This window comes from Enterococcus camelliae (assembly GCF_042685105.1).
Classification (GTDB): domain Bacteria; phylum Bacillota; class Bacilli; order Lactobacillales; family Enterococcaceae; genus Enterococcus_G; species Enterococcus_G camelliae.
On sequence record NZ_JBHUMO010000058.1, the window covers coordinates 21299 to 78969 of the forward strand.

The 57671-nt window shown below is 39.5% G+C and carries 57 protein-coding genes, 3 pseudogenes and 1 other annotated feature (1 of these 61 cut by a window edge); of the genes and pseudogenes, 11 read left to right on the plus strand and 49 right to left on the minus strand.

Annotated elements, in window-relative coordinates; genetic code table 11:
- From ACFSR0_RS09845 to ACFSR0_RS09880, 8 genes and pseudogenes are all read right to left on the minus strand, one after another.
- A pseudogene (locus ACFSR0_RS09845) lies at window positions 1-1280 on the minus strand (IS3 family transposase); the annotation flags it as partial.
- Window positions 1281-1360: 80 nt separating this feature from the next.
- A pseudogene (locus tag ACFSR0_RS09850) lies at window positions 1361-1902 on the minus strand (IS66 family transposase zinc-finger binding domain-containing protein); the annotation flags it as partial.
- Between the two features lie 176 nt (window positions 1903-2078).
- Complete coding sequence (tnpB, locus tag ACFSR0_RS09855; protein WP_379982433.1) at window positions 2079-2312, minus strand: IS66 family insertion sequence element accessory protein TnpB; 234 nt, start codon at window positions 2310-2312, stop codon at window positions 2079-2081.
- Window positions 2313-2315: 3 nt separating this feature from the next.
- Entirely contained in the window at window positions 2316-2735 is a 420-nt protein-coding gene (locus tag ACFSR0_RS09860) for a hypothetical protein (protein ID WP_379982334.1), read from the minus strand.
- A gap of 22 nt (window positions 2736-2757) precedes the next feature.
- Window positions 2758-3318 carry a matrixin family metalloprotease gene (locus tag ACFSR0_RS09865; RefSeq protein WP_379982435.1) on the minus strand — a complete coding sequence of 187 codons (561 nt, stop codon included), beginning with the start codon at window positions 3316-3318 and terminating at the stop codon, window positions 2758-2760.
- Window positions 3319-3406: 88 nt separating this feature from the next.
- Window positions 3407-3970 (minus strand): Rgg family transcriptional regulator, encoded by a 564-nt coding sequence (locus ACFSR0_RS09870; protein ID WP_379982437.1) that lies wholly within the window; start codon window positions 3968-3970, stop codon window positions 3407-3409.
- A gap of 41 nt (window positions 3971-4011) precedes the next feature.
- Window positions 4012-4347, minus strand: a complete 336-nt coding sequence (locus tag ACFSR0_RS09875; RefSeq protein WP_379982336.1) for a helix-turn-helix domain-containing protein — start codon at window positions 4345-4347, stop codon at window positions 4012-4014.
- A gap of 618 nt (window positions 4348-4965) precedes the next feature.
- Entirely contained in the window at window positions 4966-5787 is an 822-nt protein-coding gene (locus tag ACFSR0_RS09880; protein ID WP_375035199.1) for a helix-turn-helix domain-containing protein, read from the minus strand.
- A gap of 164 nt (window positions 5788-5951) precedes the next feature.
- Between ACFSR0_RS09880 and ACFSR0_RS09885 the strand changes: the two genes are divergently transcribed.
- The 3 genes from ACFSR0_RS09885 to ACFSR0_RS09895 all read left to right on the plus strand — a co-directional run bounded on the left by ACFSR0_RS09885 (window position 5952) and on the right by ACFSR0_RS09895 (window position 8813).
- On the plus strand, window positions 5952-7184 hold the full coding sequence (locus tag ACFSR0_RS09885) for a replication initiation factor domain-containing protein (RefSeq protein WP_375035198.1): 1233 nt from the start codon (window positions 5952-5954) through the stop codon (window positions 7182-7184).
- A gap of 118 nt (window positions 7185-7302) precedes the next feature.
- Window positions 7303-7578: a DNA-binding protein gene (locus tag ACFSR0_RS09890; protein ID WP_375035197.1), complete on the plus strand. Its 276-nt coding sequence runs from the start codon at window positions 7303-7305 to the stop codon at window positions 7576-7578.
- Between the two features lie 95 nt (window positions 7579-7673).
- Complete coding sequence (locus ACFSR0_RS09895) at window positions 7674-8813, plus strand: tyrosine-type recombinase/integrase (RefSeq protein ID WP_379982339.1); 1140 nt, start codon at window positions 7674-7676, stop codon at window positions 8811-8813.
- Between the two features lie 108 nt (window positions 8814-8921).
- Here the strand turns inward: ACFSR0_RS09895 and rplL are convergent, their stop codons facing one another.
- The 4 genes from rplL to rplK form a co-directional block, all read right to left on the minus strand.
- On the minus strand, window positions 8922-9287 hold the full coding sequence (gene rplL, locus ACFSR0_RS09900) for a 50S ribosomal protein L7/L12 (RefSeq protein ID WP_379982341.1): 366 nt from the start codon (window positions 9285-9287) through the stop codon (window positions 8922-8924).
- Between the two features lie 78 nt (window positions 9288-9365).
- Window positions 9366-9869, minus strand: coding sequence for a 50S ribosomal protein L10 (rplJ, locus tag ACFSR0_RS09905; protein WP_379982343.1), 504 nt, complete (start codon window positions 9867-9869; stop codon window positions 9366-9368).
- A gap of 33 nt (window positions 9870-9902) precedes the next feature.
- Window positions 9903-10029 (minus strand) — a sequence feature (ribosomal protein L10 leader region).
- 51 nt (window positions 10030-10080) lie between these two features.
- Window positions 10081-10770 (minus strand): 50S ribosomal protein L1, encoded by a 690-nt coding sequence (rplA, locus tag ACFSR0_RS09910; protein WP_379982345.1) that lies wholly within the window; start codon window positions 10768-10770, stop codon window positions 10081-10083.
- 107 nt (window positions 10771-10877) lie between these two features.
- The gene (gene rplK, locus ACFSR0_RS09915; protein ID WP_379982347.1) at window positions 10878-11300 is read right to left on the minus strand and encodes a 50S ribosomal protein L11; all 423 of its coding nucleotides are present in this window, start codon (window positions 11298-11300) and stop codon (window positions 10878-10880) included.
- 231 nt (window positions 11301-11531) lie between these two features.
- On the opposite strand from rplK, the gene sdaAB reads away from it, so the two are divergent.
- Window positions 11532-12197, plus strand: coding sequence for an L-serine ammonia-lyase, iron-sulfur-dependent subunit beta (gene sdaAB / locus ACFSR0_RS09920; protein WP_379982349.1), 666 nt, complete (start codon window positions 11532-11534; stop codon window positions 12195-12197).
- A gap of 11 nt (window positions 12198-12208) precedes the next feature.
- The gene (gene sdaAA, locus ACFSR0_RS09925; RefSeq protein ID WP_379982351.1) at window positions 12209-13081 is read left to right on the plus strand and encodes an L-serine ammonia-lyase, iron-sulfur-dependent, subunit alpha; all 873 of its coding nucleotides are present in this window, start codon (window positions 12209-12211) and stop codon (window positions 13079-13081) included.
- 102 nt (window positions 13082-13183) lie between these two features.
- Here sdaAA and ACFSR0_RS09930 read toward each other — a convergent pair whose 3' ends face one another.
- The 4 genes from ACFSR0_RS09930 to rpmG all read right to left on the minus strand — a co-directional run bounded on the left by ACFSR0_RS09930 (window position 13184) and on the right by rpmG (window position 15122).
- Window positions 13184-14059: an alpha/beta hydrolase gene (locus tag ACFSR0_RS09930; protein WP_379982353.1), complete on the minus strand. Its 876-nt coding sequence runs from the start codon at window positions 14057-14059 to the stop codon at window positions 13184-13186.
- A 65-nt stretch (window positions 14060-14124) separates the two neighbouring features.
- Window positions 14125-14667, minus strand: coding sequence for a transcription termination/antitermination protein NusG (gene nusG, locus ACFSR0_RS09935; protein WP_379982355.1), 543 nt, complete (start codon window positions 14665-14667; stop codon window positions 14125-14127).
- 116 nt (window positions 14668-14783) lie between these two features.
- Window positions 14784-14954: a preprotein translocase subunit SecE gene (gene secE / locus ACFSR0_RS09940; RefSeq protein ID WP_379982357.1), complete on the minus strand. Its 171-nt coding sequence runs from the start codon at window positions 14952-14954 to the stop codon at window positions 14784-14786.
- Window positions 14955-14969: 15 nt separating this feature from the next.
- Window positions 14970-15122 (minus strand): 50S ribosomal protein L33, encoded by a 153-nt coding sequence (gene rpmG / locus ACFSR0_RS09945; RefSeq protein ID WP_379982359.1) that lies wholly within the window; start codon window positions 15120-15122, stop codon window positions 14970-14972.
- 158 nt (window positions 15123-15280) lie between these two features.
- On the opposite strand from rpmG, the gene cbpA reads away from it, so the two are divergent.
- Window positions 15281-15922 carry a cyclic di-AMP binding protein CbpA gene (cbpA, locus tag ACFSR0_RS09950; RefSeq protein WP_379982361.1) on the plus strand — a complete coding sequence of 214 codons (642 nt, stop codon included), beginning with the start codon at window positions 15281-15283 and terminating at the stop codon, window positions 15920-15922.
- A 53-nt stretch (window positions 15923-15975) separates the two neighbouring features.
- Here cbpA and ACFSR0_RS09955 read toward each other — a convergent pair whose 3' ends face one another.
- A complete protein-coding gene (locus ACFSR0_RS09955) occupies window positions 15976-16473 on the minus strand; it encodes a QueT transporter family protein (RefSeq protein ID WP_379982363.1) in 498 nt (165 codons plus the stop codon).
- A gap of 156 nt (window positions 16474-16629) precedes the next feature.
- Window positions 16630-16929: a hypothetical protein gene (locus ACFSR0_RS09960; RefSeq protein WP_379982365.1), complete on the minus strand. Its 300-nt coding sequence runs from the start codon at window positions 16927-16929 to the stop codon at window positions 16630-16632.
- Window positions 16930-17432: 503 nt separating this feature from the next.
- On the opposite strand from ACFSR0_RS09960, the gene ACFSR0_RS09965 reads away from it, so the two are divergent.
- Entirely contained in the window at window positions 17433-18401 is a 969-nt protein-coding gene (locus ACFSR0_RS09965) for a diacylglycerol/lipid kinase family protein (RefSeq protein WP_379982367.1), read from the plus strand.
- A 101-nt stretch (window positions 18402-18502) separates the two neighbouring features.
- On the opposite strand, the gene recD2 is transcribed toward ACFSR0_RS09965, so the two are convergent.
- The 4 genes from recD2 to ACFSR0_RS09985 form a co-directional block, all read right to left on the minus strand.
- Window positions 18503-21076, minus strand: a complete 2574-nt coding sequence (recD2, locus tag ACFSR0_RS09970) for an SF1B family DNA helicase RecD2 (RefSeq protein ID WP_379982369.1) — start codon at window positions 21074-21076, stop codon at window positions 18503-18505.
- A complete protein-coding gene (locus ACFSR0_RS09975; protein WP_379982371.1) occupies window positions 21051-21701 on the minus strand; it encodes a histidine phosphatase family protein in 651 nt (216 codons plus the stop codon). Before ACFSR0_RS09975 ends, recD2 begins: the two co-directional genes overlap by 26 nt.
- Before the next feature lie 20 nt (window positions 21702-21721).
- A complete protein-coding gene (gene trmL, locus ACFSR0_RS09980; RefSeq protein ID WP_379982373.1) occupies window positions 21722-22231 on the minus strand; it encodes a tRNA (uridine(34)/cytosine(34)/5-carboxymethylaminomethyluridine(34)-2'-O)-methyltransferase TrmL in 510 nt (169 codons plus the stop codon).
- Between the two features lie 220 nt (window positions 22232-22451).
- Entirely contained in the window at window positions 22452-23297 is an 846-nt protein-coding gene (locus ACFSR0_RS09985) for a putative RNA methyltransferase (RefSeq protein ID WP_379982375.1), read from the minus strand.
- Between the two features lie 87 nt (window positions 23298-23384).
- Between ACFSR0_RS09985 and ACFSR0_RS09990 the strand changes: the two genes are divergently transcribed.
- Window positions 23385-24041 (plus strand): copper homeostasis protein CutC, encoded by a 657-nt coding sequence (locus tag ACFSR0_RS09990; RefSeq protein ID WP_379982439.1) that lies wholly within the window; start codon window positions 23385-23387, stop codon window positions 24039-24041.
- Window positions 24042-24125: 84 nt separating this feature from the next.
- Here the strand turns inward: ACFSR0_RS09990 and mgtE are convergent, their stop codons facing one another.
- The 4 genes from mgtE to ACFSR0_RS10010 are packed head-to-tail and all read right to left on the minus strand — an operon-like array spanning window position 24126 to window position 27880.
- Window positions 24126-25493, minus strand: coding sequence for a magnesium transporter (mgtE, locus tag ACFSR0_RS09995; RefSeq protein WP_379982377.1), 1368 nt, complete (start codon window positions 25491-25493; stop codon window positions 24126-24128).
- Between the two features lie 14 nt (window positions 25494-25507).
- Entirely contained in the window at window positions 25508-26404 is an 897-nt protein-coding gene (locus ACFSR0_RS10000) for an RluA family pseudouridine synthase (protein ID WP_379982379.1), read from the minus strand.
- Window positions 26401-27213 carry an NAD kinase gene (locus ACFSR0_RS10005; protein ID WP_379982381.1) on the minus strand — a complete coding sequence of 271 codons (813 nt, stop codon included), beginning with the start codon at window positions 27211-27213 and terminating at the stop codon, window positions 26401-26403. Before ACFSR0_RS10005 ends, ACFSR0_RS10000 begins: the two co-directional genes overlap by 4 nt.
- The gene (locus ACFSR0_RS10010) at window positions 27179-27880 is read right to left on the minus strand and encodes a GTP pyrophosphokinase (RefSeq protein ID WP_379982383.1); all 702 of its coding nucleotides are present in this window, start codon (window positions 27878-27880) and stop codon (window positions 27179-27181) included. The genes ACFSR0_RS10005 and ACFSR0_RS10010 overlap by 35 nt, the downstream gene beginning before the upstream one ends.
- A gap of 165 nt (window positions 27881-28045) precedes the next feature.
- Between ACFSR0_RS10010 and ACFSR0_RS10015 the strand changes: the two genes are divergently transcribed.
- Window positions 28046-28630 carry a CYTH domain-containing protein gene (locus tag ACFSR0_RS10015; protein ID WP_379982385.1) on the plus strand — a complete coding sequence of 195 codons (585 nt, stop codon included), beginning with the start codon at window positions 28046-28048 and terminating at the stop codon, window positions 28628-28630.
- An 86-nt stretch (window positions 28631-28716) separates the two neighbouring features.
- Here ACFSR0_RS10015 and pepF read toward each other — a convergent pair whose 3' ends face one another.
- The 7 genes from pepF to ACFSR0_RS10050 form a co-directional block, all read right to left on the minus strand.
- On the minus strand, window positions 28717-30534 hold the full coding sequence (gene pepF, locus ACFSR0_RS10020) for an oligoendopeptidase F (protein ID WP_379982387.1): 1818 nt from the start codon (window positions 30532-30534) through the stop codon (window positions 28717-28719).
- 101 nt (window positions 30535-30635) lie between these two features.
- The gene (locus ACFSR0_RS10025; RefSeq protein ID WP_379982389.1) at window positions 30636-31580 is read right to left on the minus strand and encodes a competence protein CoiA; all 945 of its coding nucleotides are present in this window, start codon (window positions 31578-31580) and stop codon (window positions 30636-30638) included.
- A 73-nt stretch (window positions 31581-31653) separates the two neighbouring features.
- Window positions 31654-32370 carry an adaptor protein MecA gene (locus tag ACFSR0_RS10030; RefSeq protein WP_379982391.1) on the minus strand — a complete coding sequence of 239 codons (717 nt, stop codon included), beginning with the start codon at window positions 32368-32370 and terminating at the stop codon, window positions 31654-31656.
- A gap of 143 nt (window positions 32371-32513) precedes the next feature.
- Window positions 32514-32912, minus strand: coding sequence for a transcriptional regulator SpxA (gene spxA / locus ACFSR0_RS10035; RefSeq protein WP_040366011.1), 399 nt, complete (start codon window positions 32910-32912; stop codon window positions 32514-32516).
- Between the two features lie 378 nt (window positions 32913-33290).
- Window positions 33291-35015, minus strand: coding sequence for an ABC transporter ATP-binding protein (locus tag ACFSR0_RS10040; protein WP_379982441.1), 1725 nt, complete (start codon window positions 35013-35015; stop codon window positions 33291-33293).
- 261 nt (window positions 35016-35276) lie between these two features.
- Entirely contained in the window at window positions 35277-38447 is a 3171-nt protein-coding gene (locus ACFSR0_RS10045; protein ID WP_379982393.1) for an SNF2 helicase associated domain-containing protein, read from the minus strand.
- A gap of 150 nt (window positions 38448-38597) precedes the next feature.
- Window positions 38598-39221: a lysophospholipid acyltransferase family protein gene (locus ACFSR0_RS10050; RefSeq protein WP_379982395.1), complete on the minus strand. Its 624-nt coding sequence runs from the start codon at window positions 39219-39221 to the stop codon at window positions 38598-38600.
- Between the two features lie 127 nt (window positions 39222-39348).
- Between ACFSR0_RS10050 and ACFSR0_RS10055 the strand changes: the two genes are divergently transcribed.
- Both ACFSR0_RS10055 and ACFSR0_RS10060 read left to right on the plus strand, forming a co-directional pair.
- Window positions 39349-40089, plus strand: coding sequence for a tRNA1(Val) (adenine(37)-N6)-methyltransferase (locus tag ACFSR0_RS10055; RefSeq protein ID WP_379982397.1), 741 nt, complete (start codon window positions 39349-39351; stop codon window positions 40087-40089).
- Window positions 40079-40360, plus strand: a complete 282-nt coding sequence (locus ACFSR0_RS10060; protein WP_379982399.1) for a GIY-YIG nuclease family protein — start codon at window positions 40079-40081, stop codon at window positions 40358-40360. The genes ACFSR0_RS10055 and ACFSR0_RS10060 overlap by 11 nt, the downstream gene beginning before the upstream one ends.
- A gap of 87 nt (window positions 40361-40447) precedes the next feature.
- On the opposite strand, the gene ACFSR0_RS10065 is transcribed toward ACFSR0_RS10060, so the two are convergent.
- The 16 genes and pseudogenes from ACFSR0_RS10065 to ACFSR0_RS10140 form a co-directional block, all read right to left on the minus strand.
- The gene (locus ACFSR0_RS10065) at window positions 40448-41113 is read right to left on the minus strand and encodes an ABC transporter ATP-binding protein (protein WP_379982401.1); all 666 of its coding nucleotides are present in this window, start codon (window positions 41111-41113) and stop codon (window positions 40448-40450) included.
- Window positions 41114-41124: 11 nt separating this feature from the next.
- Window positions 41125-42195 (minus strand): ABC transporter permease, encoded by a 1071-nt coding sequence (locus ACFSR0_RS10070; protein WP_379982403.1) that lies wholly within the window; start codon window positions 42193-42195, stop codon window positions 41125-41127.
- Between the two features lie 423 nt (window positions 42196-42618).
- On the minus strand, window positions 42619-43308 hold the full coding sequence (locus tag ACFSR0_RS10075) for a hypothetical protein (RefSeq protein ID WP_379982405.1): 690 nt from the start codon (window positions 43306-43308) through the stop codon (window positions 42619-42621).
- A 16-nt stretch (window positions 43309-43324) separates the two neighbouring features.
- A complete protein-coding gene (locus tag ACFSR0_RS10080; RefSeq protein ID WP_379982407.1) occupies window positions 43325-43681 on the minus strand; it encodes a fluoride efflux transporter FluC in 357 nt (118 codons plus the stop codon).
- The gene (gene crcB, locus ACFSR0_RS10085) at window positions 43678-44052 is read right to left on the minus strand and encodes a fluoride efflux transporter CrcB (RefSeq protein ID WP_379982409.1); all 375 of its coding nucleotides are present in this window, start codon (window positions 44050-44052) and stop codon (window positions 43678-43680) included. The genes ACFSR0_RS10080 and crcB overlap by 4 nt, the downstream gene beginning before the upstream one ends.
- A gap of 56 nt (window positions 44053-44108) precedes the next feature.
- Entirely contained in the window at window positions 44109-44672 is a 564-nt protein-coding gene (gene efp / locus ACFSR0_RS10090) for an elongation factor P (protein ID WP_379982411.1), read from the minus strand.
- A 174-nt stretch (window positions 44673-44846) separates the two neighbouring features.
- Entirely contained in the window at window positions 44847-45674 is an 828-nt protein-coding gene (locus ACFSR0_RS10095) for a MetQ/NlpA family ABC transporter substrate-binding protein (protein ID WP_379982413.1), read from the minus strand.
- 8 nt (window positions 45675-45682) lie between these two features.
- Complete coding sequence (locus ACFSR0_RS10100; protein WP_379982415.1) at window positions 45683-46354, minus strand: methionine ABC transporter permease; 672 nt, start codon at window positions 46352-46354, stop codon at window positions 45683-45685.
- Window positions 46351-47073: an ATP-binding cassette domain-containing protein gene (locus ACFSR0_RS10105; RefSeq protein WP_379982417.1), complete on the minus strand. Its 723-nt coding sequence runs from the start codon at window positions 47071-47073 to the stop codon at window positions 46351-46353. Before ACFSR0_RS10105 ends, ACFSR0_RS10100 begins: the two co-directional genes overlap by 4 nt.
- Before the next feature lie 9 nt (window positions 47074-47082).
- Window positions 47083-48099 (minus strand): lipoate--protein ligase, encoded by a 1017-nt coding sequence (locus ACFSR0_RS10110; RefSeq protein WP_379982419.1) that lies wholly within the window; start codon window positions 48097-48099, stop codon window positions 47083-47085.
- Between the two features lie 468 nt (window positions 48100-48567).
- Window positions 48568-49713 (minus strand): class C sortase, encoded by a 1146-nt coding sequence (locus tag ACFSR0_RS10115; protein ID WP_379982421.1) that lies wholly within the window; start codon window positions 49711-49713, stop codon window positions 48568-48570.
- Between the two features lie 8 nt (window positions 49714-49721).
- Window positions 49722-50954: a class C sortase gene (locus ACFSR0_RS10120; RefSeq protein WP_379982423.1), complete on the minus strand. Its 1233-nt coding sequence runs from the start codon at window positions 50952-50954 to the stop codon at window positions 49722-49724.
- Between the two features lie 94 nt (window positions 50955-51048).
- Complete coding sequence (locus ACFSR0_RS10125; protein WP_379982425.1) at window positions 51049-52548, minus strand: SpaH/EbpB family LPXTG-anchored major pilin; 1500 nt, start codon at window positions 52546-52548, stop codon at window positions 51049-51051.
- Between the two features lie 15 nt (window positions 52549-52563).
- The gene (locus ACFSR0_RS10130) at window positions 52564-53304 is read right to left on the minus strand and encodes a pilin N-terminal domain-containing protein (protein WP_379982427.1); all 741 of its coding nucleotides are present in this window, start codon (window positions 53302-53304) and stop codon (window positions 52564-52566) included.
- Complete coding sequence (locus tag ACFSR0_RS10135) at window positions 53301-56993, minus strand: SpaA isopeptide-forming pilin-related protein (RefSeq protein WP_379982429.1); 3693 nt, start codon at window positions 56991-56993, stop codon at window positions 53301-53303. The genes ACFSR0_RS10130 and ACFSR0_RS10135 overlap by 4 nt, the downstream gene beginning before the upstream one ends.
- 621 nt (window positions 56994-57614) lie before the next feature.
- Window positions 57615-57671 (minus strand): annotated as a pseudogene (locus tag ACFSR0_RS10140) (zinc ribbon domain-containing protein) (its annotated part continues 144 nt past the right edge of the window); the annotation flags it as partial.

The following is a 57671-nucleotide window of genomic DNA, read 5'->3' on the forward strand; positions in this document are numbered from 1 at the left end:
AAGTTTGCCTTGTGCATTCGTTCAATCCAACCTGGCCATCGATAGTGAGCACCACGATCCGAATGAATAATCGGATGCTCTTGATCTTGCAAGGTAGCTACCCCAGTATCTAGCATAGTATTCACTAATTCTGAATCAGGCTTTGTTCCAATGGTCCAGCTAATAATAGCTCCATCATAACAATCAACAAGTGGGGATAAATAAACTTTTCCTGCGGGAATTTTAAACTCAGTAATATCTGTTAACCATTTTTCATTTGGTTTTTCTGCTTTGAAATGACGATTCAAAAGATTTGGTTGTGCAGGAGTAATTTCTCCAACATATGAAGAGTATTTTTTTGCTTAGAAAATTTAATCATCAAGTTTTCCTCAAGCATTAATCTCCGTATGACTTTTTCAGATAGGCTTTTCCCCATGTTTTTTAAAGCTTGGTGAATTCTGCGATAACCATAAGCACAGAAGTTACTGTTGAAAATAGTCATGATCAATTGACGTTCTTCAACATATTTATCTGGTTTCTCAAGTGCCTTTTTTTGATAAAAATAGCTACTTTTAGACAACTTAAGTTGTTAAAGCAGCTCCTTCAACGTAAATCGATTTCTTTGAGCATCAACCAATATCGTTTTTTCTTGATTTGATAGATAAAGAAGATTGATGCCTTTTTCTTTTTTTTAGCAGTTCAGCAGCTCCTTCTAGCAATGCTTTTTCGATTTGTAATTGGTGTACTTGTTTTTGTAATTCTTCCACTTCTTTTAAAAGTAACTCTTTTTGGTTGCCTTGATTTTTTGAAGTCATGCGAAATGGGAAATCCTTTCCAAGAAACGTATTTTTCCATTGGTAAAGCGATCCTCGACTGACGCCTTCATCTTTAGCTAACTTTTTTCTATTGGTTCGAGGTTTGTAAAACTTTCTCAACACGTCATCTTTTTGATCTTGGTTTAACTGTACCGCACTTTTCCTAAGTTTTCTAGCCCCGGGCGCTAGTTCTTCACACCATTGTCGTACAGACTCTCGATTCGGGTAACCAAGCAGTCGAATCGTCCTTGCATAGCACTGTCCATATTCAAAATAATGATTCACAGCTATTCGTTTTTGTTCTTCAGAATACTTTGATTTTTTGGGGTAATCCGAATGAAGCTCTCCAGATATCAAATATTCCTTGTACCATTTGCGAAGTGCGCCAACTGACGGATAGCCTAATTCATGAATGGTAGCTACATAGGAACAATCGTACTTTAAAAATAACTGAATTGCTTTTACACGTTCTTCGTGGGAAAACATACGGGCATTCCTCCTGAGTTCATTTTTGGTCCAGGATTATGTCCGCACCCCCAACTCTGCACTTTTATTTTGCCATAAACACCTAAGCTGTTTGAAATCAAAGGTTTGGGAACAGCTGATTTTTTAAAAGAAGAAATTCCATTTTTTCACATTTTTGACAACTGTAAGTATGTTGATAATGAACAAGAGCGTCTAACATAGCTTGATGGAATCGGATTTCTTCGCGCACTTTCGTGCGCCCGATATCTTTCATTTGTGAACCACAGTGTTCGCAACACTGCTCTTCCAATGGTAGGACATATTCTAGACTCGTTTTGGGTAAATGCTTCAGTTTATCGGCCTTTGTGCCCAACACCCGTTGATGCCCTTTTACCGTTATAGATGAAGGAACATCCTCTGAGACCACTTCAAAGGCGGTTTCTTGGTTAAATAAATTAAGCTGTCCATTGTCATCGACGGGAAGAGTTTCTTTGGAACGACCAAATAATTTGTTGGTTAGATAATTGATTTTTTCATTTAACAGTTGGATTTCGGTTGTTAGATTTTGAATGGTTTGCTGCTGTACCTGATTCGTTTTATTCGAATCTTGAAGTAATTTAAGCAGTACATCTTGATTTTCCAAAACTTCTTCCTCCTTCCAACAGGATTAATCTGGGTCTAAAATACCACAAAAAATGTAAAAAAAATAGAGGCTTCACACAAGTAATTGTGTGAAACCTCTATTTAAAAGCTGCCTTTTTTGCCTAGTGAAATGGCCTTGGGTTGATCTACACTCAAACTTTCCAACCTGCTGATTCGTTAGGGTTCGAATTTCTTCTTTCTTGGCCATTTTAATCGACCATTGTCGATTCGTTTATAACAAAGAAGGAAACCATCACCATCCCAATGGAGAAGCTTAAAGCGGTCTTGCCGATTTCCGCAAAATAGGAAGACGGCATCTTCATACAAGTCCAGTTGATAATCTTGTTGGATGAGGCTAGCTAAGCCGTCAATGCCTTTCCGTAAATCCGTTTTCCCACATACAACGTAGATATGCTAGGTTAATCCTTGTTTTTTATTATATGCTTGATTTTCTAGCATCGTAAATTCATCGCCAGGGTTTAACTGATTGCCATTAATAACTTTTGATACTTTGAAATGTGACAATGTATAAGCAATATCAATTCTATCTTCTTGGCCATAAATGATAGTGGGATCATCTTGAGCGATTTTCTTGGCGATCACTACCAGATCTGTATCTTTTTCTAAATCGGCTAAACTATCATACCCATCCATTTTAGCATCAAGAAATAGATTTTTACCAAACAAATGATCCTTCATTCCATTATCCAAACTGGTTTCCTCTGTAGCATGTTGTTCTGGCTTATCGTTTGCAAGATTGCCATGTATCGCATATACTGCTACACCTAAACAAACAGCTGCAGCCAATGTAATAATTATTTTTTTTGCTTTCATTTTTTCCACCTCATTTTTTTACTTAATATTTTGCATTCATTCCAGCTTTATCGTCGGCTAAAGGATATGCCTTATTATTGAAACCAGTGGCTCGCATAACTGCTTTACTGTTATTAGCTGCTTGTGTATGACTAAGTCCTAATGCATGCCCAACCTCATGGACAACGGTTTCATTTCTAACTGCTGACGATGCATTGATGAAAGCACGGTAATATCTAATATCACTTTGTCTGGAATTATTATAGTAACAGACCCCGTAGTTGCCATTGTCAGTGTTTACAACTCCTTGATAGATATTTATATATCCAGAACTACTTGATTTAACATATACTTTGGCACCACTGTAATTCCAAGCTGTCGCTTTGTTTAGATGGGTAGTATATCCACTCCCACTCGACAAATTTTGATATTGACAGGTATAGCCGACATCTTGACTATTCAATACATACGCATTCGCTTTACTGCTAAATGAAAAAATCCCCATAACCAATAGTACTAGAGTAACAATCATCTTTTTCATACTTTTTTCTCTCCAATCTTCTTGATTTATCCAAACAGTCTTACAAAAAATTCTTCTACCCATTCCCAATTAAGTACATCCATTGTTACTTACTCCTCCTTTCTGTGAAAATTTTTAACAAGTTAATTATCACATGCTCAAAAAAGGAAAGTTACTTTTGCAAAGAATCTCGACATTTATTTAGTTTCAGTAGGTTTTCAGTATTCCTTTTTAACGTTTCAGATTTTCGCTCATATCCTAAGAAAAGAAACAAATCATAAATTTTCTCTATATCTTTATTTGTGGTTTCTTTTAGTACCATGTCTAGAAGACTTTTATAGTACTTTTCCATCAATCTATAATACACACGATTCGGTAATTCTAGATCATATATTTCTAAACTTTTTAATATTTTAGATGTTGCCTCGACTTCCTGCCTTTCAAGGCAAAGCTGCACTGCGTTTAAATAAAAAGCAAGAATATTATTGATAGTTTGAAAACTGTAAGAATGCTTTTTGCTAATTCTTCGATCCCATTCTCCAATAAGTACGAGGATTGTTTCAGTGCTAAAAAGGAAGAGGCAACTTGCCATAACACTTATTTCATAAGTAGTATATTGTGTAACCGTTTCGAAATATTTCTGGATTTTCTCTATTTCATAAGTATATTCTCCCAGATGAGATGAAATATTCTCTTGAAGAATTTTTTTGCAAAAACCATAAAAATAGCTAAATATGCAATATTCCCCGTTTTCTTATAGTTATCCTGCATTTCCTCTTATAACTTTTCAATAGATAGGTCTCCCTCTTCATATTTCAATTGAAGATCTTTGTATATTTCTTTCCTACTCTTGTAAGCAAAACTCTTTCTAAGAATTTGAAATTCATAAAGATCAACATTCATTCTATGTAATAGTTTTTCTAATAAATCAACATTCACCGTCAAGTTCGTTGTCTCAATTGTAGCAAGAGTTGTTCGTGAACATATCCCCTGTGATAACTGTACTTGGGTAAAACCTCTTTCTTTCCTCATTTTCCTTAATAATTTACCAATTGATTCCTCATTGCTTCTCATATCAGTGTCAGCCCCTTCATTTTTTATATCCGCTTTCACTACGTCGTACTACTATTCATATCGATATAGCTGAGATGAAATGGAATAAAACAACTGCATTTTTTCCCTTCTAGTATTGTCAACGGTAACGATAAAACGTACCTACAATTTTAAGTTGCTTTTACCATAGAATGGCTATTTAAAATGTTTAACCTGTCTTTTTCTTCGCTTTCATCTTACTTATCCATAATTTTAGACTACATCACATGATTAACATTTTCAATTTATATTTAGAGATGAATCATCAGATTCCAAAAAGTTGAAATTTGGAATCTCAACGATACTTCTCGACTACAAAAAAATATGGTCGGACACGACCAGAGTTATACTACTATGAGCAACTTTTCAATATGGAAGAACTTAAAAATCAGACACATTTACTTGAGCAATCAATAAACCAAAGACGTTCAGCGGTGAAGCCTGGCTGAACGTCTTTGGTTTATTGATTATGCTTAGCCCCTATTTCTAACAGGGGGCTAACAGGGGGCTAACTAACAGGGGGCTAACTAGAAACTGGGAACTGCTTCAACTACCCATTGGAGCCTGGCATATCAGCGTTTTCGTTGTCACCCAGTTTCAAGATTTGTCACATTCTATTAGTCTATCCGATTCAGCTAACTAACGAGTAATAGACAAATAGGCAATTTCTTTCTTCACCTCAGCTAGAAAAGTCTTGTAATAGTGATTAGCTTTATTTTCTAGCTGATCAAATACTTTCGATTTTTGATTATAGCGATAACAACCAATATCGACTTTCAAATGATTCGTATCGATACCATAATAGATGATTGTTGCTTCTTTTAACGGAATGTTTAACAGCTCAAAGGTTCGTGTATAGTAATCGATCGTCACTTGATCTTGCAGATTCGGTTGATGCTTATACAAAGCTCTTTGTCGTTTGGCGAAGGTATATGGCAAAAAATGGACCGTCGCATTTTCTTCCTCAATGTAGGCATAGTATTGCGGTGCTGTATCCACCGGATCATTAGCTGCGTTCACTAAATACAGCTCGTTGGTACCAGCTACTTTTGAATAAACCAAATACGGTTCTTCCTGCTCTGAAATGGCGCCAGAGTCGATAATACCTTGGATGAAATCAATAATCGTTATTTCATCGTAAAGATCCACGTTCTGCTGTTTGAGAAATGACACCATCTGATCCAACATCACTGAATTGATTTTCAAGTGAAAATGCTCTTCCACCAACTTATCCATAAATTCTTCTGGTGTACCATATAGGAGGTAGTTCACCTCTGTTTTCCCAAGAATAGCAATCTTATTCAGCTTGTCTTCTTTAGGTAAATTAACGCCTCGTTCCCAATTGTTAACGGTGGTTTTGGGAGAATGACTAATCAACTCACCGAATTGCGCCATACTGTATCCCAAATCAGTTCTGATTTTCTTGATTCGTTGCCCTACTTCTTTGGCATTCTGATTCATAACGCTTCCTCCATTTCAATCTCACCTTCATCTTATCAAAACAATAACCCACTGCCAATCAAAAAGTACTTTTTTTCGAACTTATTTCTCTTGACATTCTTGAACAGCAGCGGTACTATAGTTTCGTACTTATTTTGGTACTTATCCATTAAAGGAGGTTTTCTATGGGAACAAGTGATTTACAAGAACTCGGACTATCCATCAAGAAGTCACGAGAAGACAGGAGGTGGACACAAAAGGATCTGGCAGTAAAAGTCGGTATTTCCCGCTCACTATTAGCTAAATTTGAAAAAGGTACCCGAAGACTTTCAGAAGATACACTTAATAAATTGCTTGATTGTCTACGAGAAACAGAAGCCAAGCCTGAGTATACGATTCTTATCGATTACTTGGCGATTCATTTTTTCTCAAATGACTATCAAAAGCTGGTTGAAGAAGTATTAGGAATCAAGCTGAAATATTTTGAGCAAACCGATTTTGCACCATTGGGCTACACCGGGCGTTTTACACGAAATGATACGATCAACGTCCTCTATTCGGTGGATGATCCTGAAAAGGGTACGCTGCTCGATTTGACCGGCCAGGGATGCAAACATTTGGCAATGTTACTGAATACTAGGAAAATGACTTGGCAAGATTTTTTTGCAAAAGTCTTTCAATTTCAAGGAAATTTTACCCGTATTGACTTCACCTTGGATGACCCTGTTGGGATACTTGATATTCCAGAACTCGCCCAGAAAACTCAACTTGGTCACATCAAAACCGTCTTTCGTACCAGCGATGTTAACTATTCGACTGATATCTCAAACTCAGATTCTAATGGCCTGACGCTTTATCTCGGATCAAGAAAGAGCAACTGTCGTTTTTGCTTTTATCAAAAAGATTACGAACAAAGGAAGCGGCGCGGTATTTCCTTGGAAGATGCCACCATCAAGAATCGGTTTGAATTAAGGTATCGGAAAGAAAAAGCCCAGAAATTAGCCGAACAAATGATGACTTCTTCCGACTTTGAAAGCTTGTTTTTCGAGTTGATTAACGGAGCTGTTTGTTTCTACGATGGTGATCCCGATGAACCAGGCACCCGAATTGATCCAAAATGGGCGGAATTTATCAGCAATCACGGCGAGATAAGTTTGTCACTGGAAACCACACCCCAGACTTTCTCCAAAAGTATCAACTGGCTGTCCCATGGAGTTGCACCTACCCTATCATTTATCAATGAGGTTGATCGACTATTTGGCTCATCCTTGTTGACAGCGATTATCGACACCGGCGAAATGAATCCCCATCAAGAAAAGATTATGGAAAATATGCGTGAGGAACCCGATTTTTATCAACCAGAGGTCGATTATTATGAACACGAATTACGTCAAAAAAGACAAAGAGAAAGATGCTAAAAAAAGCAAAGCACTGCTTACACATCAAACTGTGCAGCGTACTCCGCCCTCGACAAGTGTAGTATAGCATAGTGAAAAAATTTGGTAAATCTTTCAAAAATTTGAAAGAAGGAATCACATGACGGTCAATGTACCAATAGAAATTGACGATCAATTCACTGAATTAATCGTCCAACAAGTATTGAAACAAGTGAATGAAAATGAAGCTAAAGATCCATTGGCTTCAGAGCTACCCCCCTACCCTAATCGCAAACAAGTAAAGCGTGTACTAAAAATTGGCGATGATCGGTTGAATGATTGGATTGCTCACGGATTACTGACAATTCCATTTGGTAAAGAACTACGCTTTGATCGTGAAGATATTCGTTCATTTTTAGATCAACAAAAAGTATAGCCTTGACCAAAACCAAGTCGCTGTCTATGATTACGATTAGAAGGGAGAAACAATTTGCCTTTGATATGCTGGCGAGTGAATCAAAGGAGAAAATTATGATCAAAGAATATACAAAAAAAGATGGTTCACAAGCTTATCTAATTAAGGTGTATCTTGGAATCGATCCACTAACAGGAAAAAAACGTTTCACAACCCGCCGCGGTTTTAGAACACAAAAAGAAGCTAAAATGGCCCAATCACGGCTTGAAGTTGAAGCCCAAGACAACAAATATTGTCCCGAGAAAAATTATACTTTCGATCAAATCAAAGATTTATGGTTGACTCAATATAAAGACACCGTTAAAGAAAGTACTTATCGAAGAGTAATCTTTCTTTTCAAAAATAATATCGGCAAAAAATTTGGCAATAAGCGAATCGCAAAATACAACATTCCCTACTGTCAAAAAGCTGTCAACGAGTGGAAGGATTCTTATGCCACCTACCGCGCTTTAAAATCTTACACAACTGCCGTTTTCGATTTTGCTATCAAGATGAATGTCTTGATTGATAATCCAATGAAACATGTCTCTTTCTCTACTGGGAAAAGAACAATCAAGAAAGCCAAATTGAAATTCTTTGAAGTTGATGAGTTGAAACGCTTTCTGGAATGCTATAAAGAAGATTCATTTCCTCTGACTTACCCACTTTTTCGATTATTGGCATTTAGTGGTATCAGAAAAGGGGAGCTCTTAGCATTGACCTGGGATGATATTGATTTGGAACAAGGAATGCTTACGATAAACAAAACTGCCGCTCTCAATAATAAAAATCAAGTTGAAGCAACAACTCCCAAGACAAAGCATTCCAACCGAACGATCTCACTTGATGAGCTTACTGTACAAGTTCTGAAAAAATGGAAGATAAAACAAAAAGAATATTTGTTAATGTATGGTATTAAAACTTTGAAAGAAGATCAGTTGGTTTTTGCTTCCAAATCGAATAACTATCTCGCGATGACGAGACCTAATCAATTATTAGCTCGTTTATGTGACAAATATGGGTTTCCAAATATTTCGATTCATGGATTTCGACATACCCATTGTAGTTTATTATTTGAAGCTGAGCTCTCAGCGAAAGAAGTTCAAGATCGTCTGGGACATTCAGATATTCAGACTACTTTAAACATTTACACTCATATCACAAAAAAACAAAAAGATGTAGTAGCAGAGAAGTTTGCCAACTATGTCCAATTCTAGTTTTTAGAGTGGGATGGTCAAAAGGATGGTCAAAACAATCTAAACAAAAAAAAGAAGTCAAAAACCTTGTTAAATCAAGGCTTTTGACTTCTCTAATCAGAAAAGTAATTATTTAACTGTTACTGAAGCGCCAACTTCTTCTAAAGTAGCTTTTAATGCTTCTGCTTCTTCTTTAGAAATGCCTTCTTTAACAGGTGCAGGAGCGCCATCAACTACAGCTTTCGCTTCTTTCAAGCCTAAGCCAGTAGCTTCACGTACTGCTTTGATAACTTTCACTTTTTGATCGCCAACAGCTGTTAATTCAACAGTAAATTCTGTTTGTTCTTCAGCGGCAGTAGCACCTGCTGCAGCAACAGCTACAGGAGCAGCTGCAGATACGCCAAATTCTTCTTCGATAGCTTTAACTAAATCGTTTAATTCTAAGATTGTCGCGCCTTTTAGCTCTTCGACAATGTTTTCAATATTCAATGCCATGATTGGTTTCCTCCATTTAATTGGTTTTTTCTTTTACTATTTCGTTATCTTCAAATGTGCAAATGGGTCATGCGGCAATTAAGCTGCGTCGCCATCTTCTTTTTCTGCAACTGCATTGATTGCATAAGCCACATTGCGGACTGGTGCTTGTAGTACAGATAAAAGCATAGAAAGTAATCCTTCGCGGTTTGGCAATTTTGCCAAAGCAGTGATTTCTTCCAAAGTTGATACTTTGCCTTCAATGATGCCACCTTTGATTTCCAATGCTTTTGCATCTTGTGCAAATTCATCGATAATTTTCGCTGGTGCAACAACATCATCATTACTAAACGCAACGGCTGTTGGACCAGTAAATACTTCTTCTAATCCTTCAAGACCTGCTGCTTGTGCGGCACGAGTAAGAATTGAATTTTTGATCACTTTCATTTCAACGTTCGCATCGCGCAATTGTTTACGTAAACGAGTCACTTCGTCAACAGTCAGACCACGGTAATCTACAACAACAACAGATGATGATGCTTTAAATTTTTCCGTTACTTCTTCAACGATAGCGGCTTTTTTAGCAATAGCTGCTTCACTCATTTTTTTCACCTCCTGATTTTGATGGAAGAGTTTTTTTTAAATAAAAAAACCCTATGCCACCGTAGACATAGAGGGACTATTGAAACGATCTTCAATGTTTGTCCTCGGTAGGAATTATGACCTAGTCACCTACTGTCTTCGGTACAGTTAATTATTAACCTTAGCTACCTTATCATAAATAAGGTAGCTAAGTCAAGTTCTTTTCTATAAATTAGAAAGAAGTTGTATCCACATGAATACCAGGACCAAAAGTAGTCGTTACAGTGATATTTTTCATGTAAACACCTTTAGCCGCAGCTGGTTTTGCTTTTACTAATACATCGTGGATTGTTTTAAAGTTTTCAACTAGTTTTGCATCATCAAATGATACTTTACCAATTGGAACATGAATATTTCCAACTTTGTCCACACGGTAGGTAACTTTACCGGCTTTGACTTCATTGATAGCCTTCGTTACGTCCATTGTTACTGTACCAGTTTTAGGGTTAGGCATTAACCCTTTTGGACCTAATACACGTCCAAGTTTCCCAACTTCAGCCATCATATCAGGTGTCGCTACAACAACATCAAAGTCGAACCAACCACCTTGGATTTTTTGAGCTAAGTCAGAATCCCCAACGTAATCCGCACCTGCAGCTTCTGCCTCTTTTGCTTTTTCGCCTTTTGCAAAAACCAAAACTTTTTGTGTTTTACCAGTTCCGTTTGGTAGCACAACTGCTCCACGAATTTGTTGATCTGCTTTCTTTGGATCAACATTTAAACGGTAGGCAACTTCAACTGTTGCATCGAATTTTGCGATATTTGTATCTTTTGCTAATGCGACAGCTTCTTCAACAGAATAAGCTTTTGACGCATCAACTTTTTTTAATGCTTCTTGCATTTTTTTGCTTTTTTTAGCCATTTGTGTTTCCTCCTTGAATGTGGTTATAACGGTAGAACCTCCCACGTGTTCTTTATCTTTCAATAAAGAGCCAACTGAGAAGCTACTTCCTTAGGGCTTGTCAAAACTTATTCAACAACAATCCCCATGCTTCGTGCAGTTCCTTCAACCATGCGCATAGCTGCTTCGACGCTAGCTGCGTTTAGGTCTTCCATTTTTAATTCAGCGATTTCTTTTACTTGGTCGCTAGAAACAGTTGCAACTTTTGTTTTATTTGGCACACCTGAACCTTTTTCGATTTTAGCAGCTTTTTTCAATAAGACTGCTGCTGGTGGTGTTTTTGTTACAAATGTAAATGAACGGTCTTCATATACAGAAATAACAACTGGAATAATTAACCCTGCTTGATCAGCTGTACGAGCATTGAATTCTTTTGTGAATCCCATAATGTTCACGCCTGCTTGACCTAGTGCTGGTCCTACTGGTGGAGCTGGTGTTGCTTTACCTGCAGGAATTTGCAATTTAACGATTTTTTCTACTTTTTTTGCCACGAGACATACCTCCTTAAGTCCGTGATGTGGTTAATTGGAGATACGTATTTCTCCTCCCACGTAAACCATGCCTATAAATAATTATTTACACGCACTTAGATATTATAGCAAATATTCCAATGATTTCAACTTATTTTTCTTATTTTCTTGTTTTCATTTGCAAACTAGTCGCTCCTAACAAGGGTCTGTGCTACACTACAAACGTACGTTGAAAGAATAAGGTGGAAAAAAATGGAACAATTAAACTATCGTAGCGTTTTTGATATTATCGGACCGGTTATGGTTGGTCCAAGTAGCTCACACACAGCGGGAGCTGCTAGAATTGGAAAAGTGGTGCGCAATATTTTTGGTGAACAACCGGATACCGTTGATATTTACCTCTATGAATCTTTTGCCAAAACCTATCGGGGGCATGGGACGGATATCGCTTTAGTCGGTGGTCTTTTGGGAATGGATCCGGATGATAGCCGTTTAGGGGACTCATTAAAACTTGCTTATGAAGCGGGGATGGAAGTCTTATTTACGCCTAAAAAAGAAAAGGCCGAACACCCGAATATGGTTCGCATGGTTGTTTCAAAGGGCTCCCATAAGTTATCTGTCACAGGCATCTCTATTGGTGGTGGCAATATTCAAATTTCCGAAGTGAATGGCTTCAAATTGTCACTAACCCTAGGCACACCAACATTTATTATTGTCCATCAAGATGTCCCAGGCATGATTGCCAAAGTGAGTCAATTGTTGTCGGAAGCGAGCTTAAATATTGGAACGATGACCGTCACACGAGAATCAAAAGGGGAAAAAGCCATTATGATTATCGAGGTGGATGAACGCAACCATGATGTTTTAGAAAAAATTCGTAAGTTGGCTCATATTTATAGTGCCTCTTACTTTGATTAAGGAGTCCTGACATGTTTTATTCAATTGCTGATTTAGTAGAACAAGCCAACCAATACCAGTCGATTGCAGAGTTGATGATTGCGACCGAAGAGGAAATGACTGGCCGTTCTCGTAAAGAAATCGAACGCTTAATGGAACGAAATCTATCGGTTATGGAACAATCGATTGAAGAAGGCGTGGCCGGCGTGAAATCCGTCACTGGCTTAACGGGTGGGGATGCAACCAAAATGAATGACTACTTGGACAAAGGAACATTTATGAGTGGAAAAACGATTTTAACAGCGGTACGCAACGCCATTGCGGTAAATGAAGTGAATGCCAAGATGGGATTGATTTGTGCCACACCTACAGCTGGCAGTGCCGGCGTCGTCCCCGGTGTATTAATGGCTTGCCGCGAAAAATTACAACTTTCGCGCGAACAACAGCTTGATTTTTTATTCACAGCTGGGGCTTTTGGCCTTGTCATTGCCAATAATGCGTCCATCTCTGGTGCAGAAGGCGGTTGCCAAGCAGAAGTCGGCTCGGCAAGTGCGATGGCCTCAGCTGCTTTGGTTGCAGCCAATGGTGGCACCGCCCATCAATCCGCACAAGCCGTGGCAATCACCTTAAAAAATATGATGGGGCTGATTTGCGATCCGGTTGCTGGGTTGGTTGAAGTTCCATGTGTAAAACGAAACGCTTTGGGTTCCTCGCAAGCCTTTATTTCAGCTGATATGGCTTTGGCAGGGATTGAAAGTGTCATTCCTCCTGATGAAGTCGTCGCAGCGATGTATCAGGTTGGTCGCCAGATGCCATCAATGTTTCGTGAGACAGCTGAAGGTGGATTAGCAATGACCCCAACTGCGCAAAAACTAACCCAATCAATTATGGGAACGAATCGCTAGGCGTTCATTCTCTATCTTTTTTTGTTAATTCTCTGGAAAATCTGATGTGTCGCTTTTTCCGGGGGATTTTTTGTTTCCCATCATACCGTTCAATGAATAGAATTAGTACCACAAGAAATGGCTAACCAGTTCATCAACTTCCTTGTTTTCATGCAATTGACTGTGTTGTGCCATTTCTCCTTGCACAATCCGTGAATCAACGTCGATTCCCTGGTCTCGCAAAAGTGGAACAATTGCCAAACTACTGGCCAAAGGAACGGTCCCATCACTGAGATCGTGAGCATTAAGTTGGCCACTAATCACTTCGACAGCAATTGTTTGATCAATTCGATTGGCATTGGCAACAAATTGTTGATAACGTACAGATTGCTCCGCCGGTCCATTCGTCAGCAAGTCCACCTGTGATTGAAAAGGCAAGGTATCCAAGAACTCATTAAAGGGTCCGGCAATCAGCAGGACTTTCTTAATTTGAGGCTGCGTCTCATCTGGTTTCTGACGCTCCAAATAATCAACTGTACTAACGGCCCCCATTGAATGCCCAACAAGATTCACTGTATCGATATGGTACCTCGTTTTTAGATAACTCAAGACTGCTGCAATCCATTGCGATTGATTCCATTGTGTACTCTTATTACTTTGGAAAATCACTTGCACCGTCGGATTCACTTTTTTTTGAGACAATTGGCCCTTCGCCAAAATTGAACCATCGTCAAGGACCGTCAAGGTAAGTTCTTTTTTTGATTCCTGGTTGCGTGCCAATCGTTGCAGCATTGAGCCAAAAGACGTTGTCCCCCCACCATATCCATGAAAAAAAAGGGTCGGAACACCAGAGTAGTGAATCGCTTTTGATTGTTGCTTGATAGTCGTTTTTTGAGTGGTTGTCGAAGTTGCCGTCGACGTTGGACTCGCATCACTTTGACAAGCCACCAACCCCAAGACAAAGAAAACAACTAATAAACCATAGCCTATTTTTTTCAACCCACATTCTCCTTTCACGATTCATCAAAAAAACCGCTGTTTCAAAATGAACAGCGGCTACTTTTTTAAATAGCATCTACTTGGTCAAAATCAAGTTCCGTACTCGTTTCTCGCCCAAACATATCAATATTAACTTTTAATTTTTGTTTTTCTTCATCAATTTCACTAACTTGGCCTTCTAAGCCAGAAAAAGCTCCTTCAATGATTTTCACGGTTTGACCTAACGCAACCTTTAGTTCAACCGTACGCGTACTCATTCCCAAAGAACGCAATATGCTATTGATTTCTTCTGGTAATAATGGAGCTGGTTTGCTTCCAGCACCATGTGATCCAACAAAGCCAGTCACACCTGGTGTGTTGCGGACAACGTACCATGATTCATCCGTCATAATCATTTCAACGAGCACATAGCCAGGAAAAGTCTTGTGGACAATCTCTTTCTCTTTGCCATTTTTCACTTCTTTTTCAACTTCTTCAGGTACAACAACCCGAAAAATATAGTCTCCCATCCGCATGCTTTGTGCACGAGACTCAATATTTGTTTTTACTTTATTTTCATAACCAGAGTATGTATGCAAGACATACCAACTTTTTTCTACTGATTCCATCATTTGGACTCCTTTGTCTTTTTCTCGTAAAATAAAAAAACCTCAGTACACCCGAAGTTTTTCTCTCGCTTGCATTATATCACGCACACAAAAATTCTGCCACTTTCCTGAAAAAATTATTTAAGAATCCATGCAAAGAGTTTTTGAATTCCTGTGTCCATCAAGAAGAATAACACTGCAAAAATCAGTGATGTTTCAATTACAACCAATGTATCCTTGCGTAATTGTTTTCCTGAAGGCCAAGTAACTTTTTTCATTTCTTCTTTGACACTGCGAATAAATTTCATCCTGCTGCCTCCCGTTTACTTAGTCTCTTTATGAATGGTATATTGATTACAATATTTACAGAACTTGTTAATCTCTAAGCGATTTCCTTTTTTTCCTTCACTCACAGACTTAGAATAATTCCGAGAACCACAAACTGAACAAGCAAGTGCCGCTTTTTTGGTTGCCATAAACTTACCTCCTGCCGGTTTCTCATTCCACCCAGTTAAAATAGCATTTTTTCCCATTTCTGTCAAACAACTCTGCTAGTAACTTTCGACAGTTATAGTTAAGTTTTTGCCTCGATTGTGTTATGATAAAAGTGAAAATTTCAAATGGAGGTAGGATTATGCTTTTAAAAACGATGGTCTACAAAAAACAAGACCTAACAACAGTTACAGAGGATGCTTCATTAGAAGAAGCCTTAAAAATATTAGAAGATTCCGGTTATCGTTGTGTGCCAATTCTTGATGCATCCGGAAAAATTTTTAGAGGAAATATTTACAAAATGCACATCTATCGTCACAAAGCAAATGGTGGCGACATGTCCTTACCAGTCACACATCTCTTAAAAAATGCCACCAAATTTATCTATGTCAATTCCTCTTTCTTTAATGTGTTCTTTACTATTAAGGAATTGCCCTACATTGCTGTGCTCGATGAAAACAATTATTTCTATGGTATCTTAACCCACAGCTCATTGCTGTCTGTTTTAGCTCAATCTTGGAATATTGAGCAAGGAAGTTATGTCTTAACGATTGCTTCTACTGGAAAACAAGGCGACCTAGCTATGATTTCCAAAATCATTTCAAAACATTGTAGCATCGCAAGTTGTATTACTTTAGATATTGGAAAAGATGAATTTATTCGTCGAACATTGATTACCCTCCCTGCTGGGATTTCCGTTCAGGTGCGGGATAAAATTATTGAACAATTGGAAAACAAGTTGTTTAAAGTTGTGGAAGTGGAAGATTTGCAAGCCGACTTTTAAGTCAGCTCTGTCGCAAAAAGGCCTCAAATCAGTGATTGATTTGAGGCCTTTTTTTATAATCGTTGTTCAAATTTTACAATTTTATTGACACCATACATAATAGGCGCGGAAATTGCCATGATAATCGCTTCGCTCAATGCAGTCGTACCATATGTTGGCCAAAATGGTAAATTGGCCGTCCACATTAGCATGAGTGCAATCAAAAACATGCTTGCTGTAAAAAAGAGGCAATTAAAGACGAGGCGCCATTTTTCATTTTTTACAAATCGACTCATTCCAATGGTGGCGAGTAAAGCCAGTAGCGTCTGTCCTCCACCAAAAATTACATCCATGGGTCCATAACCAAAAAAGAGATTATACAAAACAACTCCTCCAAAAACACCCCAAATGAATTTGCGATTAAAGACAACCAAATGGTTTAGGCTTTCAGACAGGCGGAATTGAATGGCTCCTGATTGATACGGTAAGATAAAACATAAGACGACATACAATGCCATAATAATTGCATTGCCTGCAATGGTCCGAACAGAACTGTTCCTTTTTTGTTGCATAGTTGCTTCCTTCTTTCTCCTAGTTTTGATAACGCGGGATGGTTGATGAACCGCGAGAATATCCTTACTAATTCTAGTGAACGACGCATTCAAAGTCAAGAGGCAAAGACACTCATTTTAACGAGATTCTTTGCCTTCTTTTTCGTATTAACTAATTTAACTAGCTTTTAACCAAGGCTTTTCCTTGGTATCTGCTGGGCCATTTGTTGCTTTGATTGAAGTTTCCTGCTTTTTCGTGGTCGCTTGGACATTTGTTTTTCTTACTTTGGTTGGTTTCTTCGCTTCTACCCACAAAAATCCAACCATCAACCCACCATAACTTATTAGTAGTAGCCCTTGCAATCCAACAAACACATCGTTCAAGACTGTATTTCCTGACAGCTGAAATACGTGCTTAAGACCAAATTGGAGCACAAATAATCCGAGGGAACTCATGATCAAGTGATAATATTTCATCTTTTCTACTCCTTCTACTCAAAGGAGTATAACAGACAGGAGTATAACGATGCAACTTTTCTAATTGATTAAGAATTGTTTAAGAAAGAAAAAGTTGATCTACTTTAAAATGTAAGCGTTCGCTTTTTTGTTTCATTTATGGTATAAACTAGTTGTAAGGGGTCATAGGAATTCCCAGTAAGGTAATCGAAGAAGGCATTACCTAAACAGAATTGTTGTGAGCTTAACAAATGAAAAGGATGTGGGAATTTGACAAACTCCTTACGTACCATTATCCATGAGTCTGACCGCACTATCTAAATTGAAGCAGGCATCGCAAACCTTACCCTAATGAAAAGCATCTTAGTGAAGAAATTTTGTAATGAAAGATGGACAGCCTCCTTCAATTAGAAACGGTCAGACTCTCTTTTTTTTTTGCCTTTTTTGCAAAGTGCCTCCTGCTTACCGAAACCAAAGTGAACATGCTATAATAAACTCCAAAAGTCGTATGATGGGAGTCAGACATGAAAAGAATTTACCACGTCATCATTAACCCCGTTGCTGGTGGTGGCAAAGGAAGCGAAGTTGCAAAAAAAATACTATCAGAATTAACTGAACATCAGTTTACTTACCACACCTATCAGACGGAGTACCCAAATCATGAAGCCCAGCTCGTCCAAACATTATTAGAACAAAATAAATTGCATGGTTTCCCTAATGACAGACCTCTTGGTTCAGAAGAAACCTTTCCGATGTTGCTCGTTATTGGTGGAGATGGAACATTGCACCATGTTGTCAATCAGCTCCATGCATATGGTGCTAACTATCCTGTTGCCTATATTCCAGCTGGAACAGGGAATGATTTTGCACGGGCACTTGGACTCCCAGACGATCCAGTTGAACAATTCTGGCAAGTCGTAAAGACGCGCCTACCAAAAACGTTACCACTATTAAGTTACCAAGATCAAATTCAAGGAGATAGTCAGGTCTTTTTCAACAATCTCGGTATTGGACTCGATGGAAAAATTGTCAGGAAAACCAATGAAAGCGCTCGAAAAAAATGGCTGAGTAAATGGCACCTTGCCCACTTTAGTTACCTAAGTTCTGCTTTAGTCAGCCTGTTTGAACAAAAAGCATTTCCTTCACGTATTGAAATAAATGGTCAATCCATTCGTATGGACAAAACCTACCTTTGTACCATAACCAACCACCCTTACTTTGGAGGTGGTGTCGCCATCGCTCCTACTGTTTCGTTGGAAAAAGCAGAGTTTGAATTAGTGATTGTTGAAAAAGTTGCTTGGTTTAAACTTTGCTATTTTGCCTATCATATTTTACGAAAAAAAGATTTCCGTTCACGTTCCTTCCATCGCTACCCAGCTAAGAAATTAAGGTTAGTAACAACCACGCCGGAAGAAACCCAAATTGATGGTGAATCAATCGGCGCTCGCTGTTACGACTTAACCATTCAACTAACGGAACAAGCTTTTTGGTAGAAACACCAAAAGCCAGTCATTAAATTTACTTTCCATCGTGGCGATTCATCGCAAAAAAGAGAGGTTTCCTTAAAGGAGGAACCTCTCTTTTTTCTCCTTGATTAAGAATGGCTAGCAACTTGAAAATCTAGTGGTTGCATTCCTTCCATACCAATCATCGGATCAATCATTTGTTTTTGAATTAACTCCATCGTTAAACGAAATGGTTCGGCTGGTTTTTGAATTTCCAGTTTAGACGATCCTTGCTCCTGCACTGCTGTGGGTTCTTTAGAAACCTCTTCCGTTCGTTTTGGTGCAAGTGGCGCTACTTTGGTGGTAGCAAACGGTTCTTCCTCATACAGTGCTTGCTCCTCTTGTGTTAATTGGACAAGCTGTTCATTTGTAAACCCTGCGACCTCCGTGATTCTTTCAACCAACGTCGTTAGACGAAGATGGGATTCCAATTGGACACATCGCTGATAGGACTCATACTCACCAAGTAGAATCAACATTTCTTTACTTCTGGTCACTGCCGTATACAAAAGATTACGTTGCAACATTCGATTGTATTGGTGGACCATTGGCAAGATGACCATTTTGAATTCGCTACCTTGTGCTTTATGAATGGAACAACAATAGGCTAACGTAATTTTGTGCCAATCGTTTCTGCGATAACTCACCTCATTGGCGTCAAATTGGATGTGCAATTCGTCCACTTTATCCTCGGAGTCTTTCGCATAAGTAATTCCCACAATCACACCCATATCCCCATTAAACACATTTTCTTCTGGTGAATTGACTAGCTGCAAGACTTTGTCACCAATCCGAAAAGCTGTCTCCTTATAATGTACTTCTTTTTTGCGTCCATCATTCGGATTAAAAATCTCTTGCATCATTTTATTTAACGCATCAATCCCTGCTACGCCACGATACATAGGGGCCAAAATTTGAATATCTTGCGCAGTGAAACCTTTTGCCTTCGCTTTTTCGACAATTTTTGCAATAATCGGTTCGATTTGGTACGCCTGACACGCAAAAAATGACCGATCCGGTTGATTTACCATGAAGTTTTCGGGTAAGTATCCATCCTTAATGTCGTGTGCCAGTGGGATAATGGTCGACTCGGAACCTTGACGATAAATTTCGATCAGCTCTTTTTTGGGAAATTCCTCAATCATTAATAAATCGTGCATCACTTGCCCAGGGCCAACGGACGGCAACTGATCTTTATCACCAACCAAAATCACTTGCATATTCGTCGAAATCGCTTTGAATAAGGTATTTGCTAGCCAAGTATCAACCATTGAAAGCTCATCAACAATCAAGAGTCCGCCTTCCAATTGCTTGGGTGGCAATGATGTAGTAGCTTGTTCTCGACCATTCAATCCCAGCAAACGGTGAATCGTGCCACTAGGCAGACCTGTTGTTTCATTCATTCGTTTCGCTGCCCGACCAGTCGGTGCAGCTAACAACACAGGAAACGTTTCGTCGGTATAACTAGCGGGATCCAGATCAAGATCATTTAATTCCGCAAAAAGTTGAACAATTCCGTTAATCACGGTTGTTTTTCCGGTTCCTGGACCACCGGTTAGAAGAAAGAATGGCGAATGAATGGCTTCTATGATGGCTTCTTTTTGAGAAAGTCCATAAGCGATTCCTAAGTTTTTCTCAATTTTTTTTAACGTCTTTGCTACGGTCTTTTCATCATACTGAATGGTCTTTTTACGCTTCATTAAGCGGTCCAATGAAGTCGCAATCCCCCATTCGGCAAAATAAAGTCGATTGTCGTAAATATTGGTATCCTGTTGCTGCAATTTACCCTCTTCAATTAATTCAATGACACAATCTGCTACCTGCTGAGGATTCATTTCAACAGGACGACTGGTTTCCAGCAATGAAATGGTCTGCTCTAACAACCGCTTCGCTGGAATAAAGGTATCTCCAGACTGGACAGTTGCTTGAATAATTTGATGCAAAATCGCTGCACGCATTCTAGCTTGAGATGTCGCCCCAATTCCCAATTGTTCTGCGATAACATCAGCTTTTTTAAACCCAATCCCTTCAATATCCTCTACCAATTGATAAGGATTTTCTTCAATTATTTCGAGGGCTTGGTTTCGATACTTTTGATAAATAGCAAACGACAACTGACTACCAAATCCGTACTTCGTTAACCCAACGATGATTTGATCCATTCCATGATTAAGACGCAATGTCTCTAGAATAGTCTTGCGTTTTTTTTCATTTAACTGAGGAATGGTTGCTAACAAGTCAGGTTTTTCGAGAATTTGCTCAATGGCATCCTCCCCAATGGCTTTCACAATTGTTTGGGCTGTTTTCTTTCCAATCCCCGGAAATTTGTCGCTTGATAGATAGGCAATAATACCAGAAGCCGATGTCGGTTGGGCTTTTTGATACGAATCCACCTTTAACTGCAGACCATACTTGGGGTGTTCAACTAACTCCCCAACAAACTGGTAACCTTCTTCCTCCTGAATATCTCCAAAACTTCCTGTAGCAACTATTTCTGTTTCACGAAAAGTGGCCGTCGTGGCTTCAACAGCAATCAGAAGAACTTTATAAAAGTTGGCTGGGTTTTGATAAAAAATAGCGGCAACCTTGCCGACAAATTCCACCTTTTCTGACAATTGGTTCCCGCTCCTTTCTGTTTTATAACAATGAATCAAGTGAGGCATCTTTTTCTAAGAAAGATGCATCGTTCCAACACTTCAATTGATAGGGAGGTTTGACTGACTCTGTTTCTAAAATCGTCAAGCTATTATTGAAAAGCCCACCCATAGATCGGTATTCCGATTCTGGCTTGCCAATTAATGCTTGGAGTGCCGCCGTCATTGAAGAGCCATGGCCAACAAATAATAAGGGACCCTTGTCTTCAGCTACTTTTTGGGTAATAAATCCAGTCATTCGCTCAATCATTTCCGAAACTGTTTCACCATTAAATGGCGTAGGATCATACTTATCCATATGATAACGCATATTGCCGAGCTCAGTCGGATACTTTGTCAACATCTCATCAATTGATTGGCCCTCAAGAATGCCATAGCCCATTTCTACTAGTTCATCGGCTGGAATAATTTTTACTGGTCGCGACAATTGTTTATTAATTTCCTCTGCCGTGGTTCGTGCACGTTGAGCCGAGCTACAATAAATACATTCAAAAGGCACATTTGAAATATGTTGTCCCAATGCTGCTATTTCAAGATAGCTGGAAGGCAACAAGGGAGAATCCCCCTTCATTCCCTGAAATCTTCGTTGCAAATTCCATTCCGTTTTCCCATGTCTCGTAAAATAAAGATCCATTGTCTCTCACTCATCCAATCCTAGTAATTGTCTAATTTATCGTTCGTGTAATGATGCGCTTTTTCCAAATCTGGAAAATTCTGTTGACGCAATGCTTCATACAAAACGAGTGCCACCGTGTTAGACAAATTCAACGAACGAACATGTTCGTCATTCATTGGAATCCGCAAACACTTGTCAGGATTTTCACGCATAAATGCCTCTGGTAACCCGGTTGTTTCCTTGCCAAATAAAAAGAAATGATCTTTTCCATCTGCGTAATCCACTTCAGAATAAGTCTGATTGGCAAATTTCGTAATTAAATGCAGCGGGCGATTACCTAAATAGGTTAAAAAAGCTGCTAAATCTTGATGATAAGTAATATCAACCGCATCCCAATAATCCAAACCTGCCCGCTTTAAGTGTTTGTCATCTGTGGAAAAGCCTAATGGTTCAATTAAATGCAAGGGGGCATTCGTCGCGGCACACGTTCGCGAAATATTTCCGGTATTTGCTGGAATTAAAGGTTCAAACAGTACAATATGGTTCACAAAAAAGACTCCTTTTCCATCGTATCTTCATTTTTTTCCATTCAATAAAAAAAACGTACCAACTCGGTGATCAAGCACGGCGAGCTGTTACGTTAGTGAAGCTTTTTTCACTAACTTTTATCAGAACAGGATGCTGATAAAAACCAATGAAAAATGACTTGAGAACAATATATCACTCCCGTGTTATTTATGCAAGGGTTAAATGAAAAAAATGTAAATATTACATTGGTTTCGTTCCAATTAACAAATCTACATCAACCGTAATAGTCTCAAGTGGATGCTGATACAGCTCTTCTTTTTTTACAGAGGGTACCCCCCATTCTAACGGGGACATTTCCAATAAATCGCGTTGTCGCTTTGCTGGTATTTTGAAAACATACGAAAACCTTTCATGAGTAGCATCGGGAAATTCTTGAAAAAATTTTGAAAGGACACGTTCATTTGAATATTGTTGTTTGTGAAGGTTATCCGGATAGAATGCTTGGCGTAGTTCCTTTAAATAATTCGCATTCGGAACAATCTTCATCACTTTTCCACCAGGGACCAGAATGCGACGAAATTCTTGATAATTCGAGGGTGAAAAAATATTGAGTACACGATCGAATGTCTGAGATGCAAATGGTAAGTTGGTTAAATCTGCCATACACCAAAAATCACCATATGGCTGATTGGTTGCCTGATAAATGCCTTCTTTGGCTATATCAAAACCGATACTCACTTGCGGTTGTCCATGCTCTGTTAACAAATTCAAAAAACTTCCTTCTCCACAACCAACATCCAGTAATCGCGTACCAGGTAAGGCTTCTGCGCAGCGTTGAATAATGGGTTGATACATACCCGATTGAATCATCCGCCCACGAGCTTGAAATAAAGAAGCATCATAGCCACTCTCAATTGCATGCGTCAGGAAATACAAAGTTCCTTTTTTGGATACATCAAATTGATGGCCATTTTGACAAGCTAATCCATGTGATTGTTTCGTCATCGTAGCAAAACAAATGGGACACCGGAATAACTCCGTATGTTGCCAGACGAACTGTTGACCACGTTCTATTTTTTTTAGCATGACTCGCCTCCGCTCTTCTTCTTACTTTAGCATAACTTTATGCTAAAATGCTAGAGTAGAAGCAAGGAGAATGGAGGAATGGAAAAAATGATCCAAGAATTTTGTGCAGAAAATTTTACCCAAATACCACAAGCATTGCATGCAGGAGCAACACGCATCGAGCTCTGTGACAATTTAGCCGTTGGTGGCACTACTCCCAGTCTAGGCGTCATCGCGGAAAGTTTTGCCTACACGACTGAAAAGAAAATTCCGTTGATGGTGATGATTCGTCCCAGGTCCGGTGATTTTGTCTATAATGACCTTGAATTAAAGATGATGGAACGCGATATACTCGAAGTCCAAAAAATAGGTGTCGATGGGCTTGTCCTAGGATGTCTCACAAAAGAGCATTTATTGGATAAAGAAGCCTTACTTGATTTACTGGGACAAGCAGAGGGGATGCAGGTTACCTTCCATATGGCATTTGATTTGATTCCGACTGAATGCCAATTGCCAGCACTCACATGGCTAGCGGATCACGGCGTCACCCGTGTATTGACTCACGGGGGCCCACTTACTGTACCGATTGAGAAGCAATATCCTCACTTGCAACGACTAATCGCAAATGCCGATCAACGAATCACCTTTATTATTGGTGGGGGAATAACGAGTAAAAATAAACAACACGTCTGGGCTGCTTTAGGTAACGTTGAACTTCATGGAACCAAGATTGTTGACCTGCCAGCCAGCACTAGCGAGGCGTAAGCGACAAATAAAAAAAGCCAGCTGAATAAAGAAAAATCATTGCTTTTCCTCTTTATTCATCTGGCTCATTCTATTCAATGGGTGCTATTTGTTGATAAAATAATTCATAAAAATACTGGCAATATTAAAATAAATAAGGACACTTGTTAAATCGCTAAGCGTGGTAATAAATGGCCCACTAGCAACAGCCGGATCAAAACCTAATTTATCCATTAACATCGGAATCAAACTCCCAGCCAGATTGGCAACCGTGATGGCACACATCATGGCCATCCCAATAACAAAACCTAAAATAGGATTACCCTTCCAAATAGTAACAATCAAAAAAATCGTTAGACCCGTGATGGCCCCAGTTACTAGACCGGTTAACACTTCCCCAATCACGGTTCGCCAGATTGTTTTCTCCTTGTCGTCATTTATAGCAATTCGCCTGACAGCAACCGCTAGCGATTGTGTTCCAGCGTTCCCAGCTGTACCAGTAATCAGGGAAATAAAAACTGCTAAAATACTTGCTTCACTTACTAGTTCTTCGTAATGGCTAATCAAAGAAGCCGTCGCCATCCCTAAAAACAAGAGTGTGATTAACCAAGGTAACCGCCGACTCGCTGCCTTGACAGGATTTTCACTGACTTCTTCAACGTTGACCCCAGCTAATCCGGAGTAATCACTCGCTGCCTCATCATCGATAACATCAATGATGTCATCAACTGTCACAATCCCTAATAACCCATCATCGTAATCAATAACTGGCAAGGCAAGGAAATCATAGTCCCGAAATGTTTGAGCGACATCTTCTTGGTCATCTCCAACATGAACAGAAATGACCCGTTTGCTCATAACATCTTCAATCATTCGATCATCATCATTGATAATTAAATCCCTTAAAGAAATAACCCCTACTAGTCGTTCTTCCTGATCAATGACATAAATATAATAAATGGTCTCCGCCATATCGGCTTGTGATTTCAAAACGTACATGGCCGAGCGAACAGTTTGGTTCGCCACAATGGCAACATACTCCGTTGTCATAATGGAACCAGCTGTATCATCCTCGTAATGCAGCAAATCCTTAATCTCAGTTGCTTCTTCACTGTCCATCAAAGTCAAGTATTGCGCCAATTGATGTTTTGGGAGAGTCTTCATTAAATCGACTGCATTATCGGTATACATATCGCCAAGCATTTCTGCTGCATAAGTTGGGCGCATTTCTTCTAGATAGCTTTTCATCTCATCGGTATCTTCCAACGAGTCAAACATATCAGCTAATTCTTTCGGAGACAGGTAGGCATAAAGTAGCCGACGTTTTGAGGCATCGAGAGACTGGTAAAACTGACCTTGTTCATAGATATGCAGATCCAAAAAGTTTTCCCGAAAATCTTGCAAGCGATTCTGTTGCAATGCTTCTTCTAATTGATGGAATTGCTGTGCTAAATTTTCTTGTGTTTCTTCCAATCCTCTCACCTCGCTTAAAATGTCGTCCGAATGACGCGGGCCATATCTTCAGGCAATGGCTGAACAAATGACAAAGGTTCTCCCGTAAAGGGATGGTTAAAATATAATTCGTAGCAATGCAATGCCTGCCTAGTTATCCCTAAGTCCATTCGACCACCATACAACTCGTCGCCGATTAATGGACATCCTATTGAAGCAAAATGCACTCGAATTTGATGGGTTCTCCCCGTATGCAATTGAATATCCACCAACACTTGTCGCTCGTGCTTTTTTTCTATCCAATATTCCGTTTTGGCATAGCGTCCCGTTTCCGTTACTTGCCGTTGGATCAATGAGTCATAATTTCGACCAATTGGGGCAATAATGGCATCATGTACTCGCAGCACAGCTTGTTCATCTGAAACTAACGCTTGGTATTTTTTCGTAAACTGTTTCTCTCGCAATTGCACATCAAGTTTGGCATGTGCAAAGCCATGCTTCGCAAAAACCATCAACCCCGTCGTGTCTCGATCCAATCTCGTCACAACATGAACCACTTGATTGGGGTAGTTGTTTCGTTTGTAGTACCCCTTCACCCGATTGGCCATTGTTTGATTTGGATGGTATTGAGCGGGGATTGAGGACACGTTTGCTGGCTTATTGACCACCAATACATGTTCGTCTTCAAAGACAATATCAATAGGCGTATCATCAACCAATAACGTTTCATGTTCCTGCTCATCTGGGGTCACAATGGTCACTATATCCCCTTGCTGCAAAAAATACAAGACATTTTCAATGTGTTGATTCACAAAAATCGCGCCACCTTGAAATTTAATTTTAGCAAGTAACCCCTTTGATACACCCTGCTCTTTTAAGAAAAATTTCACTTGCTGCTTTTCAACTTTATGAAATTCATACTCAAATCTCATTCGTCTAAGTCTCCTATAAAAGCATCACGCACACGTCGCCAAAAATGAGTATGTCGATAAGACGCGAATTGAATTTTTTCATCCGCAATCCGATAGAAAATCGACTTGATTTCTTCTTGTTGCAATTGAAACTGATCAATCGTTATTAAACACTCCGCACTATCTTGCATGCGCAGTTCGATCCATTCATGACTGGCAATAACCATTGGTGAGCCAAGCGTTCGAAAAACACGATTATTTAAAGATGCAATTTCCGCTAACTGAATCGCATTGATTCGTGGGTGTAGCACTGCCCCGCCAATGCTTTTATTGTAGGCTGTTGATCCCGTTGGTGTCGAAACAGATAGCCCATCTCCCCGAAACCGTTCAAACAACTCGTCACGAATATAAATATCCGCCACCATCGTGGTATCCGTCCGTTTCACTGTAGATTCATTCAGCGATAAAAAATGTTTGGCTGGTTTGCCATTCCGATAAGTAATCCGAACATCCAAAAGCGGGTAACGCACGCTCTCTTCTTTTTTGGTACTTAATAATTCTATCAAGTCATCCACTTCATAATCCCGCCAATCTGTGTAAAATCCCAGATGACCTGTATGAACGCCAATAAATCGAACTTGATCCAATTTGTGACTATACAAATGAAACGCAGATAACAAGGTACCATCGCCACCCACAGATATGACTAATTCTGGATTTGTCTGATCAATGGTATGGCCAGCTGCCATTAATTTTTCTAATAATTCAGCTGTTATTTGTAATGAATGTTCCGTTTTATTGTGGACCACTGCTATCTTCAATTTTACCATCCTCTTGTGTCCTTTCTAACTCCTCATGATGCGAATGATGCTCTCCTGAGCCTTTGCCTCGGATAAATAAATGCTGAGCCTCTTGAATTTCTTCGCGGATACTGGACATCTCCTCATCTAATTGATATGCGGCTTCGGCTGCACGTCTCAAGCGAATGCCAATTTCGGGCGGAAAATCGCCTTGATATTTGTAATTCAAAGAATGTTCAATTGTTGCCCAGAAATTCATCGCTAAGGTTCGAATTTGAATTTCAGCTAAAATTTTCTTTTCACCCGTCACTAACTGTACCGGGTATTCAACAACCAAATGATACGAACGATACCCGCTCGTCTTTTGGTTACTAATATAGTCTCTCTCAATAATGACATTCATATCGTTACGATTCCGAATTAATTGAACCACTTGATGGATATCTTCCACAAATTGACACATAATCCGCAAACCAGCAATGTCCGACATCTCTTCTTCTAACCGTTCAAACGGTATATTGCGCAATTGGCTTTTGGCAAGAATACTATCCACAGGTTTCACACGACCCGTCACAAATTCAATCGGTACATGTTTGTTTTGTTCCCGAAATTGCTTCCGAATCCCCCGTAACTTTACTTTTAATTCTGAGACGGTCTGCTCATACGGTGCTAAAAACTGTTCCCAATCACGTTCCATCTTCATCCCTCGTTTCTTATAAACATACAGGCTTATCTTATCATAGATTAGAGAAAATCTTTAGTCCTATTACTTCCTTTCCAAACGAAACCTTCTTTGTTTCAAAGTTGACAGACGGCTTGTTTTCGAGTAAAACGAAGGAAGACACAAGAAAGAAGGTTTATCATGAGCGAACAACTTGAAATCGAATGGAAAACAGCCTTAACGGAAGCCGAATACCATCAACTTTTGGCACAATTTGCTGTTTCGCCTACTCAATTTTTCACCCAAACCAATACCTACTTCGATACACCAGACTTTCTATTGCAACAACAAAATTGCGGCCTGCGCATTCGCGTATTTGACACATCGGCCGAACTGACCTTGAAATCCCCTGAATCGCTGGGAAAGTTGGAAACAACGGACCAACTGACAAAGGAAATCGCCGCCAGTTGTATTGAAGCGGGACATATTATTCAGGAAGGTGCGGTTGCAAAAAAATTACTTGCCTTGGGTATTGATCCGACCTTGGTCACCGTATTTGCCGAACTAACCACCAAACGAGTCGAAATTCCCATCCAAGAAGGCTTACTTGCCATCGATGAAAGCTGGGCCAACCATTTGCATGACTATGAATTAGAATTAGAGGTAGATGCCGTGCATTCGGATCAAGGCAGTTTTCTCCAACTCTTACGTCAGTGGAACATTGCGTACAAGCCTTCCAAAAATAAAATTCAGCGAGCCAAAGAAGCCACCGACCTCACAAGATAGCCTTGTTTTGGTCCATAGACAAACCCCATTTACACCCGAACAATTCGGATCTAACTGGGGTTTGTTGTTGTTATCAATTGATACCTTTACTCTTCTAATTCTGCCACCAACGCTTCGAGTTCATTGAGGCGTTGTTCAAAGACGGTCATGGCATCAACAATGTAATCCGCCTTTGTCATATCGACACCGGCTTTTTTCATCACTTCCACCGGATAATCACTAGATCCAGATTTCAAATAAGTGAGGTAGTTCGTCAACGCATCTGGTCCTTCAGTTAAAATTTTGTGCGACAAAGCCGAAGCTGCTGAGAATCCTGTTGCATATTGGAATACATAATAATTGTAATAAAAATGAGGGATTCTTGACCATTCAAGCTTGATTTCTTCGTCGTCTGCTAAAGCTGGCCCGTAATATTTCTTATTCAGCTCACCATAGGATTCACTTAAGAATTCAGCAGTTAACGGGGTTCCCTTGGCATCTTCCACATGCATAAAATGTTCGAATTCGGCAAATTGAGTTTGACGGAAAATAGTGCCTTTGAATCCATCCAGATAATGATTCAAAATATACGCACGCACTTTGGGATCAGTTTCCGTTTTTAATAGATACTCCGTAAGAAGGTTTTCATTCGTTGTTGAAGCTATCTCTGCTAAGAAAATTGGATAGTCTCCATACACATATGGTTGATTCTTGCGAGTAAAGAAGCTGTGTACACTGTGACCCATTTCGTGAACAAGTGTAAACAATTGATCCAACGTATCATGCCAGTTTAATAGAATGTATGGTAAGGTATCATACGCACCTGAAGAATAGGCACCACTACGTTTTCCTTTATTTTCAACAACATCAATCCAGCGGTTGTCAAAAGCTGATTTTACAACGTCTAGGTACTCTTCCCCCATTGGCGCTAAGGCTTCCAATGCTTTTTTTACAGCTTCTTCATAACAATACGTAATAGAGGCTTCTCCTAATAGCGGTGTGTAAACATCGTACATATGCAATTCATCCACAGCCAACAGACGTTTACGCAATGTCATATAGCGATGCAAAAGCGGTAAGTGCGCATTAACCACCTCTACCAATGTATCATAAACTGCTTCAGGTACATGGTTGCTACTCAATGCTGCTTGACGTGCACTTTCAAAATGGCGAACCGACGCTTTAAAATTATGAGCTTTCACATTGGTACTTAGCGTCGAGGCAAACGTATTTCGGAATTGTTCATAGACTTGATATAATCCTTTAAACGCTGCTTCACGTACTTCCCGATTGGTGCTTTCCATCAATTGACCATAGACTCCATGCGACAACTGAATGGTTTCCCCATTTTCTCCTTCAATAGTTGGAAATACCAAATCCGCATTATTCAACACGGAAAATGTTTTGCTTGGTGAACCAAAAATTTCGCTAGAACCAGCTAGCAACGCTTCTTGTTCAGCCGGTAAGACATGCGTACGATTCGCAACAATTGTTTCAATAAAATGACGGTACTCAGCAAGCGCAGGCTCTTGCTCAAAATAACCCCAGATTACGTCATCAGCTAATGAAAGAACTTCTGGCTCAAACCAACTCAAAGCCGCCCCTACTTGCGCAGCTAAATTGGTTGCACGAGCATTTAATGCTTGATAAGTCGTATTTGCGGTATCTTGATCGTTCTTTAAATGACTATAAACATACAGTGTTTCTAATTTTCGTGAAATAGACAACAAATACTCAATTGCATTCAAAAAGGCGGTAGCATTCTCTGCCAATGTCCCTTGATAGTCACTCGCTTGCTTCACTTCTTCTTGCACGGTTTTAAAAGCCGTTTCGAATTCCGCATCTGAAGCAAAAATTTTCGTTAAATCCCAAGTCAATGCTTCTTCCACTTCGTCTCTTAGTGGTAGTTGTTTCACTTCTGACATAGTTTAAAAACCCCTTTTCTCTTATTTCTGCGATGGTAGCTTTTCTCACAGAAGACTTTATTGTATCATACTATATTTTTTCGTGAGAAGCATTTTATTTGTTATTTGGTTGCCTGGCTAGATAACCAACGGCATTCTTGGTAAAGCTCAAAGAAGATTTTTTGTGCATCGAAATAAGGCCAATGCCAGCTTTTTAGCGTGGCCAAACATGCTTCTATCCACTTAGAAAATGAAGATGACTCACAATAATAAGCCCGGAAAACCAACACTTGATGCGTGAATAAGAAACCATATAAACTAGGCTGATAGCACCATTCGGGTAAAGAAAACAAAGTCATTCCACTCGGATAAACCGCCTGCTGTAGTTTCTGAAATAGTGGATTGCACTGCATCAGCTGTCCTTGAATCCATGTTGCATAAGACATCTTATTCCCACGAGCCGCCTGAACATTCTTTTCGAATTGCCACTGATGCGTGGGCTTTTTTGCATAAATTTGCCAGGTATAACCAGTTTGATACGCCCATTTTATCGATTGATAGCGATACAACTTTGCCTGATTGACATCCAATGCATAACTATAAAATCCCAGCGAAGCAGTAAACTGACAACAAGCTTTTTGAAAAACCGTCCAGTTTTTTCGAGGCTGTAAATTCTTTCCAAAAAGCCAAACTGGTTGGTAGCCATTGTTCAGATATCCAGTCGTTCGATCAAAAAAACGTGAAAAGGAAAGTGGCGAACATTGAAATTCCAGTGCCAGCTGATTTGCCAACAAATCTGGTCGTTGCTCCAATTCAGGCAAATAAACTTCCAGTTGAGCGGTTGGAACAAACTGCTGCAAAAGCCTTTTTCCTGCTAGATGTTCCTTGCTTTCCCCTTCAGAAAAAGCGTGGCAGGCGGTCCCATGACTGTGAGCGAAGTGAGCAATTTTCTGCGGGCCTGCTTTTAAAATGACTGGTGACTGACAGCAAGGACAAAACAAATCATTTTTCGTGGTACGTATACCTGCATCAATGTAGGTTCCATCTTTGGCTTGTGCGATTAGCATAGGTATGCCCTCCCCATAGGAAAAGTACGCAAAAAAAACGCATCCCCCTTGTGAGGAGATACGTTTTTTTATTTTACAAATCAAATTGTTCCCGAATAAATAGCAACGCATCGTGTTTTACAATGACTTGACCATGCTCATCTAAAACGGCCTTCGTTAAAGGTGCTTTGCGACCAAATTCAGAAACATGGGCAATTACATTTTTCTTTTCTGCTTCAAGGACATCCTCGTTTAGAAAATGAATGGCCAGATAGTATTGTTGATTCATTGTGTACAACGTCGTATCAACATCTTCTAGCTGAACTTCATGCGCCAACCAAACGACCATTTCAAAATTTGCCAATTCCAATATAATTGACTGTCTTGGTGAGGGCGTTTGACGAGTCACTGTTTCTTCCGTTGCAACTTCTTTGGACTCAGCAAAATCATTTTCAAGTTCCTCATCTAGCTCGGACTCATCGAAGTCCGTTTCATCATCCATTTTTCCAAACCATTCAGGCAAATCCCCATTTTCATCACGAAAAGCATTGAACGATTCATTGATTTCTTGTGAATTGCTTTTACTGATAAACAACTCGAGTCCATCACCTTTTGGCATAACTTGGAACGTGACTGCTTCACTTCCCTTGAACTCTTCGTTCACATCGACTTCCTCTAATATGCTATAGAAAAAACTCTCAATTTCGTCTTTATTCCCTAATAGATCTAAAAAAGTGAATCCTCTCGCAGCTAAATCTTCGCCCTTTATTAAGACACGAATTGTATTTTCGTTAATGTGCTCCATTTCCATCTTAGCTACACCTCACTTTACGATTTCTAGCTACCTTCATTGTAACGAATCTTCCCAAAATGTAAAGGATTTATCCCCAATCTCAATTTAGAAAAATCGCAAAAAAATGTAGCCACTTTTCAGCAACTACACCAAATGCTTTCTTATAGCCCAGCCATTAATTGTGCTTGACGCAATTCTAATTGACGAACATCTCTTGGTAAAAAACGACGAATTTCATCTTCGTTAAACCCAACCTGTAGGCGTTTTTCATCAACCATAATTGGTCGTCTTAATAAACCTGGATTTTCTTGAACTAACTTCAACAATTCATTCAGCGGTAAATCATCTAAGTCCATATTTAATTTTTGAAACACCTTAGAACGGGTGGAAATAATTTCTTCTGTCCCATCTTCAGTCATCTGTAAAATGGTTTGCAGCTCATCAATATTCAATGGCTCTGAAAAAATATTTCGTTCGACAAAAGGAATTTCGTGTTCTTGAAGCCAGGCTCTGGCTTTTCGGCAAGAAGTACAACTTGGGGAAGTATACAATGTCAACAACGGAATCACTCCTTTTTCTATTAAACCATGTGCAACAATTGTTCTAATTTCATAATTTTATTATACAGGACAAAAAAATAAATTACTAGTTATTTTTTCATGATTTTTCATTACCGCTTCGTAAAAGTTGATGAAAATCTTTGTGATTATAAGGATTTGAGAAGATGTTAAGACTTTTTTAAACCAGAATAGCGAACCTATCTTTATTGTATAACAGAATGATAAAACTGTTTTATTTATCATTATTTGTTTATTTTATTTACAGAAAAGGTCTATTCCGTTAATAGAAAAAAAAATCTCGGCATTTCTCAATCATTTCTTTGTTTAGAAATGATTTTTCATGATCTTTTTTCCCAAAAATCAAACTCAGCTGTATGATTATTTGGTTTGACTGCCAAATTGAGACTCATACAAACGACGATAAGCGCCTTGCTTTGCCATCAACTCTTCATGAGTTCCTTGTTCAACAATTCCTTCTGAGCTGACCACAATAATTCTAGTAGCGTGGCGAATCGTCGCTAACCGGTGAGCAATAATTAACGTCGTTCGCCCCTTTGCTAGTTGATTCAAAGATTCTTGAATAACTTGTTCGGTTTCCGTATCTAATGCCGATGTTGCTTCATCCAAGATCAAGATGGGAGGATTCTTTAAAAACATCCGCGCAATGGCTACTCGTTGCTTTTGACCACCAGATAATTTGACTCCTCTTTCACCAATAACCGTGTCTAAGCCTTCAGGAAGATTGTTCATCACTAATTCCAAATGAGCCAATTTGACGGCCTGTTCCACTTCATGCTCCGTTGCATCTAGTTTCCCATATAAGATGTTTTCTCGCACCGTTCCTGGAAACAAAAAGACATCTTGCTGCACCATGCCAATTTGTTGACGCAAAGAAGAAAGCGTAATAGCTTGGATATCGATACCATCGATGGTAATGGTTCCACCAGTTCGCTCATAAAAGCGCGGCAATAAATTGCACAACGTTGTTTTCCCAGAACCACTTTGACCAACAAAGGCAATTGTCTCTCCTTGATGAATCGTTAACGAGATATTTTCCAAGACAGGATGCTGCGGATCATAAGCAAACGATACGTTGTCGTAGCAAATGTTCCCATTTAAATGATCTACTGCTTGCGCATTCGGAAAGTCTTGAATCGTCGGTTTCCGCTTCAACTCTTCATTAAAACGTTTGAAACCGGCAATGCCTTTTGGATAGCTTTCAATCATAATATTGACTTTTTCAATTGGTCGGACAAAAACATTAGAAAGCAGGATAAAACTGACAAATTGCCCACTCGTTAACTCGCCTTGTAACGTATAATATGCCCCAAATAATAATGCAAACAAATTCATCAAACGAATAATAAAATAATTATATGCCGAGCTGACTCCCATCACTTGGTAAAAAGTTAGTTTGGATTGACGATAGAGTTCACTTAAATAGTGAAATCGTTTCTTTTCATGGGCTTCATTAGCAAAGGATTGTGTGACACGAATCCCACTCACGGCCGCCTCTACTCCTGCATTAAATTCACCTAAATTTTCATAAATTTCTGTATTTACATTGGTCATTTTTTTGTTAAAAAAATACAAAGCAAACGTGATAAATGGGACCAAGACCACCATGGATAATGCGAGAGACGCATGCATGCGAAACATTAGGTAAAATGATCCAATCAATGTCATGATTGTGATAAAGACATCTTCTGGACCATGATGGGCGACTTCCGATATTTCAAACAAATCGGTTGTCAAACGACTCATCAATTTTCCTGTTTTTTGATTATCGTAGTAACCAAATGATTGCTTTTGTAAATGGTCAAACAATTCACGCCGCATATCCGTCTCAATATTTACACCTAATGAATGACCAAAAAAAACAACAATGTATTGCAAGGCCGTATTAAACATGTAGAAAAGTAACAATCCTAAACAAGCCAAAAGAATATAGTGAAAATTATTTCGTGGCATAATCTGATCAATAACCACATTAACGGCTACTGGAAAAGTTAATTCAAGAGCTCCTGCCAGCACCGCACAACCAAAATCTAGTAAAAATAACGTGCGATACGGTCGATAATAAGCAAAAAATTGGCGCATCATAGTCAACAAACGTCACTCCTTTCGTGATTATCAATTATTATACTCTAATTGAGAATATTGACCACCCTATTTTTAAATAAAAAAAGACGCTGTCACAACTTGCAAGCAGCGCGTTCAAGTAAAACATCTCCCTTCTAATGCCTTTGTCCAAAAGGGGATAGTCATCTCATCTCACTGATTGATAACATCCTCAGTGATTTTTTCTAACGATCTGCTTGCAAGTTTGTGTCACCGTCTCTTTATTCTAGAAATATCTGCGACTTATTCTCCTCCCATACTCAAAATTAGACGAATGTCTTCCTCTGTCATTTGTTGCAATTGGGCCTCATTTCCCTGTATGACTTTTTGGAATAATTCTCTTTTTTCATTTTGCAAATCGTCCATCCGCTCTTCAATGGTTCCTTCTGAAATCATCCGCCAAATTTCGACCACTTGTTTTTGTCCCATACGATGTGCTCGCCCAGCTGCCTGTTCTTCCACCGCCGGATTCCACCACAAGTCATAGAGAATCACCGTATTCGCTCCAGTCAAATTCAACCCAGTCCCACCTGCTTTTAACGAGATTAAAAAGACATCCGCTCCCCCTTCATTAAATGCATCCACCATTTTTAGCCGTTCTTTAGGTGGTGTACTCCCCCGAAGATAAAAGTGACTCAATTCCAATTGATCCAACTCTTTTTCAAGGAGACTCAACATACTAGTAAACTGTGAAAACAACAGCACACGCCGGTTGTTCTGTTTGGCTGCTATCAGAAGGTCTTTCACTTGCTCCAATTTCCCCGATCCACCTTGATAATCCTCCACAAACAATCGTGGATCACAACAAATTTGGCGAAGCCGCGTTAAACCAGCCAAAATACTCATCCGATTCTTTTTAAAGGTACTGGAATCCATTTGACTAATCTCTTCTTGCATTTGTCGCAAATACGCCAAGTAGATTGTTTTTTGCTCCGTTGTCAAGGTACTATAATAGTTCATTTCAATTTTTTCAGGCAAATCATTTAAAACCGTTCGTTTGTCTCTTCGTAAGATAAATGGTTGAATCATCTGCGCAATTTTTTCAGCCGAAAGCTGTCGATAAGCCGCCCTTGAAGGAAAGAAGCCGGGCATAATCAATTGAAACAAAGACCAAAGCTCGTCTAAATTATTTTCAATGGGGGTTCCACTTAAAGCAAAGCGTTGTTGAACTTCAAGTGAACGAATGGCTTGCGCTGTTTTTGTCCCACTATTTTTTACCATCTGAGCTTCATCTAAAATCAAATAATCCAACGAAAGCATTTGATAACTATCAATATCTTGGCGCATACTCGCATAAGAGGTAATCCTGACGTCCACATCTTGCTGCAATAAGGCTTCACGTTCTTCTTTGGTTCCACTGACCACGACTGCGTTTATGCTGGGAGCGAATTTACGAATTTCTTGCAACCAGTTATAGGTCAGACTAGCTGGTGCAACAATTAACGCTTGCAACTGCTGTCTCTCCTGTTTTTCAGATAAGAGGTAGCAAATGGTTTGCAACGTTTTTCCTAAGCCCATTTCATCTGCCAATATACCACCAAACTGATAATGACTGAGCATCTTTAACCAACGATAGCCTGCTACTTGATAATCTCTCAGTTGCGCATGCAATCCTTCAGGTAAAGAGCAAGTAAATGCTTCGGGATGGATTAAGTTATTGGTCATTTCAGTAAACTCATCACTGTAAGAGACATCTTTTCCCAGTGTTTGTTGCAAATGAATGCCTTGGTTTTTCGGAAGGTGAATAACCCCGTCCTTCATTTGAAAGCCTTTGCGTAAGTGGGTCAGAATCTGAGCCGTTTTTTGCAAAGCTTCGGTTTCCAAAGAGACAACTTGGCCACTTTCCAACGTATAGAACTGATCATGCTGCATTAAACTATGCAACATCGCATCAATCTCATGTTCCTTGATGCCAGTAACATCAAAACGAATGGAAAGCCAAGAAGATTCTTCATCTACTAACACATCCGCCTGTAAAAATTGTTCATCCAAGTACAATTCCCTTAATTTTTGTCCAATCTTTACGCTACCAAATTGCTGCAATGCTGGGATATCTGCCCGAAAGAAACGGTATAAGGCTTCACCAGTTGGAATGGGTCGTTGCCAGCTGGTTTCTTCCTTTTGGAACCCCAATGTGCCAAGTAACGTAGCCACTGCTTGCTCGGTCTCCAAATCACGTAAGATTTGTTGCTGATGCGCAGGAACGACTGATTCGGCGGGGTTCGTAGCGAATACCCAATCACCATATTGAAAATGAACCTTCGCGTCAATCATGCCGCGTTTTTTTCGCAAATAGAAGGTCACAACTAATGGCGCTTCCGTTATCAAATCTGCCACTTCGTCAGCAACTTTTACTTGTCCTATCGTCCTTAAAACAGGCAACACTTGACGAAACAGACTAGAAAAATGTTCATCTGAATAGGTAATTTGAGGTGATGGTAAGCGTTTAATCAACTGCTCAATGGTCGAATAATTAGCAAGTTGTTGATCAGATAAACGATACAGATGCGCATTTTTCAGTGCTAATTGATAAAATCGGAAGACTTTTTCAAACGCATCAGATACGTCTAGTAGAAGGTGCTCTTCTTGACGCTGAACAGAAAACTGCAAGGGCGTTTCCTGTTCAAGAATGGCGATACTTGTCTGTTGAAATCCATTGCCGGTAAACTGAAACGGGACTGTTTGAAATATTGTGATAAGTTTCGTTGCATTTTCAACTGGCAACAATAGATATTTTTTGTCCAGCTTTCCTTTAACTTGAATTCCCATTTGACCAAGCAGTTGCTGGGTCTGCGCAATGGCCTGCAACGTCTTTAACAAGCTGAGTGTTGCATGATCAAACGCTTCTTGCACCAATAGGAATGAATGCTTTTTATTGGCTAAATACTTTTTCCCTTCACTGACTACTTGTAAAAATTTGTAAATATTCTTAACGACGTATTTGCGCTCTTCCTTCAGCCCAATTTTCAAGGCGATACCCAGCACATCCATGTCATCATGATAAGGATTTGTTGGTAAAGACTCTAGGGAAATTTCAATGCCTAGCATTGGTACAGATTGAGAATTCGTTCGTTCACCCATTTTTTTTACCCCATTTGTAAACAAATCAACAGGTGAAAAAGTATGAGGAACGACCGTATCTGTTTTTGGTAATTGGCGCGTTTTTCCTTGTTGTCGTAAATACAATTCGACTGCTACTGTATGCTTACAATAGTGGTGCTCTTCCCAATATGGACATTGACAAAAATCTTCCTCTTTCGCTGTAGCGTCAAGATCGACTTGATATAATTCACTTCCTAATACCTCTGCATGCCAGACTTGCTGGTCGGAATCAGGTGTAACAGAAAGGACACGTCCATTTTCTAGATAGGCTCTTCCTCTAGCGATAATTCGTTCTGGAATACTCCATTTCATAAAGATGTAGCTCCTCCCGTAAAAATGATTCTTTTTCTATTATACCACCAGTCCTCACAAATTAAGAAACAGTTAAGCAAGAAATGCCGATTAAAACCAAAAAAACAGTGATTGCTTCATGCAAACTCACTGTTTTTTGATTGTCTCTGATTATTTTTCCTCAATTTTGTAGACAAACTCTGGATTAGCTGCTTGATCAATTGCCGAAAAGGCTGATTGAATCCGAATTTCAACTTCACTTAAGCCCACGTCATTCATCTTCGGAATATCACTGATATCAATTGGCTCACCAAAACGCACAATCACACGTTTGCGTTTCAACAAATCCTTAAACGTCAGCGGTCCTTGATAGACACAGGGAACAATTTTGACATGTGCCATTTTGGCGATTAGAGCCATCCCACCTTTTAGGGCCGTTGAATGCCGGGTACCACTCGGAAACATGATTAAACTCAAATCCGTATTTTTTAAAATCTTGACGGGCGTCTTGATGGCACTAGGACCAGGATTTTCTCGATCAACGGGAAAGGCATTCGCATGACGCAAGATAAAGGACAAAACTGGATTTTTAAAGAGCTCCTTTTTGGCCATAAACGCAAATTTTTTCGGTCGGGCGGCCACAGCTAGATACAATGGATCCCACCACGTACGGTGTGGTGCTACTAAAATATAATTCTCATTTTGGGGAAGCATCTCGCGATTTTGGTAACGAGCATTGCCATTTAATAGAAACAAAATCACGCGGACAACCCCACGCATAAATGTAAAAAACATTGTGTCGTTCCTTTCTTTCTTCTATCAGTAGTATGCAAGAAAAGTAGCTACTTGACAAGTATTTTTGTCGGTTGCTTCTTTGAAAAAACAAGGTATAATGTTGAACGTAGTCTTCGGAGGTGAAAAAATGGTTCAATTACACGCAAATGAACGAATTGATCAATTGTATGCAGATGATATCCAGATAATTCAAAGCAAGGATGTTTTTTCCTTTTCTTTGGATGCTGTTCTCTTAGCCAATTTCCCTCGGCTTCCCAAAAAAGGGCGCATCGTCGACCTATGCGCAGGAAATGGTGCTGTAGGCTTGTTTATGAGTCGCAAAACGACGGCCGAAATCATTCAAATTGAATTGCAAGAACGCTTAGCCGACATGGCCCAAAGAAGTATTCAACTCAATGAATTACAAAATCAAATGCGCATCTATACAGCGGATTTAAAAGATAGTTTGACATATATCGCCGCCGACTCGGTTGATTTATTGGTGTGCAATCCACCTTATTTTCCTCAACAGCCACAAAGCACCAAAAACCCGAATCCTTATTTAGCGATTGCGCGTCATGAGATTCATACAAATTTAGATGAGGTGTTACAAATGACCAGTAAGCTGCTAAAGACTAATGGCCGCCTGGCACTCGTTCACCGTCCGGATCGCTTTCTAACGATTTTGCAAATCATGCGTACGTACCGCCTTGTGCCAAAACGTGTTCAGTTTGTTTACCCACAAAAAGGCAAAGATGCCAACATTCTATTAATAGAAGCAATCAAGGATGGCAAGGAAGAAGGCTTTAATGTTAGTCCGCCACTGTTCACCTATGATGAAACGCAAAGCTATACGCCAGAAATCAGGCAGATGCTCTATGGAAGCTAAGCATTATTTTTACGTGTTGTTGTGTAAGGATGGGACCTATTATGGTGGCTATACAACCAATCCAACCCGACGTCTAGCTGAACACAACAATGGTACGGGTGCCAAATATACTCGACTATCTTCCAGAAGGCCCTTGAACATGATTCATACCGAATGTTTTGCCACTCGCAGCGAAGCGACCAAAGCAGAAGCCGCCTTCAAAAAATTGTCGCGCAAACAAAAAGAGCACTATCTTAAAACCTATTCTGAGAAATCACCGTCAATCATCTGAACAAAAGCGCATGGTAAATGACCAAGTTAAATAAAGCGAAGCACGAGCAAAAGGTTCTCATCTACCTTTTGCTCGTGTATTTTCTCTCTAGGCTTCTTTTAACAGGCCATCTTGCATCCGCAATACGCGATCACATTTTTCAATTAAACGCGTATCATGCGTGACCATAATTGTTGCTTTCTGCTCGGTTTTGGTTGCCTCCGCCAGTAAATCAACAACTTCAAATGCGCGTTCAGAATCCAAACTAGCAGTTGGTTCGTCCGCCAAAATGACAGTGGGTTGATGATACAATGCACGAGCAATGGCTATTCGCTGTCTTTCCCCTCCAGATAATTCACTTGGGTATTTATTGGCTAAGCTGTCAACTCCCAGACGTTCGAGAAGCATTGTTCTTCTCGATGCATCTTTCTTTTTCGTGATATCATCCACCAATAAAAACTGTTGCTTCACTGTAAGAAAAGGAACCAAGTTGGAAGCTTGTAAGATAAAGCCAATTTCATCAAATCGGCGCTTGGCTCTTTTTCGTTCCGATTCCCTACTAAATGCCTTTCCATTAATCTGTACCTCGCCAGACGTAGGTGTTTGTAAGCCACCGATAAGTGTTAACAAGGTACTTTTTCCCGATCCAGATGGGCCAATAATAGCAACAAATTCTCCCGCCTCCACTGCTAGATTGGTTTCTTTTAAGGCTTCAATGGTCTCATCACCATCAAGAAATTGTTTGGTTATTCCTTTTAGTTCAATCGCACTCATTTTCATTCCTCCTAACCAATCGCTTGAATGGGGTCAATGCTCACAATTGTCTTCACGGAAAAAGCCGATCCGACGACTGCGGTCACAATCATCAAAATAGCAGAACCTAACAAAAAGGTCCAATTATTCTCATATGGAACCGCTGCTGGCAATATATACGAACCACTCACGCTAATAATCAAGGCCAGTACTGTCCCAAAGGTTGCTAAAAGAAACGTTTGCACCATAATTGATTTAGCAATATACCCATTTGAAATTCCTTGGGCCTTCATAATGCCAAAAATTGCGCGTTTCTGCATAGTTAACACGTAAATAAAGATTCCAATCACAATGGCTGCAATGATAATTAGTGACCCTATCATAAAACCAAATGTTAGAACTTGTGCACTATAACCTGGCAAATCATTAATAAATGTCGCCACCGAAACTTTCGCTAATTTGTCCTTGTCAAAACTGGTTACCTTGCCACGATAAACGATAGCATTGATTTTTGCCTCCCCTTCAGGAAAAGTTTGGTCATACTTGATTTTTTCAAAATTAGGCAAAGAAAGGTACAAGACTGGTGCAACATTAAATTGCGCATTTTTGGTAAATCCCACGATTTTTACGGTTTGATCTGTTCCCGAGAGACTGATTTTATCCCCAAGTTTAAAGCCGTCTTGTTTCAAAGATACATCCGCGACCACTTCGCCAGCTTCTTCAAATAGACGACCTTCCGTCACTTTTGGTTTCAAAAAACTCTCTTTGTCAATGGCAAATAAACTAACACTTGCCTTTTCTTTTGCCTGACTGTTTTCTTTTGAGGCAATCGCAGACAATTGTGCCAAATACGTTTTTTCCGATGCACGAACATTCGCCAACTCTTTCTCTGAAAATGTAGATAAGTTCAGGTTATTATCTGAATCTTTCGTTAGCAATAAGCCATCGATATTCCAAGTATCCAATGCAGTGCGGTTCTCTTGAGCCAAACCGTAAGACAACCCTGTTAAAAAAAAGACCATAAAGCCAACTAAAAAAATCACACCTACTACGAGACCATAACGTAATTTGGTATGAAGAATTTCATTCCAAGCTAAAAACATGTTTTCACATCCTTACGTATTTCTTATCGTAAGCATAACACGTCACCTAGTCCTTCCAAATAAATCAGCCTAGTTGAGAAGCATTCTCTTTCGAGGAAAGCGCACTTCCTGTTGCACGCAAATAAAACGAAGTAAAGAGCATCCTATTCATTAGACCAATCCGATGAGCAAGGATTTGTTCATACCCCTTGCAATTTCTAACAAGAGCTATAAAAAAAGGCCTTACCCTGCGTAAGTCTCCTCAAGGGACTCCTGCTGATAATGCCTTTCTTTTATTATTTTAACGAAACCAGAGTGCAACAAAAATTAGGTTATCATTCTCCGATAATCTACCGAGAAGTTGCGACCAAAGATAAAGGTTTTTTTGTTAATACTCCTCCCTTTAAAGTGGCGTTTCCTACTCGCCGACTTCTTTAGAAGTTGCTACGGATTGGCTGCCCATTGCGTTTGGTTCACGGTGAAGTCTTTGCTCATTTTGCCATCTTTTTGTTGATAAACCAGATTTTTTTGTGAAAGAGGAATGACCACGCTTGTTAAGAAATAATTTGTTTGCGTAAAAAAGCCTAATTTCTCAAACGCGCGCGCATTTTCTTTTAAATGATACTGAATTCCTTCCAATTTCGCCGCGGCTTGATCTCTATACTCGGGTGTTGTTCGTAAATAATACTGCTGTGCACCGATTTTAAAATAAACAGATCCATAGGCATACCCGAGATACGTGATTTCTCTTTCCACCGGCTTTGACTCGTAGATGCCCAATTTTTCGATACCCTCTCGATTTTGAATATGCGTGTAAGCCGTAACTGTTCCCCCATCATAGTATTTATAACCAATAAAAGCCCGTTCACGATCCCGAATATTTGGTTGAACAGCGCGCATATAGGTTAGGTAAGTATGATAAGAATGATTGCCAACGAGATAAATTCCTCCCAAAAGCAATAAGAAGCTACTCAGAATAATTACCGCTCGCCATTTATTTTTTTTCACGTACAACAAAAAAATACAGAGAAATAACAAGCCAAAAACGCTTAGCAAAAGCAAGCTCATCACACCCGTATGATAAAAAAATTCTGCCCGTTGCCATTTTTCAGGCGTAAAAGTTTGACCAATCATTTTCTTTCCCCCAAGTCTAACGTGAAAGCATTGTACCGCATAAAATTCCTAAGAAACTTGCCAGCAACCCAACTACATAGGTACTAAGGAAGTAAATGAAAAATGCGCGTCGGTTATCTTTTGCAAGTAAAAATAACTCAAAATTCATTGTCGAAAAGGTCGTATACCCGCCCATCACGCCGGTTCCAAAGAACAAATAGGACGTATGATCCATCTGCATGCCTACAAAAAAACCCAGTATAAAAGCACCCGTAATATTGATCACTAGCGTTGCTTTTGGAAAAGGATGTGGCCGTTTTTCAAAGTAACGGTTAATAGCATACCGTCCAGCAGCACCAAGAGCTGAGCCAATGCCAACCAATAATACTGTCATTCACTCACCTTCTTTTTCACAATTGCTTCACCAAGCCAAACAAAGAACAGACCGCCCACAATCGAAGCAAATAAATACAGAAATGCGACAAGATACGCCTGTTTTTGTAGCAGCTGAACTGCATCAAGGGCAAACGAAGAAAATGTCGTCAGGCCCCCACAAAAGCCGGTACCTACACCTAGTATCAAACGTCCATTTATCTCTCGATCTACCATAATCTGTTTGACTAACCAACTAAACAAAAAACAACCTATATAATTAGCGGTTAGTGTTCCTATGGGGAAAAGATGGAAAATAGGTAATTCCACTCCTAATAAATAGCGTAAAATCCCTCCGAAAAAAGCAAAAAACGCCACTACAACATAGTTCATCCTCATTCTCCTAAAAAAGGGCCGAGCATGCTCTGCTCTTAGCCCTTTATTCATTCCTATTTATTGGCACGTTTAACATAAGTTCCTTCTGCCGTATTAATTTCCAGTGATTCACCGGCTTCAACAAAGTCCGGAACGTTCACAACTAGACCTGTTTCCATTGTTGCTGGTTTACCTGAACCTGTGACAGTAGCACCTTTAATTGAAGGTTGCGTTTCTTCAACCGTCAAAATAACGGTTGTCGGTAATTGAATCCCAATTACTTCATCACCAAAGAATTGGATTTTTACTTCCATATTTTCCAAAATATACTTCATTTCTTCTTCAACTGTACTAACTGGAATTTCATATTGATCATAGGTTTCTAAGTCCATGAAGAAAGCTGTATCGTCCATCGTATACAAATATTGCACTGTTTTTGTGTCGATGTGTGCCTTCTCAAACTTTTCTTCAGGTCGGAAAGTTGTGTCATACGTTGCACCTGAACGAACATCCCGCAGTTTCATCCGCATAACCGTATTTCCTTTACCTGGTTTGTGGTGACTTGCTTCTAATACTTTGATTAACTTTCCATCTTGTACAAATGTCATACCAGCTCTTAAATCGCTTGCTGAAATCATGTTTAAACGTCTCCTTTATTTAAAAATAGTCCTTATCCATTGTAACAAAAAGTAGCGGATAACGCTAGTCCGTTCTCTTTTATGATACACAAACCTTCTGTCGGAAATATCGAAAAAAAGCGTCCTAACCAATAATCCACTGGACTTCAACAAGAATCATTTGCATTGGTGCACTTAAAAAGCAGGGATTAACGTATCACTATGCTTGTCTTCTAGGAATTTTTTCACTTTTTCACTCGTCATTGCTTTTTTCAGTTCTTTGATTTTCGCTGAATTTTCATTATCTGCTCGTGCGACAACTTGGATGGAAAAGCGTTGGTCAATCGTTTTTTCTAAAAGTAACGCATCGCTTGGTTTCAGTCCAATTTTTGCAATGTAGGTTGGATAATTATAAACCAATGAAACATTTGGTTCACTATAGGCTTCCGCTAAATTCAATAAATCGACAGCTAAAAATTCAAATTTTTTCGGATTATCAGTAATATCTTTGACCGTGCCATTTACACCCACTCCGTCTTTCAGAGTAATTAAACCATAATCGGCTAAAATGGCTAACGCGCGTCCTTCGTTTGAAGCGTCATTTGGAATGGCCACTTTTGTCCCTTCTGGAATTGCATCAACCGACTTGTACTCTTTGGAATAAAAACCAACTTTGGCATCATAAATGGGTTGAATCGCTACTAAGTCGGTGCCTTTTTCGGAATTATATTTTTCCATAAATGGCTTATGTTCCGCAAAACTTGCATCCGCCTCTTTACTTGCAACCATGTCGTTATAGGCCACGTTGTCATTCACTTGAATCAGTTTGATTTCCCAACCATCTTTTTTGGCTACTTCTGCTGCTACTTTCACCACATCGGTCATCGGTGTGGTTTGTGATGCCACTTTAATCACTTTATCTTCTTTGTTAGAACCTTTTGATGTAGCGTCTGATTTTGATCCACAGGCTACTAAACTAATTGCTAACCCCAACATACCTAGTCCCAAAAATATTTTTTTCATATTCTCTCCTACTTTCGTTTATCTAATTTTCTGGCAAGTACATTGCCCGTAATTTGAATCAAAAAGACCGTGAAAATCATGAACCCGATGGCCACGTACATAATGCCATATTCATATCGCTGATACCCATAACGAATGGCAAAATCCCCAATACCGCCGCCACCGACAATCCCCATGACGGTGGAATAACTGACCATGCTAACCGTCGTCGTAGTAAATGCCAATATCAGACCACTCCGCGCTTCTAACAGTAAAAAATGCACAACATATTGCCATTCTTTTGCGCCCAAAGAATCAGCCAATAGGCGAATATCTGTTGGCACATCGAGGAGCACTTGTTCGACTAAGCGAGCAAACACGGCTACCGCCACGATACTTAGAGGAACAGCTGCTGGAATTGGACCAAAGGCAAAGCCAATCAACCAACGAGTAAATGGAATCAAGGTCACCACAAATAGTAAATACGGAAAAGAGCGGATCAGTGTGATCATCAAATTAATAGACCAATATAGCCACGGGCGTCGACTTTTTAGTTGCGGATTCGCCAAAAATAAGCCAACGCCTAGGGGCAGACCGCCAATCACACAGACAGTTAATGAAATGCCCATCATGATTGCTGTTTCCTTCAGTGATGTCATTAATTCCGGCCAATAGTATTGAATAGTCTCAATGGTCGTCATCTATTCAACCTCCGTTTCACAAGGTCAAAATATGTTTCTTCCACTTGTCGCAGATTGGTTGGCTGATTGATGACTTCTCCTAAAAGATGACCGTGTTCCATCACCAACACACGATTGCATACTTTCTTCACTGTTTCCAGTTCATGACTAACAAAGATGACCGTCAAGTCTCGCTCTTGCTGTACTTGTTGCAACAAACGCAGCATATCTTCGGTATTTGCTTCATCCAATGAGCTCGTGGCCTCATCACATAGCAGAACAGTCGGTTCACGAATAAGAGCCCGGGCAATGGCAACGCGTTGCTTTTCTCCTCCTGACAAATCTTTGGGAAAACGATCGGCTTTGTCAGCCAACCCCACAAAGCGTAGCAATGCTTGCACTTGTTCTGGTTGCTTGACACCAATCAATTTTAACGGCAACCCAACATTTTCTGCCACCGTTAGATTATGCAAGAGATTGTATTGTTGAAAAATCATCGCAATTTTTTGTTTTACTTGCTGCAACTCTGCCTTTTTAAACTGACTCCCATTTTCACCTAAAAAAGTAATGGTCCCGGATGTCGGCTGTTCCATAAAATGCAACAAGCGTAACAATGTACTTTTTCCCGAACCGCTTTTCCCAACAATGCCCAAAAATTCCCCTCTGGCCACTTGAAAAGACACATCCTCAAGTGCAATGGATGAGCCATAAATTTTCCCAACATTTTTAACCGAAAACATCTCGTCCTCCTAATCAAATAGCAAATCTAAACATGCTTGCTTGGTAAAATGAAGAATATACTCTTCTATCGCATGCTTCTCTAAAAATACCTCAACATTCTCGTAGACAAATGGGAGACCAATCATGGCTTGTTCAAGTTCATCAATGGGCAAAGCACCAAAGAAATCTCCAAAAAAATGAATGCCTTCAATGATCCCTGCCTTTGTTGCAATCTTGACATCCACAATCCCCACATTTGGGATACGCGTGCGTCGCTCAATATCAAATGCAGGTGTCTCGCCATAAATCCATTGATTATTGGCATATTTTTCATCAAACAAGGCTTGAATAAGCTGGCGATCTTCCACTGTTAATGCGAGTCGTTTGTCAGCAATAGCCGTCAAACTCTCCACTTGATACAATTCACACAATAATTGATCACGAAATTCCTCCGTCGTCAGTCCTTGCCACTTTTCATCAAGGTATGGTCGGATATTTGTGACATTCTTTCGAACGGAGCGGGTCGCCTTTGATGAAATTTTTTCTTCTGAAACGGTTAGCAATTGGTCTAAAACAGACAAATCGACATGATACATCAGCGTGCCATGAGAATATGTTCGACCATGTTTGGTGTACATGGCATTCCCTGAAAATTTCTTACCATCAAGGTATAAATCATTCCGGCCCCCAGCCTGAGCATCGGTTGCACCCATGCGATGCAAGGCATGCAAAATGGGTTGGGTCACACCTTGATAATCCCCAAAAGCAGTTTGATTTTTCTTAGTGACAAAACTAAAACTCATATTCCCCAAATCATCATAAACAGCCCCACCACCAGAAATACGGCGCGTCAAGGTAATGCCATGCTCACGTAAATAACGCAAATTGATTTCTTCGTACGCATTTTGATTGCGACCAATTATAACACAAGGTTCTTGAATATATAACAGAAGAAGTGGTTCTTCTATATCTGCATGGTCCATTAAATATTCTTCTGTAGCTAAATTCATTCGAATATCGCGACTTTCCATTATATGATATCGCATACATTTTCCTCTTTCCTACATTTTTTCTTTTCAAGCAAATAGCGAATTCTGTTGTTATTTACATATAAAACTGTAACATGTTATATTTCAGGCTGCAACTCTTTTTTCACAAAGAATTTTTTTCAAAAAAAAAATTCATAATTCAAGAAAAGTTTCTTACGTTATCTAGGAATGACTAATGAACAAAGCTTTCACTAACCTCACCTTGCAATGTGAACTTAGCTTGGTTTTATTAACAAACATGCAAATCTAACCCTATCCTGCCCTATCTCCATTGATTTAGCAACAAACATTTCAATGATAGATAGCACAGTTCCTTCTATAAAAAATCGTCCAAAATTGATTTTATTACGCTAGAAAATACTTTTTAAACGCATCTTTAGGATTCTTATAGCATTTCTACATAGAAAGTTCTGTCAATTCATCTACATAAAAACTATTGTTTGCAATAAAACCACATTCGTTTTTTTAACGAATGTGGTTTCTATCAACTACTATGAGAAATTCTGCATTTTCATTTTGTCTAATTTCTGTTGTGAATTGTCGATAAAGTGCAGGTTGGTTTTCTTTTAAGCGTTTGATTCCGATAATTCCCACTGGTTTCATCTTCACATCTATCTGTTCTTTGATTTGATAGACTCCTCGTGGAATTGCTTCAAAAGCTACTACACCAGCATGATCTGCTTTTGCAACAAAAGGTGCCCCTTTTCGTTTGAACTGTTTGGTTCCTCTCTTATTGAACAATGCAAACGCACAGCCCACTACTGGCTTGCCAACGCTTGTCTCTATTCGCAGAACAATCGTCATGGTTTTGCGCTTTAACAAATAAATATACCAGATTTTGAAAAATACCACCGTCATGACTAGTAGCAATGCCATTGTCCCAATCAAAATGGCCCATTGTTTCGCATTTGATGACGCTTGACTATGTTTTATTTTTTGAGCGAGCTTCTCAGTATACGGAACACGATGACCTGTCACAAGTAAACGATCAGTATTAATCATATAAGGTGTACACGTAAGCAATGTCACCAAATCACGATTGGCTTCAATTTTTAAGCTACTTGTATCATCCGGTTTGACAACGTTTATTCGGTCAACTTGATAGGCCATCTTTTTCCCAAAAACAGTCACCACAAATTGATCTCCTAGCTTCACCGCTTCCAGGTTGCTAAATAATTCTCGATTTGAAATGCCACTGTGTGCTGCAATCACCGAATGATTGTTCACTTCGCCCGTCGGATAAGATGTCCCTTGTACAACCGTCGCACCCAATTGCAGCAATGAATCATTCGTGGTGTCAAACAAAGGAATAGCCACTTTGATACTTGGAATGGTCACGTTGCCAATCAAATGTTTTTTGTAGTAACTTTGCGAAACGTTCGTTCCATCCGTATCAAAGTTGACCGCACTTGGATTCAGGCCCCGCTCTTGAATTCGTTTGTTTTCCTTGGCCAATGCCGCACGTTTTGCTTGATAGGCGACTTTTTCTTCTTTTTGGATTGATGCCACTCGTGCTTGATCAATAAAAGTATTTAGCGCATTAATATAAAAAGGATACAAAAATAGTAAGATTCCTACCAAAAAAATGACAAAAATGGTAACACGTCGCAAAAAAATACCTAATGCTGAAGATTTCTTTTTTGTACGTAGATTCGGTTTGATGATGTCCCCTCCTTTACAATACGCCGATTTTTTTGTCCAACCCTTACACCCAAGTGAGTCGCACGCAATTTTTCAAGGCGTATGCGGATAGTTGGCCACGCTCGTTCTTCCCCCATCACAACCGCACGATAATTCCCCCCAGGAATAGATTGAAATGCAACTCGACCAGCCTGATCACTTACCGCAACGACAACTTGCTGGTCTATTTTCAATGGACGCTTGTTCCACCCACGTACCAATTGCACGTTGACTCCTTGAACAGCATGCCCTTGATTTTCTAAATAAAACGTTGCTTCATATTGACGCTTCAAGCCACGAAACAGCCAAATTTTCCGTGCAACCCAAAAGAAGAAAAGACCAAAGAAAACCAAAATGCCCATTATTGTATAGACTAATTTCAAACGATGATAATTTTGTGTTTTTTGAATACTTTTTTTTACTGGATCTTCTTTGTATGCAACGCGCTCAGCCGTAACCAATAAGCGATCAGTATTAATCATATAAGGCGTACAAGTGACCAACGTAATCAAGTCTTGACCAGGTACAATTTTTAAATTATCCAATTGATCTGGTTTTACCACATGGAAGGACCGAATTTTATAAGCAAGCTTTTTGTTCAATACATGCAGATAAATCATATCCCCTTTGGTTAACTCAGTTAAGTTGGTAAACAACAGCTTATTCGGTAAGCCCGTATGACCTGTGATAACTGAATGAGTACTTTCTCCACCGATTGGATAAGAAGTTCCTTGCAATACCGTAGCACCCTCTTCTAATAAACGATCATTGGTCGTATCAAACAAAGGCAAACTCACTTCAATTGCTGGAATAAAAATGGCACCAATATTATGTTGTTGATAATAAGCTTGTGTTGGTTTATCCGCATAATCATGAATATCTGCAAATGGATCTTTCACATTTGTCATGCCTGGTACCGTAATACTCGTTGCTAGTTTGGCATTTTTTTCGGCCATTCTTTGTGCTTCTGCTTTGAGTTTCGTTTGATTTTCCTTTTCTGTTTGATTTATGTAATAGCTAATTCGTTGTTGGTCTAAATAATTATTCAACGCATCCGCTACAAAAGGATAGAAAAAGATGATTGCTCCCACGACAAATAACGTCATCATCAGAAATTTTAAAAAGAAATTGATTTTATCATCTTTTGAAAGACGCTTTGTTTTTTTCTCCATCTTAATCTCCCCTTTCGAAACGAAAGGATTTCAAAATCATCGCTGATTTCAAAATCCTTCCGCCTACGTATCATTCTGAAACACTCTTAATTCATTATACTTCTGCTGTTTCTTTGGATTTTTTATACCAAATAACTGCCCCAAGCATCAAAGCTGCCCCGATAGCCAAGAAGGCGTAAATTCCGGTCCCACCAGTAGCAGGTAGAACGCCTTTACGTACGTTTGTAATTACAAGCGTTCCTTCCCCTTTTGTTGTCGTATATGTTCCCTCACCATTTTCATTTGTTACAACATGAAAAGCTGTCTCAGGTTGATCTGGTAAAACATAACCCTCCAAAGTTGCCGTTTCAATTAACGTATAGTCACCCGTCTTTAATCCGGTTACAGCAAGCTTTCCACCTGATTGTGTCTCGATTGTAGTCACCGCCCCAGTATCGTCATCATCTGCCAATGCCCATTCATTTGCACTTGTTAAAACAAAACTTAAACTATTGCCAGAGCTGTCTTTTACCTGAAATTTCACCCCAGACATTCCATTATTAGAACTTGCATCCTGCTTGATAAAGTTGTAACCGCCCGTGAACACTTCTGGTGTTGGTGTATCAGGCTCTTGATTTTTTTTCGTATCCGTATCTACTGAAACGCTGTTAAGCATCCCTTGATCAACAGGAGCGTCCGATGTCACAACCATGTTGTACTTAATTGATAATTGCTTTCCAACATAGTTCTTTGGTGTCGTTAAAGTTAGTGTATAACCACCGTCAGCATTAAGAACAATTGTATAATCAGTTCCTCTAACTAATGTGGTCTCACCCTCCGTAACTACAAAATTAGCATCTAATAATGTTTGTAAACCAATACTCGGTTTATCTGTCACTTGGAATAAGGTCTGAGCATCTCCAGGTACATTAACAGTCACTGTATAACCTACTTTTTCCCCTACTGAATAACTTAAAATACCGTCATCTTTCCCTTTAACAACTAGTTCATTCTCTTCATTTTTGGGATAAAGATGAATCGTTGACAGATCTTGTTCTCCAGCACTATTCCCCTGCATAAAAGCTACCCCAGCATAATAAACAGGCATAGCAATAACTAATGGAATCGCCTTTTCTGTTACCCCACTGGGAACTTTGGTTTCGACAAAAAGATACGCTTTAAAATTAGTTCCATCCGCTAATTTCACATTTTTGAAAGAAGCAATCCCTTGACCGGCAGTCGTCTGTTTATCCACTACCGTTGTTTGAAAACTAGTATAGTTTGTTTGGATCGATTCAACTGCTTGTTTTGCTGTTTTCCCTTCACCTAATAATCGATTGTATTCAGTTGAAACATCATACCTTGTAAATTCTGCACCGTTCAAAATAGCATAACTCACGCCAAAGTCTGGTTGGTTAATTCCATCATTATCCATAGAATCAGGTGTATTACCTTGTTCAAAAACGAGTTTGTGTAAATCGATGTTTACCATCTGTTCTGTACTCTTAGGATTGGCTGAAGTTGCTCCCCCATCTGCTTGAACAAAAGATCCCCCACTCAAAAATAACGGCAATGCAAGTAATGCTGTTGCAATGATTCCCACTAATCTTTTCATCGGTCTTCCCCCTTTTTACTTTTCCTTATTGGCTGGCCTTCTCCAAAGATACCAACCCAATCCGAATAAAATCATCATTCCACTAATTGCCATAAGTGACTTTGCTTGACCCGTACTAGGTAAAAAAGACTGTTTGGTTGGTTTCAATATGGGTTGTTTTGGTTCAGCTGGTGTCACAGGCTGAATGGAAGTTGCCGCATTTTTTAAATAAATATGGATTGTCTCTAACGGTTGACTTGCTCCTTCTGCATAATAAGGAACTATGACTATTAATGGTGCACTATCATCATCACCAAATTTTAACGTTTTAGAAACAATCGGTTCTTGCACAAACAAGTACGCATTTGCTTGGTCTTGTGGCAATCGGAAGGAGACGCTTCCCTCACCGTTTGTTTGGCTAGTTTGGCCAATTTGCGTCAAACCAGCTTGTTGAATAGCAACTATTGATTTTTGGGCCCATCCTCTCATCCACGTCTTTACATCAAAGTCGGCTTGCCTACTTGCTTCTTGATACCTATCAGTAGCATCATATACTGAGAAAGAAACATTCGCTAACGGTGTTCCTCCGAAAGAGTGATTTTCCAACCCGTTATTCACTAAATTTGCTGGTAGCTCTTGATCAATCCAGATTCGTTTATGCAAAGTGATTGTGACCTCAGATGCTTGCTCATCACCTGTGACAGTCGGAGGAGACCAGAAGACTAAAATTGATAGAAAAACAAATCCGACCCCAATTAGTTGTCTAATTTTTTTCATCGTCCTCGCTCCTCCTTTCGATTACGAAAAACATAGTAACCTGCAAGAAGTACCATCATACCAAACATACCACCTGAACCAATCACAAACATCGCTCTTCCTTGACCACCTGTAGCTGGAAGTTCTCCTTTTTTTGTATTAGCTAATGTCAATCGAATGGTATTGGTCCCTTCATCATTTAAAGAAACATCTGCTAATGATTGGGTAACATCCGTATTTTGATACGAAACAATCACTTCGCCATTAGTTTCAATGGTCAGCTCAATCATTTCTGCTAAAAGGGCATATCCTTCAGGTGCAGCTAATTCTTTAATGATATATACACCTGAATCTAATCCGAATGCTTCTTCCGAGCTACCATCAGCGTTCTTAAAGATGCCTTGCCCATTTTCATCAGTTTCTAAAGTTGCGATGATCGTATCGGGTTCATTCTTTTTGGCAAGTCCGAATTGTGCATCTGCTAACTTCTCTTTTGTATGGTAGTCCTCTTTCAAAATAGAAACATCAAACAAACGTAACTGGTTGTATTTAGCAAAAATCAGCACATTTTCGTTAGTCGTTGCTTTCCAGTACCAGCCATCAACTGATGGTAAGTTTGTCGCCACAATTTCGGTATCAGCTTCGCTGTATACTTTGCCATCAATGGTTACTCGGAATTTATATGGAGTATTCTCTTCGAGATACCCTGTTGGCGTAGTGGTTTCTTGAATCGTATAATATCCTGGCGTCAGTGATTTAAACGAGCTCGTTTCATTACCAATCAGATCATTCAGCGCTCCAATTACTGTTCCGTTTCCTTGCCAGTTTTCTGCATACTGCTTCAATGTAAATTTAGCACCAGAAAGCATGTCAGTTGAATCTCTACGATATTTCTCAGTTCGAAAAATGATTGGCTTAAATTGGTTCTCAATTGTATAGTGAATCTTATGCTCTGATACAATCACGCCATCCTCGGTGTTATTAATGGTAACAACACCCGTTTCACTCACCCTCACTTGCCATGTCGATGTTGTCGGCTCATGACCAGTAGGTGCTGTCACTTCAATTAATGTATAGGTTGAATTTAACTGTAGTTTAACCGTGGTTGGCAATGTATATGTTCCATCTTCTTGATCCAGTAATAAAATCCCAGCAGATGGAAGTGTCCCCCCAGTTAACTTAAAAACAGCTCCTTTCAACGGTGTTTCGTTTTGATTGGAAATTTTGGAAATTACTAATCCTAATGGAGTGAATAGTTTTGTATTCGTCCAAATTGAGCCATCCGTATTTGAACTAGCTTCATAGCCATCAGGTACCGTTGCTTCATCAATGGTGTATGTAAAGTTCACACCTTGATTATTAAATTTTGGTAACCACAACGTCTGTGAGCCACCAATCGCACTTGCAACCTGTGCAATAGTCGCATTCATCCAGGTTGGTGCACTCAATCGAACATACCCCTTTGTCCAAGCTCCACTGGTCGTAACAACCGATCTTGTAATTGAAAAATCTACTGTCTCTGGACGCTGACTTGGATCATTATCATACTCCTGCCAACGCTTCTCAATGCTTAGCTTCACTCCAGCTGCTTTCGCCGATGGCACTCCAAAATCTACCTGATTGGTTGGATTCGTACCATTTGGCGTAAAAAGCGTACGACCATTCATTGGATACCATTGGTCAGGAACAAAACTACTTGATTCGGTATTGATACGCACTTGATAGTGAATTTGAACTTCCTGATTCTTTCCTAAAGTCAAATTGCTCACATTTAGCTGATTTCCTGCTATATTGGCACTAGGAAGTGTGGTAACTGTGCTCGTTCCGACACTTGTCACATCAACAACGGAACTATTGTATATGAATTGATCACCAATTGGGTCTTTAATGTTCCCTTGATTGACCGTATTGAATGCACTCACTACATTCACTGCTTGATTTTGCAGGTATGTTTTCACCGCATCTGAAGTATTGGCATCTTGATAATAACCGGTAGATGCCATAAGACTGGTTCGTTGACGAACTTGTGTCTGAGTTAAATAACTACCATCAGCTCCTAGTTGAATACCTAGGACATGTAATTGTGTGCCACTATCTTTGGCTAGTTTCGCTTCGCCAAGCGTTGCGGCAAAAGTGTCATAAATCCGATTGCCAGTTGTATCTACGTAAGAAGAATCTAATTTAGACGTATTGCCAGGATTATCTAACCCTGTACCAAATTCCGTTCCATACAAAACACCACCTATTAAAGTAGATTTTGTCACTTTGTAGGAATACGTTGGTACGCCATCTGTCAATAGAATCATCATTTTTTGATTAGTACTGCTGTAGCTATTAAGCATATTCTTTCCGGTTTGAATTCCTAATTGGGTAAAGGTTCCACCAATGAATGTCTGGTTTAATTGATTATTAATATTCGTAACATGGTTATTGTTAGAAACTGGATGAATTTCTTCTTTAATCAACCCGACATAATTAGGCTGGTTCAAACTTGAATACCCAACAAATCCGACATTGACATACTGACCAATACCTGCATCTTTAATATAAGTTAAAAAATCTTTGACACCTTGTCTTACGGCTGAGGCTTTTGCTGATTCCATCGAGCCTGACATATCCACTACTAGCACAATATCAATAGGCTTGATGTCTCTCAACTCGTTCCCGCGAACATTTAGGTATACATCGTAAAGTCCGTGCGTGCTGGTTTCTTTTGCGTACTTTCGAATCGCAAATTCAGCATTTGCTCCCGTACCACCATATTCTATATACGAATTGGTTTTATTCGCAGGATTGCCATCCCAATTCGCTACCCCATCCCAACTCGTTGAGCCGTACTTCTTACCTTGATGGTTACGAACTGTGGTGTTTCCAGTTGGTGACCAACTACTTTTTGGATAAATCCCTTCCGTATCAGTCGTGTACTCTGGCTGAATAGCTGGATAATTTACGCCTTCACTTAGCGAATGAATACTTTCGAAAATAGATTTTGAGGAAAAATTAGATGCCGTGCTCCGATCTGCCTGAATTGTTGTGGACGACTCGTTTGTTTTTTCCTCCACTACCTTGGTTTCCACGGGTGCTTCTTCTTTTGGTAAGGTAGAGGCTTCGGTTGTTTCTGTTGGTTGCTCAGTTGGATTAGTTATCTGTTTATCATTGGTCGCTTCACTCACCTGTTTTGATTCATCATTGCTGTCCGACTGTTTGGATTTTCCAGGTGCATACAGTGTGTAATTTTGCGAACCAATATCCGGCAAACTGTTTTCCGTCAAAACTTCTTCCGTCGTTTCAATTGTTTGACTATCTACTTGAACTTTCAACTGCAGACTTGTGATAGTTGCTTCGGTTTCAAATGAAAGTGTCCCCTCATCTAATGACTGAAAAGAGCTGACAAACCAATCATTTTCATCAAAAGTCCACCCATCTTTTTGCATGGTTCTTACTACTTGACCGTTTGAATCAGTCAAATGGAACTTGACCCGCTGTTGCTCGGATTCATTACTTGCCTTGGATTTGTAATGAATATCCCAGATAATTGTTTCGGCAGATCCCCTAACAACAGTGCGAACATCCAAGCGATCGTTGGTAATCACCTGTTGCGTTATTTCCTGTGATGAATCTGCAAATGCTTTGGATGCCTGGATCAAGTTTGGAATAAAACCTAATACTAATAAACATATACTGAGCCATACAGGCCACCTTTTCTTCATATCCTCCCTCCAATCTCAGTCCCTCTATCGACTATGCTCCCCCATGCCCGTCAACGACTCTTACGATCTAACATCAGATACCTAACAATTCTTGGCTATAAATGATGGTTTCTATCTATCCTAAGTGTATGCGACAACACGAAAAAACCGATTTTTCATTGTCATTTTCTCGTCTACGAAAAAAGGAGCGTTTTTTTCAAAGACATTTCACTTGACACGTTTATCCTAAAAAAAAAAAAAAGAAAACCCATGAAAAAATCACGCATTTTTTTATCGTGTAAAACTTAGCACTCTCTGATTTTTCATGAAAGATACATTTTTACTAACTCCAGATTTTTGGCTATGACCGTTTGTCAACTTTTGTTCAATTTATTTAAAAACACTCAACATTTGTAAAAAAAAATTATTCTTGATTCATTCTATTTCTACACAAAAAAAACACATGACCTAGTTAAGGCATGTGCGTGAACTACTCACCGCTTAGCTAAACCTGACGGTTCTTAACGCTTGAAGTGGGAGCTTCTTGGGAATAGAGCATACTTGATAGCTTATTTCTTTACTAACAGCGGTGTCTCTTATTTACCAAGCTATCCCCGTAGTACCTACGGTTCTTGATTGTTTCTAGGCTAACGCTTGTATTCGTAGACCTTCGGTCAGGATATTGATACTTGCGTTGAT

What these genes read in the sequence shown, in the direction of transcription:
- ACFSR0_RS09860 (WP_379982334.1), bottom strand. Translation starts at nt 2,735, where the DNA reads ATGAAAGCAAAAAAAATAATTATTACATTGGCTGCAGCTGTTTGTTTA.
- ACFSR0_RS09865 (WP_379982435.1), bottom strand. Translation starts at nt 3,318, where the DNA reads ATGGGTAGAAGAATTTTTTGTAAGACTGTTTGGATAAATCAAGAAGAT.
- ACFSR0_RS09880 (WP_375035199.1), bottom strand. Translation starts at nt 5,787, where the DNA reads ATGAATCAGAATGCCAAAGAAGTAGGGCAACGAATCAAGAAAATCAGA.
- ACFSR0_RS09885 (WP_375035198.1), top strand. Translation starts at nt 5,952, where the DNA reads ATGGGAACAAGTGATTTACAAGAACTCGGACTATCCATCAAGAAGTCA.
- ACFSR0_RS09890 (WP_375035197.1), top strand. Translation starts at nt 7,303, where the DNA reads ATGACGGTCAATGTACCAATAGAAATTGACGATCAATTCACTGAATTA.
- ACFSR0_RS09895 (WP_379982339.1), top strand. Translation starts at nt 7,674, where the DNA reads ATGATCAAAGAATATACAAAAAAAGATGGTTCACAAGCTTATCTAATT.
- rplL (WP_379982341.1), bottom strand. Translation starts at nt 9,287, where the DNA reads ATGGCATTGAATATTGAAAACATTGTCGAAGAGCTAAAAGGCGCGACA.
- rplJ (WP_379982343.1), bottom strand. Translation starts at nt 9,869, where the DNA reads ATGAGTGAAGCAGCTATTGCTAAAAAAGCCGCTATCGTTGAAGAAGTA.
- rplA (WP_379982345.1), bottom strand. Translation starts at nt 10,770, where the DNA reads ATGGCTAAAAAAAGCAAAAAAATGCAAGAAGCATTAAAAAAAGTTGAT.
- sdaAB (WP_379982349.1), top strand. Translation starts at nt 11,532, where the DNA reads ATGGAACAATTAAACTATCGTAGCGTTTTTGATATTATCGGACCGGTT.
- sdaAA (WP_379982351.1), top strand. Translation starts at nt 12,209, where the DNA reads ATGTTTTATTCAATTGCTGATTTAGTAGAACAAGCCAACCAATACCAG.
- nusG (WP_379982355.1), bottom strand. Translation starts at nt 14,667, where the DNA reads ATGGAATCAGTAGAAAAAAGTTGGTATGTCTTGCATACATACTCTGGT.
- secE (WP_379982357.1), bottom strand. Translation starts at nt 14,954, where the DNA reads ATGAAATTTATTCGCAGTGTCAAAGAAGAAATGAAAAAAGTTACTTGG.
- rpmG (WP_379982359.1), bottom strand. Translation starts at nt 15,122, where the DNA reads ATGGCAACCAAAAAAGCGGCACTTGCTTGTTCAGTTTGTGGTTCTCGG.
- cbpA (WP_379982361.1), top strand. Translation starts at nt 15,281, where the DNA reads ATGCTTTTAAAAACGATGGTCTACAAAAAACAAGACCTAACAACAGTT.
- ACFSR0_RS09955 (WP_379982363.1), bottom strand. Translation starts at nt 16,473, where the DNA reads ATGCAACAAAAAAGGAACAGTTCTGTTCGGACCATTGCAGGCAATGCA.
- ACFSR0_RS09960 (WP_379982365.1), bottom strand. Translation starts at nt 16,929, where the DNA reads ATGAAATATTATCACTTGATCATGAGTTCCCTCGGATTATTTGTGCTC.
- ACFSR0_RS09965 (WP_379982367.1), top strand. Translation starts at nt 17,433, where the DNA reads ATGAAAAGAATTTACCACGTCATCATTAACCCCGTTGCTGGTGGTGGC.
- recD2 (WP_379982369.1), bottom strand. Translation starts at nt 21,076, where the DNA reads ATGCCTCACTTGATTCATTGTTATAAAACAGAAAGGAGCGGGAACCAA.
- ACFSR0_RS09975 (WP_379982371.1), bottom strand. Translation starts at nt 21,701, where the DNA reads ATGGATCTTTATTTTACGAGACATGGGAAAACGGAATGGAATTTGCAA.
- ACFSR0_RS09985 (WP_379982375.1), bottom strand. Translation starts at nt 23,297, where the DNA reads ATGCTAAAAAAAATAGAACGTGGTCAACAGTTCGTCTGGCAACATACG.
- ACFSR0_RS09990 (WP_379982439.1), top strand. Translation starts at nt 23,385, where the DNA reads ATGATCCAAGAATTTTGTGCAGAAAATTTTACCCAAATACCACAAGCA.
- ACFSR0_RS10000 (WP_379982379.1), bottom strand. Translation starts at nt 26,404, where the DNA reads ATGAGATTTGAGTATGAATTTCATAAAGTTGAAAAGCAGCAAGTGAAA.
- ACFSR0_RS10005 (WP_379982381.1), bottom strand. Translation starts at nt 27,213, where the DNA reads ATGGTAAAATTGAAGATAGCAGTGGTCCACAATAAAACGGAACATTCA.
- ACFSR0_RS10010 (WP_379982383.1), bottom strand. Translation starts at nt 27,880, where the DNA reads ATGGAACGTGATTGGGAACAGTTTTTAGCACCGTATGAGCAGACCGTC.
- ACFSR0_RS10015 (WP_379982385.1), top strand. Translation starts at nt 28,046, where the DNA reads ATGAGCGAACAACTTGAAATCGAATGGAAAACAGCCTTAACGGAAGCC.
- pepF (WP_379982387.1), bottom strand. Translation starts at nt 30,534, where the DNA reads ATGTCAGAAGTGAAACAACTACCACTAAGAGACGAAGTGGAAGAAGCA.
- ACFSR0_RS10025 (WP_379982389.1), bottom strand. Translation starts at nt 31,580, where the DNA reads ATGCTAATCGCACAAGCCAAAGATGGAACCTACATTGATGCAGGTATA.
- ACFSR0_RS10030 (WP_379982391.1), bottom strand. Translation starts at nt 32,370, where the DNA reads ATGGAAATGGAGCACATTAACGAAAATACAATTCGTGTCTTAATAAAG.
- ACFSR0_RS10040 (WP_379982441.1), bottom strand. Translation starts at nt 35,015, where the DNA reads ATGATGCGCCAATTTTTTGCTTATTATCGACCGTATCGCACGTTATTT.
- ACFSR0_RS10045 (WP_379982393.1), bottom strand. Translation starts at nt 38,447, where the DNA reads ATGAAATGGAGTATTCCAGAACGAATTATCGCTAGAGGAAGAGCCTAT.
- ACFSR0_RS10050 (WP_379982395.1), bottom strand. Translation starts at nt 39,221, where the DNA reads ATGTTTTTTACATTTATGCGTGGGGTTGTCCGCGTGATTTTGTTTCTA.
- ACFSR0_RS10055 (WP_379982397.1), top strand. Translation starts at nt 39,349, where the DNA reads ATGGTTCAATTACACGCAAATGAACGAATTGATCAATTGTATGCAGAT.
- ACFSR0_RS10060 (WP_379982399.1), top strand. Translation starts at nt 40,079, where the DNA reads ATGGAAGCTAAGCATTATTTTTACGTGTTGTTGTGTAAGGATGGGACC.
- ACFSR0_RS10065 (WP_379982401.1), bottom strand. Translation starts at nt 41,113, where the DNA reads ATGAGTGCGATTGAACTAAAAGGAATAACCAAACAATTTCTTGATGGT.
- ACFSR0_RS10070 (WP_379982403.1), bottom strand. Translation starts at nt 42,195, where the DNA reads ATGTTTTTAGCTTGGAATGAAATTCTTCATACCAAATTACGTTATGGT.
- ACFSR0_RS10075 (WP_379982405.1), bottom strand. Translation starts at nt 43,308, where the DNA reads ATGATTGGTCAAACTTTTACGCCTGAAAAATGGCAACGGGCAGAATTT.
- ACFSR0_RS10080 (WP_379982407.1), bottom strand. Translation starts at nt 43,681, where the DNA reads ATGACAGTATTATTGGTTGGCATTGGCTCAGCTCTTGGTGCTGCTGGA.
- crcB (WP_379982409.1), bottom strand. Translation starts at nt 44,052, where the DNA reads ATGAACTATGTTGTAGTGGCGTTTTTTGCTTTTTTCGGAGGGATTTTA.
- efp (WP_379982411.1), bottom strand. Translation starts at nt 44,672, where the DNA reads ATGATTTCAGCAAGCGATTTAAGAGCTGGTATGACATTTGTACAAGAT.
- ACFSR0_RS10095 (WP_379982413.1), bottom strand. Translation starts at nt 45,674, where the DNA reads ATGAAAAAAATATTTTTGGGACTAGGTATGTTGGGGTTAGCAATTAGT.
- ACFSR0_RS10100 (WP_379982415.1), bottom strand. Translation starts at nt 46,354, where the DNA reads ATGACGACCATTGAGACTATTCAATACTATTGGCCGGAATTAATGACA.
- ACFSR0_RS10105 (WP_379982417.1), bottom strand. Translation starts at nt 47,073, where the DNA reads ATGTTTTCGGTTAAAAATGTTGGGAAAATTTATGGCTCATCCATTGCA.
- ACFSR0_RS10110 (WP_379982419.1), bottom strand. Translation starts at nt 48,099, where the DNA reads ATGCGATATCATATAATGGAAAGTCGCGATATTCGAATGAATTTAGCT.
- ACFSR0_RS10120 (WP_379982423.1), bottom strand. Translation starts at nt 50,954, where the DNA reads ATGGAGAAAAAAACAAAGCGTCTTTCAAAAGATGATAAAATCAATTTC.
- ACFSR0_RS10125 (WP_379982425.1), bottom strand. Translation starts at nt 52,548, where the DNA reads ATGAAAAGATTAGTGGGAATCATTGCAACAGCATTACTTGCATTGCCG.
- ACFSR0_RS10130 (WP_379982427.1), bottom strand. Translation starts at nt 53,304, where the DNA reads ATGAAAAAAATTAGACAACTAATTGGGGTCGGATTTGTTTTTCTATCA.
- ACFSR0_RS10135 (WP_379982429.1), bottom strand. Translation starts at nt 56,993, where the DNA reads ATGAAGAAAAGGTGGCCTGTATGGCTCAGTATATGTTTATTAGTATTA.